Source organism: Comamonas sp. lk (assembly GCF_900564145.1).
In the GTDB taxonomy this organism is placed as follows: domain Bacteria; phylum Pseudomonadota; class Gammaproteobacteria; order Burkholderiales; family Burkholderiaceae_C; genus Comamonas.
This window is the reverse complement of sequence record NZ_UOOB01000002.1, coordinates 56,756-113,843: the sequence shown is the minus strand read 5'-3', so window position 1 is coordinate 113,843 and position 57,088 is coordinate 56,756. Positions and strand designations below refer to the sequence as shown.

Here is a 57,088-nt window from a genome sequence, read left to right as displayed (position 1 = left end):
AGCTTGTCGCCGTAGAAGATGGAGTTGGCGCCGGCCATGAAGCACAGGGTCTGTACGGCTTCGCCCAGTTGCTGGCGACCGGCCGACAGGCGCACGCGGGCCTTGGGCATGGTGATGCGGGCCACGGCAATCACGCGCACAAATTCCAGCGGGTCCACGGGGTCGCTGTCGGCCAGCGGCGTGCCGGGCACGGGCACCAGGCTGTTGATGGGCACAGACTCGGGGTAGGGCTCCATATTGGCCAGCTGGGCGATCAGGCCGGCGCGGTGTACCACCTCTTCGCCCATGCCTATGATGCCGCCGCAGCACACGCTGATGCCTGCGCCGCGCACGGCCTGCAAGGTGTCCAGGCGGTCCTGGTATTGGCGGGTGCTGACCACGTCCTTGTAGTACTCGGGAGCGGTGTCCAGGTTGTGGTTGTAGTAGTCCAGGCCCGCTTCGCGCAGGGATTGAGCCTGGTGCGGCTGCAACATGCCCAGCGTGGCGCAGGTCTGCATACCCAGGCCTTTGACGGCGCCGATTAGCTCGTTCATCTTCTCGATGTCGCGGTCCTTGGGGGCGCGCCAGGCAGCGCCCATGCAAAAGCGCGTGGCGCCTGCGTCCTTGGCGGCCTGGGCGGCGCTGGTGACTTCTTCAACGCTCATCAGCTTTTCAGCCTTCACACCGGTATCGAACTCGGCCGACTGCGGGCAGTAGCCGCAATTCTCAGGGCAGCCGCCGGTTTTGACGGATAGCAGCGTGGCCAGCTCGATCTCGCCTGCAGGCCAGTGTTCGCGGTGAGCAGTCTGGGCGCGGTGCAGCAGGTCCATGAACGGCATGTCCAGCAGCTCCTGGATGGCATCAACCGACCAGCGGGCGGTTGGTGTGCTGTCGACGCGGACCACGGGCTGGTGCCAATGCACGGCCTGTGCTGCTGGCTGGGTGTTGCTGGATGTGGGTGCGCACTCTGTTGCGGCGTTGTTCATGGCAATGATTTCCCTGAGCGGTGTATGCATTGCATTGTCGGCACAAAAAAATTCTGCGAAAGCCCTCAGCCTGCAAATAACGGTATGCCTAGGCGTTGCCTGGAGATGCTTTAACTTTGAGCGAAGTTGCGCGTAATTTGGCTGTGATTTGCTGCAAGTTTGAGCAGATGGTCGTCTTCTTCGGCGACTCCGGGCTTTATGTCGCGCTACTGGTTGGATTTGGTGGTGCTGAATATGCGCAGTTGGCCGAGGAAGAGCGATATTCGTGGCATGGAAGGCGTTGAATTTGGATTTTGGCCAGCGGAGCTACGGGTTTGTACTGTGCGCGGTGGCCGAAAATATTTTCGGAATCCCGGAAAACCGCAGATTAATTCCGAGCGTGAAGCTGGGATATGCCTTCTGGCCTTTGGCCAGGCATAAAAAAACCCGCATCCGGCCATGGCCGAAGCGGGGTGGGCTGCTGACAGAGGTTTGCCTCAGACCAGAGTGATGGTCTTGGTCGCACTGGTGGTCTGGCCGTCTTCATCTTTCCAGAGCATTTGCAGCTCGCCGCTTTCGCGTGCCTTGAAAGTGAATTCGATATAGGGGTTCTGGGAGATGGAGATGCCGGGCTCCCAGCTGAAGATCAGCCGCTTGCCCAGTCTGGCTTCAAAGTGGTTGACGATGTTGCGCGGGCGTATCTTGCCCGTGGCCGGGTCGGTGCGCAGACCGCTTTCCATCACATGTTCCATCTGGGCGCGAACCCGCAGCACCTCGTCTTTCTTGGGGCTGGCGTTGCTGACCCAGACGCGGGGCGGTTTGGTGGTGCTCATATCGCTGTCTCCGGTTTACATGCCACAGCCGCTGGCGGCGACCGTCACGGCTTGCTTGGCCACCAGCACCTTGCCGCTTTTCATGCGGGCCATGGCGTGAATGGTCTGAGTCTGGCTCAGGCGTATGCGCACGGCGGCCTCTGCCGTGCCCGTGTCGGCTGTGAACCGCAGGCGGCAGGTCAGCGGCGAGGGGTTGAGTTCGGCCAGCACGATGATTTCCTCGCACCACTCCTCATTGGTGATGGGCAGGGTGACTTTGGCCTTGACCGGCACGGCGCTGGGGTTGTCGGCCAGCACAGCCACGTCCAGTTGCAGCCCTTCCGAGAGCGGCTTGGCACTGCCCAGAAATTGCTGCACCGTCTTTTTGAACTCTGCAGGGTTCGGGGCCAGCGGGCCCACGAGAGGGGTTTTGGCAGCGGTCTGTGCCAGGGCGGTGGCAGGCAGGGCCAGTACCGCGCCGGTGGCGGCAGCGCCGGCCATCAGATGGCGGCGGGTCAATGAATGATTCAAAGCTTTGCTCATGGGTTTAGATGGCCAGGAAGTCGCTGAACTTGGATTGAATCCAGCCGAAGTCTTCCTTGACCAGATCCGAGGTGCGCACGTCCATGTCGATCTGGGTCTGTATGACCTTGCCCGTGGCATCGACTTCGTATTCGAACTTGACCGAGATTTCCTCCTGCGGGTCGCCGTTGACCATCATGTAGCAGAGGTTGTCCGGCAGCAGCGGTGTCACTTCCTTGCCGGAGACGCGCTGGGCAATATTCTTGGCGACGATCTGGCCTATGAAATTGGCCACGTGGCCGCTCTTGGGGTAGTGGCCGAACTGATCGGAGATGGTGCCCATCAAGTCGCCCACAAAGTACACGCGGTCGTCGCTGTTGGCGGTGAACAGGCGCGGGTTCATGTCGGCCCAGCCCGTGGGCTTGCCATCAGCGGTCTTGCCGATCAGGCCGGCATGCCAGACCATATCGGCCGCCTGGTGGGGTGGCATGAGGATGGCATCGTCGAATTTGAATTCGCCCGCTGCCGTCTTGATGCGCTTGTTGAAGGGGTCAACCTCCTGCACGCGCGCATTGGGCACGTGGGTGATGATGTCCGGGTACAGCTCTTCAAACGCCTGCTTGTAGCCCACGCCAATCGGCGCAATCTTGGGCTTGGGGTCCAGAATCAGAATCTTGCCGGGAATCTTGTTTTTCTTGATGTGCCAGGCAATCAGGCAGGCGCGCTCATAAGGCGAAGGCGGGCAGCGGTGGGGTGGCGGCGGAAGCGTCATCACCAGCGTGCCGCCCTTGAAGTCCTTGACCTTTTGCTTGAGTGCAAACATCTCCTGATTCGGGATGTAGGCGTTGGGGAAATGCTTGCGCGTGTAGTCAATCGCGCGCTGGTCGTTGCCAAACCAAGCTTCGTAATCGTTGCGTATGCCACCCGAGAGAATCAGGAAGTCGTACTCGATCAGGCCGTGGGCAGTGCGCACCAGCTTTTGCTCGCGCTCGAAACCCATGACTTCGGTTTGCAGCAGCTGGTAGCCGTATTTGTTGGCCGGGCGCAGCATGTCGTGATTGACGAAATCGGTGCTCACGATGTCGATCAACCATTTGTTGCTCATGGGGCCGGACCAGAACGTGGGGTTGCGCTCCAGCAGCACCACGTCGGAGTTGGGAATCAGCTCGCGCAGATAGCGGGCAGCCGTCATGCCGCCCCAGCCGCCACCGCAGATCACGATGCGCGGGCCTTTGCCCTGGCGCGGCAGAATGCGCGATTGCGGCGTGAGTATGGTGGGCGCCGCCTGCGCCGGCAGGCTGGCGGCGGCCGCAGCACCCAGTGCCATGGCCGGAGGGGTGAGCAGAAAGCGGCGGCGCTGTGCGTTGGCGCTGGAAGTCTTGGTGTCTGACATGGAATCTCCTGGCGCGGCGCAGGCCGCGTCCGGTGCGTTCAATGAATAGGGCAAGCTGATCGCAGAACGCGCGGTCTGGGGCAGTTCCGGCAGGTTGCGGAAGATCCCAAGTGGCCGTCACGCGGCACGAGCAGAGCGGTGGTGCCGACGATTCTAGAGGTCGTTACAAACAGTGCGCCTATTGCCCCAGTGCCATGCTGCGATGTAGGTTGTGACTGACAGAAACTGTGCTCAGGCGCGTGGGCTGAATTGGATGGCGGCCCAACTGCCCAGCAAGATGCCCGCCGTGGCGGGCAGGCTGGCATAAGCCAGTGTGCTCAAACCGCTCAGACCCTGGCCTATGGAGCAGCCTGCAGCCAGAGCCCCGCCAAAGCCCATCAGCAGACCACCTAAAGCACAGGCGGCTAGGCGCGACGGCTGCTCAAACCCTTCCCAGCGCGCGCTGCGCGTCAGCTGTGCGGTCGCTGCCGCACCGATGAGAACGCCCAGCGTCACAGCCGGGCCCAGGCTGAAATCCCGGCCCACGGCCAGCTGCAGATACAGCAGGCTTTCCGCCAGCGGACCCACAAAGCTCAGCGAGCTGAGCTTGGCCGGATCGAAAGGATCAGGCTGCACATGGGCCGTGATCCACCAGCCCAGTGCCACCAGTCCACCGATTGCCAGTGCCGACAGCCATTGCACCGGGCTTTGCCGCAGGGCGGGGCGACGCAGCGCATAGACAAGCAAAACCAGGGCCGGCAGCAAGGCGGCCAGAGCAAACGCGGTGGCTGCGGCAACACCTGAGGCTTGCAATGACTGCTGTACCGTGGCTTGAGGCAGGCTCAGCGACAGCCAGCTCTGCAGCCATTGGCGTACCGGCGCCAGAACGCCGGTCATGCTGGCTTGCGCGCCCAGTGCCAGAAAGACGATGGTCACCAGGCTGCGCAAATTTCCGCCTGCCAGCAGCACCAGGGCGCGGGCGCCGCAGCTATTGGCCAGCACCATGCCCATGCCGAACAAGGCGCCGCCTATCAGCACGCCAGGGATGGAGAGCTGGCTGCGCGCGACCTGGGCCTGGCCCAGATCCACCCAGCCCGCCAGTTGCAGCCCTTGCGAGGCCAGCAGAGCTACCGCCAGCGCCAGGGCAAAAGCCTGCAGAGCCGGTGCGCTGCCGCGCGGCTCGCCCCGGTCCAGCCCGGCAGCCTGGCGCAGGCCGCGCAACAGACAGAAACGCCCCAGGCGGGCTGCCACACCAAAGCCGCAACCCAGCAGCAATCCGGCCCAGAGCAGCGTCATGGCAAGTCCTTGGGCATCATCGGTCCCAGATGTCGGCGCTGATGGCCTGGTACCAGGCCGAGCCATAGTCGGCTTCGGCCTTGCGGAAGGCCGCATTGCCGTCGATGGGGCTGACGCCGCCGGAGTTGGCCACTTCGATCAGCTTGCCTTCCTGTGCCTTGTAGACGCCGGCCACGGAGATGCCGTAGTCATTGCCGATCAGGCTGTAGCAGGTGTTGGCATAGGCGGCCGTGGGCAGGGCCTGGCCCGTCAGTTCGGCAGCAATGGCGGCGGCTGCCACCTTGCCCTGGGTATTGGCCGCAAAGCCGGACTTGGGCATGGGGGCTGCAATGGTGGCATCGCCCAGCACATAGATGTTGGGCACCTGTCTGGATTCAAAGCTCTCGGCCTTGACGGGAACCCAGCCGCTGGCATCGGTGACGCCGGCGCGGTCGGCAATGAAACCGGCTTTCTGCGGCGGAATCACGTTCAGCACATCGGCCCGGTGCCGGGTGCCGAACGTGGTTTCCACTTCCCGCTGTTTGGCATCCACGCGGCCCACCTTGCCGTCGTCCGACTGCTTGACCCACTCGATCATGTCGCCATACAGGGCCTTGTAGCCTTGAAGAAACAGGGCTTGCTTGGAGAACGCATCCTTGTCGTCCAGCAGCAGGATCTTGCTCTTGGGTTTGTGCTGCTTGAAGTAATGGGCCACCATGGCGGCGCGCTCGTAGGGGCCGGGCGGGCAGCGGAAGGGATTGGCGGGAATCACCATCACAAACTTGCCGCCATCGGGCATGGCCTCCAGCTGCTTCTTGAGCAACTGGGTCTGCGCGCCGGCCTTCCAGGCATGGGGAGCCAGCTGGGCCGCAGCCTCGTCATAGCCTTCCAGCGCATTCCAGCGCATATCAATACCGGGCGAGAGCACCAGCTTGTCGTAGCTCAGCGTCTGGCCGTTGGAGAGCTTGACCTTGCGCGCTGTGCCGTCCACGGCCTCGGCGCTGGCTTGCACCACGTTCACGCCAGCCTTGCGCAGGCCGTCGTAGCTGTGGCCTATGCTGTCCCAGCTGCGCAAACCGGCCAGATAGAGGTTGGAGAAGGGGCAGGTATAAAAGCGCTCGGCAGGCTCGACCAGGGTCACCTTGATCTGCGGTGCAAACTGGCGCAGATAGCGTGCGGCCGTGGCGCCGCCAAAGCCGCCGCCCACCACCACCACATGGGCCGATGCGGCCTGGGCGCGCACGATGGAGGGCAGGGTCAGAGCCGCTGCACCGGCGGCGGCGCCGCCCAGAATGTGTCGACGATTGATCTGCATCATTGAGCTTCCTTGCTGAACCACTGGGCCAGCGCCTTGATTTGTTCGTCGTCATAGCCCTTGGCCAGACGTGTCATCACGGTCGCATCCTTGGCCGTGCCGGCCTTGAAGGCCTGCAGGCGTTGCAGCAGATGGGCTTCGCCCACGCCGCGCAAGCTGGGAATGCCGCCGGTGGAGCGGCCGTCCGGTCCGTGGCAGTTGGCACAGCTGGAGGCCAGCACGGCAACATCTTGGGCGCGCAGCGCGGCCGGTGCGGCAGCGACGCTGGTCGTCGCAACACAGGCCGTGATGGCAGCGCTCAAGCAGAGCGCGCGGCTTGCCGGGGCAAGAAGGTGGTTCAAGGGGTTCAAGAGCATGGAGCCTCCCGTTAAATCCACGGCTGAACGCGCAACGCGCTGCCGTGCTCATCCATCGCAGGGTGATGAAAAGCTATATCGCTTGCGCTGGCGGTCTTTGTTATGTGTGCTTTGATGGACCGCTACCCGACACAAGCCAAGCTGGTGGTGAAAGGGATTCTAGGAAGCCGTGCGCCGTCTCACCCGCCAATACCCAGGTGATGTAACAGGAAGTTCCTGGTTATTTAGTTATGCGCGCCCGCTGTGCTTGGCTTTGCCAAAAACAGCGGAAAGCTGCCCCTATCAATGTGTCGAATGCTCTTTATTTTATAGCTTTTGACGTTTTTGAAATAAGGGCTTGAAGGCGTTTTGTCTGCAGATAAGGCGTGGGCGTCAGAGAAGCTCGTCGGGCAGGTATTCGATCAGCGGCTTGCCGGTGCGCGGGTTGGTATGCACCAGGGCGCGCACGCCGTAGACCTGGGCGATGGTGTCGGCGGTCAGCACTTCGGCGGGCGTGCCCTGGGCCGCCAGTCGTCCGTTTTTCAGCAGATACAGCCGGTCGCAATAATGGGCGGCCAGCGGCAGCTCGTGCAGGGCGGCCAAGGTGGTCAGGCCCAGACCGCGGATCAGGTTCATCAGCTCGAACTGGTGGCGCACATCCAGGTGGTTGGTGGGCTCGTCCAGCACCAGAAACGGCGCTTGCTGGGCCAGGGCGCGGGCCATGAGCACGCGCTGCTTCTCGCCGCCGGACAGGGTGCTGAACATGCGCTCGGACAGCGTATGGGCCTGCATGCGCTCCAGCGCCTGGGTCACGATGCGGAAGTCTTCGTCGCTATCGCGTGCAAACGGCGACTGGTGCGGCGTGCGCCCCATCAGCACCATGTCGCGCACGCTGAGGTCGAACTCGCTGCTGCTTTCCTGGGCCAGCACGGCCATGACTTTGGCGTTGTCGCGCGCACTGCCGCGCCAGACGTTGTGCTCGTCCAGCAGCACGCAGCCGCTGTGGGGCCGCAGCGTGCGGTAGATCATGCGCAGCAGCGTGGATTTTCCGCTGCCATTGGGGCCTAACAGACCCACCAGCTCGCCCTGCGCCACATGCAGGCTGATGTCCTGCACGATATGGGCGGCAGCAACCTGCCAGTGAAGATTTTTCGCGTGCAGTGTGCTCATGGCAGCAGCCTTTGCATGCTGCTTTTGCGGCACAGCATCCAGATGAAGAAGGGGCCGCCGACCAGGGAGGTGATGACGCCCACGGGCACTTCCGCCGGTGCAAAGCTGATGCGCGACAGCACATCGACCCAGACCAGGAAAATCGCGCCCACCAGGGCCGAGACCGGCAGCACGCGCCGGTGCTCCGCGCCCACCAGCATGCGCGTGATATGGGGCACCATCAGGCCGACAAAACCTATGGGCCCGGTGAGCGCCACCAGCACGCCGGTGATCAGCGAGACCAGCACGAACAGCCAGCGCCGTATGCGCGTGGTGTCCACACCCAACGTGGCCGAGGTTTCCTCGCCGGCGAGCAAGGCATTGAGCGCACGGGCCTGTACCAACAGCAAGCCCATGCCCAGCAGCAGCAGGGCGGCAGGCAGGCCCAGTTCATCCCAGCGGGTGCCGGCCAGGCTGCCCAGCGTCCAGGCCAGCACCGAGTTGGCCAGCTCGCGCTGGTCGGAGGTCAGCACCATGAGGCTGGTCACGCCGCCCAGGCAGTAGGCAATGGCCACACCGCCCAGAATCAGCCGCGAGGCCAGCAAACGCCCTCCGGCATGGGCCAGCACATATACCGCTACGCAGGCGGCCAGGGCGCCGCTGAAGGCGCCCATGGGCAGGGCCAGCTCGCCCGCGAAGGCCAGCGCGCCGGAGGCCAGCACCGTCACCGCGCCTACCGTGGCACCGGAGGACACGCCCAGCAGATAAGGGTCGGCCAAGGGGTTGCGCACCATGGCCTGCATGGCCACGCCCACCAGCGCCAGGCCGGCCCCGGCCAGGGCCGCCAGCAGCACGCGCGGCATGCGGATGCGCCAGACGATCTGGTGCTGGGAATGGCTCCAGGTGCCGGGCGCCATGTCCAGCCCCAGTTGCAGGCCGATTTCGTGGGCCGTGATCTGCCAGGCGTGCAGCGGCGCGATGCGCACCGGGCCCAGCGTGATGGCCAGCGTCAGGCTCAGGGCCAGCAGCAGCAGCAAGGCGGCCAGCCACCAGGCCAAGTGGCGGCGCTGCAGCTGAAATGCCAGATGGTGGGAGGAATAGTGGCTCATTTCAGGCTTGTATCGGGCTCGGGAGCCGCCACCCGTTCGGGGTGCAGACTGTGGGCCAGCGTGCGCACGCCGGCCACATTGCGCGGGCCGGGCGTGGCGGCGGCAAAGTCCAGCAGCACGAAGTTGCGCTCGCGTATGGCGGTGAGGTGGGCCAGCTCGGGCTTGTTCAGCAAAAACTGCTTTTTGCCATCGGGTGTGGGTCTGTCGTTGTCCACGATGACGATCCAGTCCGGATTGCGCTCGATCACGTCCTCCCAGTTGCCCCGCGTCCAGCTGCTGGGCAGGTCCGCAAAGATGTTGCGGCCGCCGGCGGCCTCGATCATGGCGTGGGGCATGGCATAGCGGCCTGCGGTGACCGGGATGTCGGTGCCGCTGTCGTAGAGAAAAACCGAGGGCTGTCTGGCCGCGCCCTGCAAGGCCTGGGCGATGCGCTCCAGCTCGGCGCGCTGGCCGTTCACCAGGGCTTGCGCCTGGGCGTCGATGCGGAAAATGCGGCCCAGATGGAGCAGGTCGTCGAAAGTGTCTTGCAGCGATACGCGCTCACGCGCGACCTTGCGTATGCAGGACTCGGTCAGCACATAGCTGGCAATGCCCAGCTCCTGCAACTGCTGCGGAGTGATCTGGCCATCGCGAAAGCCATAGGACCAGCCGCTGAAGACAAAGTCCGGCTGGGCATTCAGCAGGGTTTCCAGATTCATGTTCTGGTTGGACAGATCGGGCACCTGGGCCAGCTGTGCCTGCATGGCCGGCGGCAGGCGCTGGATGTCGCGCAGGCCGCCATAGCCCACCAGACGGTCGGCCAGCCCGAGAGCCAGAAACATCTCGGTGATGTTGATGCCGTGGGTGACCGCGCGCTGCGGCACGCGGTCATAGCTCACCGGCTGGCCGCAGATCGGCACCGTGACCGGGGCCACGCTGGCGGCCGCCTGGTCCGGCGGCGTCTCTTGCCGCTGCGAGCAGGCCGCAAGCAAAGCGCAGGCCAGGGCCAAGCCCGTGGCCAGGGTCAGGCGAGAGGGAAATACCTTCTTCAAAAATGGAAGCTGACAGCGCATGTGTTCTCTCGTTTTCAATGGGTTTGATGCATGAAGTCGAGGAATTTCATGCGCTGCTCGCTATGGCTTTTGATGTTGCGTTCAGAACGTGAATTCGGCCGTCAGATCAAGACGGCGTCCCTCGCCCGGATAGGCCTGGGAGGCCCTGGCGTTCGACACTGCCGAGTAGGTATAGAGCTTGTCGCCCAGATTGCGCACCGTCAGGCGGTAGGTGCTGCCGGGCTGGGGGCGCCAGCTCAAAGCCGCATCCCAGACGGTGTAACCGCCGCTGACGGCCGTATTGGCGTTGTCGGCAAAACGGCTGCCCACGGCGCGCGCGCCCAGCGAGGCCTGCCAGCGGCCGATGCTGCTGTGGGTGGTGTAGTGGGCCCACAGATTGGCGGTGTTGCGCGCTACATTGCTGGGGCGATTGCCGGAGCGGTCGGCACCGCCGGCTTCGATCAGCTGGTCGTATTTGGCATCGACAAAGGCGTAATTGCCTTCCAGGCGCCAGTTGGGCGACAGGCGCAGCACGCTGCTCAGCTCCAGGCCTTGCGAATGCTGCTTGCCGCCTTGCACCGACAGCAGGCTGTTGTTCGGGTCGCGGGTGATGATGTCTTTCTTCTCGATGCGGTAGGCCGCTGCCGTCCACTCGCCCAGACCCTGGCCGAACTGCTGCTTCAGCCCCACTTCGATCTGGCGTGCCGTGGTCAGCTTGTAATCGCGATTGGCGAGATTCAGCGTCAGCACATTGGTGACCGGGTCATGGCCCTGGGAGACCTGGCCGTACAGGCTGGTCTGCGCATTGAGCTTGTGCGTCAGGCCCAGGCGCCAGGCGGTGCCGCCCAGGTTCTTGCCAAACGAGCCGGTTCCTATCAGGTCGCTCCTGTTGAAGTCCGTCAGATCGCGGCGTATGCCGGCCAGCAGCAGCCAGCGCTCGCTGAGCGTCCAGGCGTCTTCGGCATAAAAGTCGTGCGTGGTGGCTGCCGTGGTAAAGCGCGGGATCATGGCGCTGCTGTTGTCCCAGCCGTGATAAACGGCATCTACGGGCATGGTGGTGGAGTAATCAAAGCCGGACGAGGCATAGCCAAATTTGGCTCGGCTCACTTCCCAGCCCACGACCAGCTGGTGGGCGCCGGCCTTGAGCTTGGACTCCAGGCGGTTGCCGGTCTGCTCCAGATCGTGTGTCAGCTCGATATAGTCGCTGCGGGTAATGGTCTGGGCCACCGGGTTGTAGCGGTAGGCCTCGATGTTGCGCCAGTAGCGGTCGGCCTTGAAGTGATAGAGCTCGTTGCTCACACTCCACTGCTCGTTGATCTGGTACTGCGCCCGGGCGCGCACGCGCTTGTCCTTGATGCGGATGTCGCTGTCGTCGGCGTTGAAGTTGCGGCCCAGCAGCTCGGGCACGATGGAGCCGTTGATAGTGGGCGTGCCGAAGTAGCGGGCAGGCTTTTCGTCACTGACATCGGCCAGCAGCTCCACGCGTAGCGCTGCCGTGGGTTGCCAGCGCAGGGTGCTCATCAGCTTGCCGCCGCTGGCGCGGCTCATATCGTGCTCGCCGTTGGTGTAGTGACCGTAGGCATCCACCCGGTAGCTCAGGGTCTCGCTGATTGCGCCACCCATGCCCAGTCCCAGCTTGGCCGAACCGTGCGAGCCGGCGCCGACCAGCACCTCACGCACGGTCTCGCGCGTGGGCTGCTTGCGCACCACATTGGCCGTGGCCCCCACGGTACCTGAGCCATAGACGATGGAGGCCGGGCCACGCAGCACTTCCACGCGCTCATAGCCCCAGCTGTTGGCGGGGTAGGGCGTGGTGGTGGAGGCAACGCCCAGGCGCACGCCGTCTTCCGCGATACCCACGGAGTTGGTGCCGGTGAAGCCGCGCGTGCTGAAGGACAGGCTGTTGTAGCTGGTGGCCGACAGCGGCGTCATGCCCACGGTGCGGCCGATGATGTCAGCCATGCGCGAGTCGCCGCGCTCCTGCCAGGTTTCGCTGTTCACCTGGTCCAGGCTGGCGGGAAGGTCGAGCGTGGTGATGCCGGTGCGGCTGCCGGAGGTGGACGGCAGGGACAGGCCCAGTCCGCCTTCGGGCGATGCCGTGACATGGACGGCGGGTAGGGTGATGGCGGCTTCGGACGCGGGCGTGCTGGCATCGCTGGCCAGGGCCGGTGTGGCGGACAGCGCGCTCAGGCAGGTCAGGAATGCCGCAGCAGCGATGGGATGGAGAAAAGGGGCTCTGGCTGCAAAGTCAGGGTGGTTCATGGAGGTCAACAAAGTGCTGACCATCTGCCTGCAGGTGACATGCCCAGGCCTTGCTGCAGCGCTTTTTGACCGCCGGGCAGGCAAGCAGCCACTTCTGCTCCCCGCAGACGGTCGTTGCAAATACCGCACGCCGGGGGCTTCCCCAGGGGTACGGTGCTCAACAGGCCGGTATCCGGGCTCGCAGATGGCGTGATGCCTGCCATTTCACCTTCCCAATGTCGCCGCGCACCTCGCTGGGAGGCCACGTAGGACATCAGTGGTTTGCCCCTGGGGGCGTGGAAATGGTTTATCTGCTGACCGTTGCGGGGGCAGCCAGGGATTTGCACCCTGTTCCCGTTGAACCCTTGGCCTAAGAACGTGTTTACGATCTCCTCGGCGCCGCGCCAGTACCTTTGCGGGATGGGATGCTAGGCGCGATACCACAGCAATAGCCGTGCTATTGCGAGGATTCGCAACACCGCAGAGCGCCCGCAAAGGCACTGGCCCAAAGGGTTGGGGCGAAATCGGGCGATTTCTTCGCGCTGCGGCTGGCTTGCACCCCGGTGCAAGCGGCACCACATCGCTTCGAACTCATCCCGATTGCGCCTCAACGCGGCTGCGTAGAGATCGTAAACACGTTCTAAGCCTGGGCACCTGTTGTCGCGATGAAGGGGCTGGCAGCGGCCATGCATGGCCAGCCGGTCAACCCGCTTCAAAACGGGCGCAGTATAACGTGTTGGCCTGTGGCGAGACGCGGCTGCGCTCGCCGCCATTCAATCGGCAGGTTCGTCGCCCAGCGCGGCGTCTGCAGCCTTGCCCACGCCTTTGCCCACGATCTTGACCGTGCCAATCGCTGCATCGGCGGCCAGACCCACGGCACCTGCGGTGATGCTGACGGCCGTGCCCGCCACGGCCACCACGGCGCAGCCGGACAGGGACAGCAGGCATAAAAAAGCCCCTGCAAGCCATGGCCTGCAGGAGCTCGACAAAGCATGCCCCAGCGAGGAGACACCGAGCCAGAGCCTAAGGCGGCCCCGCCGCCTCGCGGCGAAGGTGTCGTCCCCCTTGGGGGAAGGCGCAAAGCGCCTCAGGGGGGATGGCATCAGTGAATCCGCATGCCGGGGGCGGCGCCGGGGAAGGGTTCCAGCACATAGATGCCGGGGTTTGCCTTTTCGTCGGCATGGCTGGCGGCCAGCACCATGCCTTCGGAGAGGCCGAACTTCATCTTGCGCGGGGCCAGATTGGCCACCATTACCGTCAGCTTGCCTTGCAGCTGCTCGGGGCTGTACATGCTGCTGATGCCGCTGAACACATTGCGGGTCTTGGGCTGGCCGTTCTCGTCCTTTTCGCCCACATCCAGCGTCAGCTGCAGCAGCTTGGTCGAGCCTTCCACGCTCTTGCATTCGAGAATCTTGGCAATGCGCAGATCGACCTTGGCAAAGTCGTCGATGCTGATGGTTTCGGCCAGCGGCTCGCCGCCCGGGGCGTTGGGGTCGATCACGGGCTCGGCCTTCTTGGCCGCTTTTTTCTCGGCCTTGGCAGGAGCGGCAGCAGCAGGAGCGGCCTGACCGGTGGGAGCTTCAAACAGTGCTTCCAGCTGCTTGGGATCGACGCGCTGCATCAAATGCTTGTACTCGCCGATCTGGTGGCCTTCGCCCAGGGGCTTGGCCACATCGCCAAAGCTTTCGGGCGGCACGATCAGGAAGTTGGACACTTCGGCGGCCACGCTGGGCAAAATGGGCTGCAGGTAAATGGTCAGAATGCGGAAGGCTTCGATGCAGGTCGTGCACACATCGTGCAGGCGCGCTTCCATGCCTTCCTTCTTGGCCAGCTCCCAGGGCTTGTTGGCATCCACATAGCTGTTGACGCGATCGCACAGCAACATGATCTCGCGCGCGGCGCGGGCCGTGTCGCGGGCCTCGTAGGCGGCAACGATGGCAGCTTGTTGTTCGCGCAGCGCCGCCAGCAGGGTCTGGCCGTCTTCGCTGACCTGGGCCAGCTTGCCGCCAAAACGCTTGGTGAGGAAACCGGCGGCGCGCGAAGCGATGTTGACGTACTTGCCGATCAGATCGGAGTTGACGCGCAGCATGAAGTCTTCGGGGTTGAAGTCGATATCTTCGTTCTTGCCGTTGAGCTTGGCGCCCAGGTAGTAGCGCAGCCACTCGGGGTTCATTTGCAGCGACAGATACTTGAGCGGATCCAGGCCCGTGCCGCGGCTCTTGCTCATCTTCTCGCCGTTGTTGACGGTCATGAAACCGTGCACGCAGATCTTGGTTGGCGTCTTGCGGCCGCTGAACTTGAGCATGGCCGGCCAGAACAGCGTGTGGAAAGTGATGATGTCTTTGCCGATGAAGTGGTACTGCTCCAGATCGGGGTCGGCCATATAGGCGTCAAAGTTCTCGCCACGGCGGGTCAGCAATTCCTTGAGCGATGCCAGATAGCCCACGGGCGCATCCAGCCAGACATAGAAGTACTTGCCCGGAGCGTCGGGAATCTCGATACCGAAGTAAGGCGCATCGCGCGAGATGTCCCAGTCGCCCAGGCCTTCGCTGGTCGTGCCATCGGGGTTGGTGCGCACGCCAAACCATTCCTTGATCTTGGCGGCCACTTCGGGCTGCACATGCTTGCCGTCCTGCGTCCACTCGGTCAGGAACTCCACGCAGCGCGGGTCCGAGAGCTTGAAGAAGAAATGCTCCGAGCTCTTGAGCACGGGCTTGGCTCCCGACAGGGCCGAGAAAGGGTTGATCAGATCGGTGGGCGCATAGACCGAGCTGCAGACTTCGCAGTTGTCGCCGTACTGGTCCTTGGCGTGGCAGCGCGGGCACTCGCCCTTGATGAAACGGTCGGGCAGGAACATGTTCTTCTCGGGGTCGAAGAACTGTTCGATGGTGCGGGTTTCGATGAAACCGGCGGCCTTGAGGTCGCGGTAAATCTGCTTAGACAGCTCGTGGTTTTCCGGGCTGTCGGTGTTGCTCCAGTTGTCGAAGGCGATATGAAAGCCGTCGAGGTACTGCTTGCGGCCAGCGGCAATGTCGGCCACGAACTGCTGGGGCGTCTTGCCGGCTTTTTCGGCGGCAATCATGATGGGCGCGCCGTGGGCATCGTCGGCACCGACGAAGTTGACCGCATTGCCCTGCATTCGCTGCGCACGCACCCAGGTGTCGGCCTGGATGTATTCCATGATGTGGCCGATGTGGAAGTTGCCGTTGGCGTACGGCAGGGCGGTGGTAACGAAGAGTTTGCGTGCGGTCATGAGGGAACAGCTTTCACAGAGAGCCTGCCATTTTAGGAGGCCTTGGCACCGGGGCGCGGCAGCGGGTCTTGGTGTGACTCGCTGGTTGGATTGGTTGCTATTTAATTAATAGCTTCAAGCGCATGATACATATGCGCTTGAAGCTTTATTTATCTGAAATCATTCAGATCCGGTTGGCGTAGAGTCTTATCGCTCTGACGGGCCTTTGTGGCGATACATGTCCTGATCGGCCAGTTTGAGCAGGCTTTGCGCATCCTGCGCATCACGCGGGTACAGGGCCTGGCCCACGGAGATACCAACGGTCACGCTTTCGCCCTCGGGAATGCCCTGCAGCGTGGTCAGGGGTTGTTCCAGCGAGGCTTGCATCTTGGCTCGCACGGCTTGCACCCGCTCCTCGTCGCTGACGCCGCGCAAAATGATGACGAACTCGTCGCCGCCCAGGCGGGCAATCACATCATCCTCGCGCAGCAATTGGCGCAGGCGCAACGTGACTTCGGTCAGGGCCAGATCGCCGTTGTCGTGGCCCCAGCGGTCGTTCAGGGGCTTGAAACGGTTCAGGTCCACAAACAGCAGGGCAAACGGGGCGGCGCTGGTCTGTCCTGCGCCGGGGCGGGTGAGGGTGGCCAGAATGTGCTGCAGCGCGCTGCGGTTGCTGGCGCCGGTCAGCGGGTCGGTAAACAGGCTGTTGCGCATGCGCTGGAAGTTGTCGGCCAGTTCGCCAATTTCATCGCGGCGTTGCAGCGCAATCGGGGTGTCGATTTCGCCCTGGCCCACGCGGCGCACGGCTCGGGTCAGCGAGCGCATGTCATTGGCCACGGTGCCAAAGATGCGTGTGCCTATCAGCGTGGCCACGATCAGCGCGACCAGGCCCAGGCCGAACACCATGGCCATATGGCGGTAAACGCCGGCCAGAATGTCCTGATGCGGCACGGCCACCACGGCCGTCCATTCAAGGCCGGCGCCGTCCGTCACGCGGCGATAGGCGATGCGGATCTGGTGGTGCTGGCCATCGTCGAGCAAGGCGGTGCGCGGCTGCGTTCCGGCTTCGGCGCTATGGGGCAGCGTTTTGATTTCTTCATAGACGGCCAGCGTGAGGGCGTCGCCGCTGTTGGCGGCGGTCATGCGCTCGAGCTTGCCGTCGGCTGTGGCCCGGGTATTGCTCAGGCCCGATGCGGCAATCAGCTCCCCGCCGGGCTCCATGATGAAGGCGCGGCCGTTGGGTGTGAGCTGCAACTGGCTGACAAAGCCATTGAGTGCGGCCAGCGATATATCGGTGGCCACCACGCCTTCGAACTGGCCCGAGGCAGACAGCACGCGCCGCGCGCGGGTGATGACCAGATCCTTGATGCCAAAGTCGATATAGACCGGAGTCCAGATAGGGGCCTGCGTCTTCTGGGCCAGCTGATACCAGGGGCGCTGGCGTGGGTCGAACAGCTTGGTTTCAGTGGATTCAAAGACCGGATGGGCGTTGATGCCATCGAGGCGGTAGTAGCTGCGCATTTCCTCGGCATAGGTTTTCAGGCGCAGCTGTGCCTGTGTGCTGTCCAGGCGCTTGAGGCCCATGCCTTGTCCGGCCTGGTTACCGTAGTACACATAGTTGTTGGGCGGGTTGTGCAGCGAAGTGGCAATCCACAGCCGGGTTTGCAAGGCCTGCAGCTCGTCGCGAATATCGAGGGGGGCGTGCATGCTCTGGGGAAAGGTCGCCTCCAGCACGGCGGCAGAGCCATGCATATGTCGGTCAATGGCCTGGGCAATGCGCTCGGCTTTTTCCTCCATCACCTGCTCGGACAATGTGGCCACGGTCTGGCTGCCGGTCCAGTACCAGAGCATGCCCAGCGCCGCGGTGAGCAGGGCGATCAGGACCACAAAGGGCAGGATCAGGGAGAGCTTGAGCGAGGTCGAACCGCGCGCTTTAGAGGGAGCAGGTGTGGGCGATGGGGTCACTGAGCGGGCGCTTGGCTGGCCCTTGGAGGGGCGCGTGGAAGAGAGAAATCAGGGAATATCTTACTTGCTGGAAGGGTTTTTTTACAACCCGGCATGCGCGGCCTGCTTCTCCCAGCCCATGAAGACGGCAATTTCGTCGCGCCGCGCCAGCGCATCTTTGCGGCCCAGGGCCAGCAGCTCGCGGGTATAGCCTTGCTCGAACAGCAGATAGCTGGCCAGGGCGCCATCGCGCTGCGTGCTGCCGTTGCCGCGCACGCCCAGCGTGTTCAGCAGCACGCGCACGGAGCGGGGCAGCTTGTCGATATGGCGCACGGCAATATCGTCAATGGGCTGTGTCGGCGTGATGGCCAGCAGTTCCACGGGTTTCAGGCGGCTGTGTATGCGCTCGGCAGGCGAGATCAGGGCCAGCGTCTGGTTGATGCGCTCGGCACGTTCTATGTCCACGGCCAGCGTGTCCAGAAAAATACTGGACAGGGCGTGGCCCGCCACCTGGGCCAGCGAGGGATAGCTGGCGTCCGGCAAAGGCCCTTGGGGCGCGGGTTCGCGCCTGCGCCCCGCACCCACGACCAGGATTTTCTCGGCCCCCAGGTGAATGGCCGGAGCCAGCGGTGCCGTCTGGCGCATGGAGCCGTCGCCAAAGTATTCCAGGCGTCCGTCCAGGGGCAGGGCTACGGCTGGAAAGATGAAGGGCAGGGCCGAGGACGCCAGCAGGTGCGCGCGGGTCAGCTGGGTCTGAACGGCCTTGCGCTGGTCGCGCACCCAGGGGTCCAGCCCATTGCCGGTTTGAAAGAAAGTGATGTGCTGCCCGCTGCTGTAGCTGGAGGTGGTGATGGCCAGGGCATGCAGATGTCCGCCGGTGATCATGGCGGGCAGGCGCTCGAACGGCATCAGCTCGCTGGCCATCAGGGCTTGCAGCGGAGCGTTATCGAGCAGGGAGCGCGGGTGCATGCGGCCCCAGCGCGCCATGGCCCAGCCCAGGGAGAGCAGCGTCATCCAGCGGGCGCCGCTGCGCAGCATGCTCAGCGAGTCGGCCTTGTAAATCTGCTCGGTATGCAGATTGCGCCAGACCTGCACCATCTGGCGCACCGCATGGTCAAAATGATCGCAATGGCAGGCCAGGGCTGCGGCATTGACGGCACCGGCCGAGGTGCCCGCCAGGATGGGAAAGGGATTGGGCGCGTGTTGCTGGCCGCAGGCCCGGCGTATCTCGGCTATGGCTTCCAGCACGCCTACCTGATAGGCCGCTCTCGCCCCGCCGCCGCTGAGCAGCAAGCCCGTACGCGCTGCGGGCAGGGGGGAGGGAGCGAGCGAAGCGGGGGGAGTAAAGGACGCCGTGGCACTCATGGCCTTGAGTGTGCCCGGCTGGCTGCGGTTTGTGTGTGGCAATCTTCCCCTAGATTGCCGGCCGGTCTCGGCGGGCCGGCGCCCGGCGGACGGCTGCCGCCGCCGGGAGGGAGAAACGGCCGGGCTTTACTTGGCTTTGGATAGCAGCAAGGCTATTTCCGCAGGGCCCAGCACGGCGATCTGTTGCTGCTTGGCCCAGGCGGCGGCGTTTTCGGTCAGCGGCTGCAACGTGACGTACACGGCGTGGCTGGCTTCCAGCTTTTGCTGCTGTGCCTGCAGTTCGCGCAGAGGCTCCAGCCCTTGATTGGCAGCTTTCCAGCGCTTGGCCTGCACCACCGTGGTCTGGCCCTTGCGCGTCAGGCGCAGGTCGGCACCGTTCTGGTTCAAAAATTCCACACCATAGCCTTCGGCTTGCCAGCCAGCGGCCAGACGCTGGGAGAACTGTTTCCAGGGCAGGGCGGCGCATTCATCGAGCAATTGCTGGGCCTGGGCGGCACTGGGTGCGCGCAGTTGCTTGTAGACGGCGATGCAGCCGACGATGAAAAACGGAAAAGCGCCCAGGGCTGCAAACGGAGCGATGTCCTTGGGGAATGCGGCAAACGAGATCAGGGCCACGGCGGCGCAGATCGCAAAGCTGATCCACCAGCGCGAGCGCATCAGGATTGCGAACAAGGAGTTTTCGGCCATCTTCAATTTCACGGGCTGTCTCTCTAAATATCTGTGGGGGGAACGCAAAAGGCCGCATTGTCACCTGTGCACAGGGGGCAGGGCAGCTTGGATAGACTATCTGCCATCCGATGAACCTCTAAAAGCAATGGCCGTTACAGAACAAGCTCTACTGACCGCGCTGTCCAGCGTGCTCGATCCGCATACAGCTAAGGACTTTGTGAGCACGCGAGCCGTGCGCAATGTGCAGATTGTGGGTGATGACGTCTCGTTTGACGTGGAAATGGGCTATCCAGCCCAAAGCCTGCAGCCCGCTTTGCGCAGCCAGCTCATCGCGGCCGCCAAGACGGCGGCTGGCGTGGGCAATGTCAGCGTCAATATCTACACCAGGGTGGCTGCTCACTCCGTTCAACGCGGCGTGCAACTGTTGCCCGGCGTGAAGAACATCATTGCCATCTCCTCGGGCAAGGGCGGCGTGGGCAAGAGTACGACCACGGCCAATCTGGCGCTGGCGCTGGCCGCCGAAGGTGCGCGCGTGGGCATTCTGGATGCCGATATCTACGGCCCCAGCCAGCCCATGATGATGGGCGTTTCCGGCAAGCCCCCGAGCACCGACGGCAAGACCATGGAGCCGCTGGAGAACTATGGCGTGCAAGTCATGTCCATCGGTCTGCTGGTCAGCAACGACCAGGCCATGATCTGGCGCGGCCCCATGGCCACCCAGGCGCTGGAGCAGATGCTGCGCCAGACCAACTGGAAGGATCTGGACTATCTGTTCGTCGACATGCCACCGGGCACGGGCGACATCCAGCTGACCCTGGCCCAGCGCGTGCCAATGACCGGCGCCGTGGTGGTGACCACGCCGCAGGACATCGCGCTGATCGATGCCAAAAAAGGCGTGCAGATGTTCGAGAAGGTGGGCGTGCCCATCCTGGGCCTGGTGGAAAACATGGCGGCCCATGTCTGCACCAACTGCGGCCATGTGGAACATATCTTCGGCGCCGATGGCGGCAAGAAGATGGCGACCGAGCAAGGCATTGACTATCTGGGCGCTTTGCCTTTGTCGCTGCAGATCCGTCTGCAGGCCGATAGCGGCAAGCCCACCGTGGTGGCCGAGCCCGAGAGCGAAGCGGCCCAGATCTACAAAAAGGTGGCTCGCGATCTGGCGGTGAAGGTGGCGCTCAAGGCCAAGGACTTCTCCAGCAAGTTCCCCACGATCACGGTGAGCAGCAACACCTGATGAACCTGCTGACCTCCATGCGTTATCTGGTGGCGCTCAATGAGCACCGCCATTTCGCAAGGGCGGCGCAGGCCTGTCATATCACGCAGCCTGCACTGTCCAACGCGCTCAGAGCGCTGGAGGCAGAGTTCGACGCGGTCATCGTGCGGCGTGGCCGCGTGTTTGGCGGTCTGACGCCCGAAGGCGAGCAGGTGCTGGCCACGGCGCTGTCCATGCTCAAGGCAGAAGAGGCTTTGCGCCAGGACCTGAGTCTGGGGGGCGGTCAGCTCAAAGGCCGCTTGCGCATGGCCGCCGTGCCTACGGCCATGCCCATGCTGACCCGCTTTGCCGCGCTGCTGCGCGCGCAGCATCCGGGTATCACGCCCATGGTGCTGTCCATGAGTTCGCTGGAGATTGAAACCGGGCTGGAAGACCTGTCGCTGGATCTGGCGCTGGGCTACAGCGATCGCTTGCTCGCACGGGACAGCGCCCGTATCACCGTCTGGCCGCAGTACCTGGAGCATTACTTTCTGCTCAGTCCTGCGACTGAAAAATCAAGTCAAAAATCCGTCAAGTGGTCGCAGGCGGCCAAGCTGCCGCTATGCCTTTTGACACCTGACATGCACAACCGCCTGATCGTGGACGATAGCTTCAAGGCTGCGGGCTGCGAGGTTAGCGCCGCCATGGAAACCAATTCCGTGCTCAGCCTGATGATGGCTGTCAGCGACGGCGGTCTGCACAGCGTGCTGCCAGGCGCCTTGGTTGCCACCTTGCCCGAGGCCGCTGCACTGAGCGTACGCCCGCTGATAGCGCCCCAGGTGCAGACGGCGATTGCCTTTCTGACGCAGCCCCGGGACACCGCCACCCGCGCTTTGCTGGCGGCCATGGCCCTGATGGAAACCGCACAGTGGCGTGAGCAATGCACGCGCTTTGCCGGGGCGGTGCGAGACCGCACTTGATTCACCAATTGAATCAGCCCATAGCGCTAAAGAATTTGACGGGGTAAGCGTACAGGGCTGAAATGGGGTCAGAGACACAGGCGCTGCAGCGCCTGCATAAAAAGGTCGCCCCATGCCCCATGAAAAAACCGTGTCGCTGGCTCAGCTTGCGTCGCACAAGCTGACTGCCCAGCAGTCAGACATTCTGAACCGCGCTCTGGAACGCCATGCCGGCGAAGCCGGCAGTCTGCTACCCCTGCTGCATGCCGTGCAGCATGAGCTAGGTCATATTCCCTACGCCGCCGTGCCTGTCATCGCCCAGGCGCTGAATCTCTCGCGGGCCGAAGTCCATGGCGTGGTCAGTTACTACCCACATTTTCGCGAGCAGCCCACGGGCAAGACTCTGGTGCAGGTTTGCCGTGCCGAAGCCTGCCAGTCGCGCGGAGCCGATGCCTTGCTGGCCCATGCCGAGCAAGCGCTGGGCTGCAAGTCCCATGAAACCCGCGCCGATGGCGCTGTGACCCTGGAGCCCGTGTACTGCCTGGGCCTGTGCGCGCAGTCGCCGGCCATCATGGTCAATGAGCAGCAGGTGCACGGCCATATGACGGCGGCCAGCTTCGATCAACTGGCGGCGCAGTGGTTGCAGCCGGGTGTTGAAGAAAAAAGGGCTGCAGCACAGGCAAATCATGCGCAAGAAGCTATCAATTCAGGATCAATTCGTGTCTATGTGCCGCGCGACGCAGCAGCGCTGGCCGTGGGCGCGGATGCCGTGGCCCAGGCCTTGCAGCGCGAATGCGCGGCACGCGGCCTGACCATCGATCTGGTGCGCAATGGCTCGCGCGGCCTGCTGTGGCTAGAGACGCTGGTCGAGGTAGAAACCGCCAGCGGCCGCGTGGCCTACGGGCCGGTTACGGCCGCCGATGTGCCGGCTTTGCTGGATGCCGGCCTGCTGCAAGGCCAGCCGCATGCGCTTTGCCATGGCCTGACCGAGCAGATTCCGTATCTGGCCCAACAGGAGCGGCTGACTTTTGCGCGCGTGGGCGTGATCGATCCGCTGAGCCTGGCTGACTATGCCGCCCATGGCGGCTGGCAAGGTTTGAAGGCCGCAGCAGCCATGGCACCTGAAGCCGTGGTGCAGCAGGTACTGGATTCCGGTCTGCGCGGCCGCGGCGGTGCGGCGTTTCCGGCGGGTATCAAATGGAAGACGGTGGCCGCAGCTGCAGGCTCACAAAAATACATTGCCTGCAATGCCGACGAAGGCGATTCGGGCACGTTTGCCGATCGCCTGCTGATGGAAGGCGACCCCTATTGCCTGATTGAAGGCATGGCGATTGCGGCACTGGCCGTGGGCGCTACCCAGGGCTATATCTATGTGCGCAGCGAGTATCCTCATGCGATTGCCACGCTGAACGAAGCCATTGCCCGCGCCAGTGCTGCGGGCTGGCTGGGCGGCAATGTGGCGGGCAGCGGCAAGGCGTTCGAGCTGCAGGTGCGCAAGGGTGCTGGCAGCTATGTGTGTGGCGAGGAAACCGCCATGCTGGAGAGCATAGAAGGCCGGCGCGGCATTGTGCGCGCCAAGCCGCCGCTGCCGGCCATTGAAGGCCTGTTCGGCAAGCCCACGGTGATCAACAATGTGATCACGCTGGCCACTGTGCCCCTCATCCTGGCCAAGGGGGCAGCGTTCTACCAAGGCTATGGCATGGGCCGCTCGCGCGGCACCTTGCCGTTCCAGATCGCGGGCAATATTGCGCGCGGCGGGCTGGTGGAAAAAGCCTTCGGCCTGAGCCTGCGCGCGCTGGTCGAGGACTTTGGCGGTGGCACGGTCACGGGTCGGCCGATCAAGGCGATTCAGGTGGGGGGGCCGCTGGGCAGCTATGTCGCATCTGCCGACTGGGACGATCCGCTGGACTACGAAACCTATGCGGCCAAGGGCAATGTGGTCGGCCATGGCGGCCTGGTGGTGCATGACGATGCGGCCAATATGGCTCAACTGGCGCGCTATGCCATGGAGTTCTGTGCCATCGAGTCGTGCGGCAAGTGCACGCCTTGCCGCATAGGCTCCACGCGCGGGGTGGAGGTGATCGATCGCATCATCACGAATACAGGCGCTGTGCATGCCGCCAATGTGGCGCTGTTGGAGAGCCTGTGCGACACCATGGTCAATGGCAGCATGTGCGCCATGGGCGGGATGACGCCTTATCCGGTGCGCTCGGCGCTCACCCACTATCCGCAGGACTTCGGTATCGAGTCCGCATCGGCCGCCATGCCCGTCTGAGGAGAGAACACCATGTTGGAACATTTGAAGCACACCGATTTTGGGACTCCCGCCAGTCTGGCTGAAGAACTTGTCACGCTGCAGATTGACGGGCGTGAAGTCACCGTACCCAAGGGCACATCGCTGATGCGCGCTGCCGTGGATGGCGGCATCAAGGTGCCCAAGCTCTGCGCCACCGATTCGCTGGAGCCCTTTGGCTCCTGCCGCCTGTGTCTGGTGCAGATCGAGGGGCGCAAAGGCTATCCTGCGTCCTGCACCACGCCGGCTGAGGCCGGCATGAAGGTGAAAACGCAAAGCCCGCAGCTGCAGGAGCTGCGCAAGGGCGTGATGGAGCTGTATATCTCCGACCATCCGCTGGATTGCCTGACCTGCTCATCGAACGGCGACTGCGAGCTGCAGGACATGGCGGGCGTGGTGGGCCTGCGCGAAGTGCGCTATGGCATGGACGGCGCCAACCACTTCAAGGGCGAGGCCAAGGCCGAGGTCGATACCTCCAACCCCTATTTCAATTACGACCCCAGCAAATGCATTGTCTGCAACCGCTGCGTGCGTGCCTGTGAAGAGACGCAAGGCACGTTTGCGCTGACGCTTTCGGGGCGCGGCTTTGAATCGCGCATCACGGCAGGCCAGGGCGATGACTTCATGGCCAGCGACTGCGTGAGCTGCGGTGCCTGCGTGCAGGCTTGCCCCACGGCCACCTTGCAGGAAAAGACCGTGGTGGAGCTGGGCCAGTCCGAGCACAGCGAGATCACCACCTGTGCCTATTGCGGCGTGGGCTGCGGCTTCAAGGCCGAGATGAAGGGCGAGCAGGTGGTGCGCATGGTGCCGTGGAAGGACGGCAAGGCCAACGAAGGCCATGCCTGTGTCAAGGGCCGCTTTTCCTGGGGCTATGCCACGCACAAGGACCGCATCACCCAACCCATGATTCGCGCCAAGATCACCGACCCCTGGCGTGAAGTGAGCTGGGAGGAGGCGATAGGCCACGCGGCCAGCGAGTTCCGCCGCATACAGGCCAAGCATGGCAAGGATGCGATTGGCGGCATCACCTCCTCGCGCTGCACCAACGAGGAAACCTATCTGGTGCAAAAGCTGATCCGTGCGGCTTTCGGCAACAACAATGTGGACACCTGCGCCCGCGTCTGCCACTCGCCCACGGGCTATGGCCTGGGCCAGACCTATGGCACTTCGGCGGGCACGCAGACCTTCAAGTCGGTAGAGCATTCCGACGTGATCATGGTGATTGGCGCCAACCCCACGGCGGCGCACCCGGTGTTTGGCTCGCGCATGAAAAAGCGCCTGCGCGAAGGTGCAAAACTCATCGTCATTGACCCGCGCGAGATCGAGCTGGTCAACTCGCCCCACATCAAGGCCGATTACCACCTGCAGCTCAAGCCCGGCACCAATGTGGCCATGATCACCGCGCTGGCCCATGTGATCGTCACCGAAGGCTTGCTGGCCGAGCCCTACATTGACGAGCGCTGCGATGCCAAATCGTTCGCGCAATGGAAAGCCTTTGTGGCCAAGCCCGAGAACTCGCCCGAAGCCATGGCCGAAGTCACCGGCGTAGCGCCCGAGCTGGTGCGCGGTGCAGCGCGCCTGTATGCACTGGGCAGTGCGGACCATCCTCAGGGCAAGCCTGTCAATGCCGCCATCTACTACGGCCTGGGCGTGACCGAGCATGCCCAGGGCTCGACCATGGTCATGGGCATTGCCAATCTGGCCATGGCCACCGGCAACGTGGGCCGTGAAGGCGTGGGCGTGAACCCGCTGCGCGGCCAGAACAATGTGCAGGGCTCCTGCGATATGGGCTCCTTCCCGCACGAGCTGCCCGGCTACCGCCATATCTCGGACAGCATCACGCGCGCTCAGTTCGAAGGCGCCTGGGGCGTGTCCTTGAGCCCGGAACCCGGCCTTCGCATTCCCAATATGTTCGAGGCGGCGCTGGCCGGCAGCTTCATGGGCCTGTACTGCGAGGGCGAGGACATTGTGCAGTCCGACCCCAACACCCAGCACGTGACGGCGGCACTGGCCAATATGGAATGCGTGGTGGTGCAGGACATCTTCCTTAACGAAACCGCCAAGTACGCCCATGTGCTGTTGCCGGGAGCATCCTTCCTGGAAAAGGACGGCACTTTCACCAATGCAGAGCGCCGCATCTCGCGCGTGACCAAGGTCATGCAGCCGCTGGCCGGTTACGCCGATTGGGAGGTGACGCAGCTGCTGTCCAATGCCTTGGGCTACCCGATGAACTATCAGCATCCGCGCGAGATCATGGCCGAGATTGCCGCGCTCACGCCATCGTTTGCCGGTGTGAGCTATGAAAAAATCGAGCGCCTGGGCAGCGTGCAATGGCCGTGCAACGAAGCCACTGAAGAGGCAGGCACCGACATCATGCACAAGGAACAATTTGTGCGCGGCAAGGGCCGCTTCATCATCACCCAGTATGTGGCGACCGACGAGAAAGTCACCCAGCGCTTTCCGCTGCTGTTGACCACGGGCCGGATTCTGTCGCAGTACAACGTGGGCGCCCAGACCCGGCGCACGCCCAACAGCCAGTGGCATAGCGAAGACCGCCTGGAGATTCACCCCGCGGATGCCGAAGACCGCGGCGTGCGCGACGGCGACTGGGTGGGTATCGAAAGCCGCGCCGGCCATACCGTGCTGCGTGCCACGGTGACCGAGCGCATCCAGCCCGGCGTGGTCTACACCACCTTCCACTTCCCCGAATCGGGCGCCAATGTGATCACCACCGACAGCTCGGACTGGGCCACCAACTGCCCCGAGTACAAGGTGACGGCCGTTCAGGTACTTCCGGTGGTTCAGCCCTCGAGCTGGCAAAAAGACTATGCGCGTTTTAACGACGAGCAGCTGGGCCATCTGGCGGTGGCACAGCAAGCGCCGGAATGGGCAGGAGCCAAGTGATGCAGGCCAATAATCTGATCCACATGGCCAATCGCATTGGCGAATTTTTTGAGGCCATGCCCGAGAGGGAGGAGGCACTGCACGGTGTGGCTGAGCACATCCAGAAGTTCTGGGAGCCACGCATGCGACGGCAACTGGCCCAGGCCCTGCAAGACCCGCAGGCAGTCCAAGCCTTCAAGCCACTGGTCTATGAAGCCCTGCTGCCTCTGGCTGCAGCGTTTGCCGCTGCCGGTACTGCTTGCACGGCCAGCCAGGATGCAGAAAAGACCGCGAACCCACAGAGCTGACCAGCTGCGAACATAGACGAAATCAAGGGCAAGGACAGGGAATGTTGCGCATATTGGGCAAGGCATCGTCGATCAATGTGCGCAAGGTGCTCTGGGCCTGTGCCGAAATGGAAATTGCCTTTGAACGGGAAGACTGGGGCTCCGGCTTCAGGTCCCCCCACACGGCTGAATTTCTGGCGCTCAATCCCAATGCCATGGTGCCGGTCATCCAGGACGGTGATTTCGTGCTGTGGGAGTCAAACTCTATTCTTCGCTATCTGGCGAATCGCTACCACGGTGCCGGCCTGTATCCGGCTGAAGCGAAAGCCAGAGCGCGGGTCGATCAATGGATGGATTGGCAGGCGTCAGACCTCAACAGGTCGTGGAGCTATGCCTTCATGTCCCTGGTCAGGCACTCGCCTGAGCATCAGGACGGGCGTGCTTTGGCAAACGCGTGCCGAGACTGGACGCGGCATATGGAAGTGCTCAGTCGACAGCTTGATTCAACCGGCGCTTACATCGGCGGCGATGTGTTTTCTCTTGCCGACATACCGATAGGTCTGTCGGTCAATCGGTGGTTTGAGACGCCGCTGGCGCATCCATACTTTCCTGCGCTGAGCGATTACTACGAGCGTTTGAGTCTCAGACCTGGCTACCGCCTGTACGGAAGAAATGGAACGCCCTGAAGCCGTGACGTAGGCGCTCTTGGCAGGCTAGGTAATGGCGGTTTGGGCTCATTGCATATGGCTGGGGCAGGTTGGGAATGCCGGCAGTGGCCGTTAAGTTCTTCTATGTCAATGCCTGCTGACCTCAACGTCAGAATTCGGTAGCAGCGCAGCAAAGTCGAATTCCAAGCCTGTGGGGTTTCAGCTCTCACTCTCGGATGTTCAATGCCTCGCCCGCGCAAGGTGTTCAACGACCCAAGAATGATGTCTTCATCCCGCTTTGCGGGATTGACGTTAGAAGTAACGATCCATCGATCGCCATGATCATGGGTGGATGGTCTTCTGAATGCTTTCTTGTGCAATGGAGAGAACAGGCTGGCGCGCCAACTCGATGAAGGCTCGTACGTAGTCGATGGCTGTGTCTGCCTCGCGTGCTCCCAGGAAAATCTGCTTGGCGATGCCGCGCATGCCCAACCGTACGGGCACTATGTCCATCTTGGCCGCGTACTCCTCGACCAGCCAGCGCGGTAGCGCGGCCACGCCCCGACCGCTGGCCACCATCTGCAGCATGATGTCGGTGGTTTCGATGGCCTTGTGGCGCTTGGGCGTGATACCGGCCGGCAGCAAGAACTGGTTGTAGATGTCCAGGCGCTCGATGTCCACGGGGTAGCTGATGAGCACTTCCCGGGCCAGCTGCTGGGGCTTCACATAGGTCACCGAAGCCAGTGCATGACTTTTTGCGACGACCAGCACTTGCTCGTAGTCGAACACGGGCTCAAATTTCAGCCCGGGCTTGAACAGCGGGTCGGGCGTAACCAGCAGGTCGATCTCGTACCCGAAGAGCGCGCCGATTCCGCCAAACTGAAATTTCTGCTTGACGTCCACATCCACGTCGGGCCACGCCGTCAGATAGGGAGAAACCACCTTGAGTAGCCACTGGTAGCAAGGGTGGCATTCCATGCCGATACGCAACGCGCCGCGCTCGCCCTGCGCGAACTGGCCCAGGCGTTCCTCGGCCAGGTCCAGCTGCGGCAGCACGCGGTTTGCCACCGCCAGCAGGTACTGCCCGGCTTGTGTGAGGTGCAGGCTTCGACCTTCACGCAGCCAGATGTCGGTGCCCAGTTGCAGCTCAAGCTTCTTCATGCTGTGGCTCAGGGCCGACTGGGTCAGGTTCAGTACGCCCGCAGCGGCGGTCAACGATCCTTGTTTATCAACCTGCTGAACGATGTTGAGGTGGATGCGCTCAAGCATTCATATGAACCATATTCATGGATTGTTGAAATAAAACCATTTTACGTCATTGATTCTCTGCCCTAGCATTCGTTCCCATTGAGCCAATAAAGACAGAAATGACACGTCCACTTCGTTTAGTCGCAGTTTCCGGCGGACTGCAGCGCCCCTCCAAGTCCGCAGCCCTGGCAGAGCACCTGCTGGACCTGATCGCCGACGAACTCCCGTGCGAACAGCATCTGATTGAATTGGGTCAACTCGCACCGCAACTTGCCGGCGTGGTTTGGCGCTCCCAACTGCCGTGCACCGTGGAGCGAGAACTTGCAGCGGTTGAGCAAGCTGACGTCCTGGTGGTGGTGACTCCGGTCTTTCGCGGCTCCTACACAGGGTTGTTCAAGCACTTCTTCGACTTCATTCATCAGGATGCCTTGATCGACATGCCTGTGTTGCTGGCTGCCACCGGCGGTAGCGAGCGCCATGCCCTGGTGATCGATCACCAGTTGCGGCCGTTGTTCAGCTTCTTCCAGGCACGCACATTGCCGTTGGGCGTCTACGGGACTGACAAGGATTTCGGTGGCTACCGTCCGCAAAACGAAGCCCTGATTGAGCGGGCCAGGCTGGCGGTTCAGCGGGCACTGCCATTGCTTGAATTGGCATACAGGGTCAAGCGCTCTCTGGCCGAAGAAGTGGTTTTGGCCTGAATCAAGAATCGTTCTTTCTCAGAAATTAAGTCACTAGATCGCAATGAACAACGAACTTACCTTCAACCTCAAGAGCATTTGTTTCGATGAGAACTATCAGCCATCGGACGGCACACGCATCACCACCAACTTTGCCAACTTGGCCCGGGGGAAAAGTCGGCAACTGAACCTGCGCAGCACGCTGAGGATGATTGACAACCGCTTCAATGACCTGGCGTATTGGGATAACCCGACGGGAGATCGCTACTCCGTCGAGCTGGAGATCATCTCCGTCGAGATGAATATGGATGCCAAGATCAGCAATGCTGCATTTCCGTTAATCGAGATACTGAAAACCTGCATTCTCGACAAGAAAACGAATAAGCGCATCGACGGCATCGCGGGAAATAATTTCTCCTCTTACGTGCGCGACTACGACTTCAGCGTCTTGCTTGCGGAGCACAACGTCAATCGAGCGGAATTCAGCACGCCGGCCGATTTTGGTGACTTGCACGGGAAACTGTTCCAGCAATTTGTCAACTCGAGCACTTACAAGGGGCACTTCCACAAGTCTCCCGTCATCTGCATCAGCGCCTCGACAAGCAAGACCTATCAGCGAACGGGAAACCAGCATCCTGTGCTGGGTGTCGAGTACCAACAGAATGAGCTGTCCTCCACCGACCAATACTTCGCAAAAATGGGGATGCAGGTTCGCTTTTTTATGCCTCCGAATGGCGTTGCGCCATTGGCTTTCTACTTTCGCGGCGACCTGCTGGGCGACTACAGCAACCTGGAGTTGATCGGCACCATCAGCACGATGGAAACCTTTCAGCGCATTTATCGCCCCGAGATCTACAACGCAAATTCAGCGGCGGGAAACCTCTATCGACCGAGCCTGAAGAATCAGGACTACTCGCTGACGCAAATTGTTTACGACCGGGAAGAGCGCGGCCAGCTGGCTGTGAAGCAGGGGAAGTTTGCGCAGGAACATTTCATCAAGCCGTACAAGAACGTGCTTGAAAAATGGGCTGCCAATTACACGCTCTGACGCCACGGTATCGCTCCGCAAATCGGGGCAAACGCTCCCGAGGCATGCACGCCACGCCCTCTCATTGTTTAAAAGGAATCCTAAGATGTTTGAAACTTCCATCGCCGGCAGCCTGCCGAAGCCAGCCTGGCTGGCTGAAACCAACAAGCTCTGGCCTCAGTGGCGGGCTGAAGGCGATGCCCTTCTCCAGGCCAAGGCCGACGCAACCCTGCTATGGATCAAAGCCCAGGAAGACGCAGGCCTGGACATCGTGTGCGACGGCGAGCAATCGCGACAGCACTTCGTGCACGGCTTCCTTGAGCAGGTTGAGGGCATTGACTTCGAGCACAAGGTGAAGATGGGCATCCGCGACAACCGCTACGACGCGATGGTGCCGCAGGTGGTGTCAGCCCTGCGCCTGAAGGGCCGCGTGCATGCCTTCGAAGCACAGCTGGCGCGTGCGCACACGAAGAAGAAGCTGAAGTTCACCCTGCCCGGTCCTATGACCATCGTCGACACCGTGGCGGACCGCTTCTACGGTGACAAGGTGAAAATGGCATACGCCTTTGCCGAGTTACTCAACCAAGAGGCCTTGGCGCTTCAGGCCGACGGTGTAGACATCATCCAGTTCGACGAGCCCGCCTTCAATGTCTACATGAAGGATGCCGCCGACTGGGGCGTGCAAGCGCTCGAGCGTGCGGCCCAGGGCCTGACCTGTACGACGGCCGTGCACATCTGCTACGGCTATGGCATCAAGGCCAATACCGACTGGAAGAGCTCCCTGGGCGACGAATGGCGCCAGTATGAGACGGTGTTCCCCGCACTCGCCCGTAGCCGCATCGACCAGGTGAGCCTGGAATGCATCCACTCCCACGTGCCGCCCGACCTGATGAAACTGCTGGCTGGCAAGGACGTGATGGTTGGCGTGATCGACGTTGCCAGCGATGTGGTCGAGACTCCCGAGGAGGTGGCTGACACTATCGGCAGGGCGCTGGAGTTTGTGCCGAAGGAACGGCTGTTCCCATGCACGAACTGCGGCCTGGCGCCGATGGCGCGGGATGTGGCGTGGCGCAAGCTGCAAGCGCTGGCAGAAGGCGCAAGGCTGGCAAAGGAGCGGTTGACCACGGCGTGACGTATCCCGCGCCTTCTGGATCGAACAGACAACCGAAGATTGCTGGAGGTCTCAAGGACTGTTGTGCGCTATGTATGGCTAATCGATGGCAGTAGCTGGACCAACGTGATGATGGGATGACAGACCACAAGCGCTGGAAAGCGGTACTAGAGTGATAGCACGCGAACGCCTGCAATGAATCTATGACTTCCAATCACATCAAACCGAGAAGAAGCGTTCAGAGCAGCTGAATCGGGTCAGTAGACCGCACCTCCGCATCAATCAGCAGGCGTTATTTTCGAATGGCGTCGCTCCTCACCGCCTGCAGCACGCCGGTGCAGGCATCTTCGACCAGGTCCAGAACATGCTCGAAGCCTTTGTTGCCGCCGTAATAAGGATCAGGCACCTGGGTGTCGGAAAAGTTCTGGCAGAAGTCGGTCAGGCGGTGCAGCCGTGGCAGATGCTGCGGCGGGCAGAGCTTGCGGGCGGCAGTCTCGTTGCTGCTGTCCATGACCAGCACCAGATCGAAGTCTTCAAAATCCTGGCTGCTGAGCTGGCGTGCGCGCTGCTGGCTCAGGTCGTAGCCACGGCGCATGGCGTGCAGCTGGCTGCGGGCGTCGGGTTCTTCGCTGGCGTGATAGCCATGGGTGCCGGCGGAATCGACCTGCACGCGCCCGGCAAGGCCGGCATCGGCCACCATTTTTTCCAGCACGCCGTGGGCGGTGGGGCTTCTGCAGATGTTGCCCATGCAGACCATGAGCACGCGCAGCGGAGCGTTGCCGCTCTTGCGGGCCAGATGGCTGAGGTCAGGTGCTTGGCGGTGATTTTTGCTCATGATTGAATAGCTGGTTGCGTAGGCTATTCAAGCACAAACCAGCACAAAACCCTGAGATTTCCATCTCAGGGTTGTCACTTGGCGCTTATCGAATTGGATAGTGGCTTGCGCATGAAAAGCCTGCGTTGCAGGGCTTATTCAATTCAAAACACAGGTCGGTACTGCGCAAGCTGCTCATCAATCAGGAGCCGCCTGCGCAGAGCGCAGGACGCCGCAACCGCGTTGCCGCGATCACTCCCGCAATCACTCCCGGAATCACTCGGCCGTGATGTGTGCGCTTTTGACGATCTCTGCGTAGCGCGCCTGCTCCTTGCGCACAAACTGGCCGAAGTCGGCTGCGCTTTCCTTGCCGCTGGCGGCGATGGCGCCTTGCTCGGCCAGCTTGGCCTTGACTTCAGGCGAAGCCAGCACGGCATTGAGCTCCTGATTGAGCTTGCCGATGATGGGTGCCGGCGTGCGGGCCGGGGCAAATATGCCGGCCCAGGAAACCATCTGGTAGCCCTTGAGTGAAGCAGTCTCTGCTACGGTGGGAACGTTGGGCAGCTCTGGCAGGCGGGCGGCCGAGGTGACGGCCAGAGCCTTGAGCTTGCCGCTTTGAATTTGCGGAATGGCGGTCACGCTGATCAGCATGGCCAGATCCACCTGGCCGCCGACCACATCGGTCACGATCTGGCCGCCGCCGCGGTAGGGCACGTGTACTAGCTTCATCTGGGCGCGATCGCTGATGCGGGCCATGGCCAGATGCAAGATGGTGCCAATGCCCGAGGTGGCATAGCTGATCTTGTCGGGCTGCTTTTGCGCCAGCGCGGTTAGCTCTTGCAGATTGTTGGCCGGCAGATTGGCGCGCGCCACCAGAATCATGGGCGCGGTGTTGACCATGGCTACGGGTGCCAGGTCCTTGAGCGCGTCGTAGCGCACGGCGGCGGGGTTGACCAGCTTGGCAATGGCGATGGGGCTGTCGGCGCCCATGATGAGGTTGTAGCCGTCGGCTGCGGCATGCACGCCCTTGTTCACGCCCAGGGCGCCGCCGGCGCCGGCCACGTTGTCTATCACCACCGACTGGTGCAGGCGCTCGCCCAGCTTTTGCGCGATCAGGCGTGCCGTCACATCCACGCTGCCGCCCGCGCTAAAGGGCACGGTGAGGATGATGGGGCGGGCGGCGGGCCAGGCAGGCTCGGCTGCCTGGACGAGATTCGTGCCCAGGCCTGCAGCCATGAGCAGCGCGCTGAGGCGAAGAGTGAATTTCATGGAGCGTGTTGGAAGCATGATCAGGCCTGTGCGGTAGAGGGATGGGAAAGGTGGGTGCTGCGCAAGGTATCGAACTCTGCGCTCCACTGGCTGCGCAAAGCGTGTTTTTCACTGTCGCTGATCCAGGCCGCATCAATGCCGTTGAGCATGAAGTCCTTGAGATCGTCAATGGAGAAGCCGAAGTCGCAGACCATCTTGCTCCAGGCCCCCGTGGGGTCGATGTGGTGCAGCGTAGGGTCGTCGGTATTGGGGTGCACGCGAATGCCCATTGCCGGCATGCGGCGTATCGGATGATCCAGCGCCCAGCGCTCTGGAGAGAGCGTGCGCAGGTAATAGGAGTTGCTGGGCACGACGGTAAACACCATGCCCATGTCGGCGCAGCGCTGGGCCAGTTCCGGGTTGTCCACCACGGTATAGCCGTGGTCTATGCGATCGACCTTGAGCACATCGAGTGCGGTCTGCAGATTGTTCCAGGGCAGGCCGAATTCGCTGGCGTGGGCCGTGGTCTTGAGGCCGCCGTTTCTGGCCAGCGCATAGGCATCCACAAACATCTCGGGCGGGCGCTCGTTTTCGCGGTAGTCGATGCCAATGCCCGGCACTTCGTCGTGGCGGTGGGCCAGCATCCATTCCACCATTTGCACGGCGGCAGCGGCCGGTGCTTCGCGGTCGATGGAGGGCACGAGGCGGCCGCGAATGCCGCAGTCTTTTTGCGCATCGGCCACGCCGGCCAGAATGGCGGCTTGCGCGGCGGCATAGCTCATGCCCGAGCATTGCACGGTGCCCGTGGGGTTCCAGAAAAACTCGGCATAGCGCACATTGTGGGCAGCGGCATCCTGCAGGTATTCGTAGGTGATGCGCTGCAGATCGGTGGGCGATTGCAGCAGCCATTCATCCAGCGCCCGCAGCACGCGCAGCACGCCCACGGGCTTTTCGCCACGGGTATAAAAGGCCTCGATTTCCTCCAGTGCCAGCGGTGCCTTGGCGCGTTGCACCAGTTCGATAAAAGTGTTCTTGCGCACCGTGCCCAGCAGATGGCAGTGCAGCTCCATCTTGGGGATGGCGTGGACAAAAGCCGTCAGCTCGGGTGTGGCGCAGGTGGGGGCAGCATTCATGCTCGCCATGGTAGGCGGCGATGCGCTATAAATAAAATGACTTCATTTGATAGGTCTATCGATTGGATTTATGGCAAACCTGCATGCACCCAGTTTGCGCCAGCTGCGCGCCTTTCTGGCCGTGGCGGAAACCGGTAGCTTCAGCCAGGCCGCGCAAGCCCTGTCGCTGACGCAGCCGGCGGTGTCGGCCAGCATTCGCGAGCTGGAGTCTCTGCTGGGCGCCAGACTCATGGATAGAGGCCCTCACCATATGGCGCTGACCGAGGCCGGGCGCACGCTGTTGCACGAGGCGCAGTGGCTGGTGGCCAGCTTTGATCGCGGCGTGGGGCAGATGCACGCGATGCTGGCCAGCGGTCAGCAGACGGTGCGCATTGCCTGCCTGCCCTCGGCCATGCATTTGCTGGCGCCGGTGCTGGCGCGCTGGCAGGCGCAAAACCCGCAGGTGAAGGTGGAAGTGTCCGATCCGCTGCACGAGGAGCTGATTGCCCAGCTGCGCAGCGGAGCCGTGGATATGGGCATCACCACCGAGCTGGATACGCCTGCGCGCCTGCACACCACGGCGCTGGCCGAAGACGAGCTGGTGGTGTTGCTGCCCCCGGGCCACCGCCTGGCGCAGACCGAAGGCCCGCTGCGCTGGAAGGCTTTGCGTGGCGAGCGCCTGGTGCTGTTTGCGCGCGGCAGCACCTATGAGCTGGCCGTGGCCACCTTGCGCCAGCAGCGCATTGCCATGGACGACGCCATGCGCATGCGTTACAGCGAATCGCTTTACAGCCTGGTGCAGGCCGGCCATGCGGTAGGCGTGATCTCGCGCCTGTACACCCAGGGCGTGGCCACGCCGGCGCTGCAGGTGCGCTCGCTGACGGCTCCCGTCATAGGCCGGCGCCTTGCGCTGATGCTCAATGGCGAGCCGGCCCAGCAGCGGGCGGTGGTGGCCCAGTGCCGCTCGTTTTTATGTGAGCAGCTATTGGCCGGGGCGTAGCAGGGGCAGGGGGCAGCAAGCCCGCGCCACACCGTGAACGCTTGGGCTGCTGTTTATCCGGTTTTGGGTGTTGCGCTATGGTCTGACCCATGCATGGATCATCTGTCTGGACTCTGGGGCTGCGCAATCTCTGGCGCGATATGCGTGCGGGCGAGCTGCGCCTGCTCATCGTGGCCGTGTTGCTGGCCGTGGCGGCGCTGACCTCGGTCGGGTTTTTTGCCGACCGCCTGCAAGCCGGTTTGCAGCGCGATGCGCGCCAGCTGCTGGGCGGCGATGTGGTGGTGGTCAGCGACAACCCGGCGCCAGCCGCCTTTGTGGAGCAGGCCAAGGCCCAGGGTTTGCAGACCGTGGCCACCAGCAGCTTTCCCACCATGGCGCGGGCCGCGCAGGAGCGTGGCGGCAATATCAAGCTGGTGGCGCTCAAAAGCGTGGATCAGGGTTACCCGCTGCGCGGGCAGGTGAGCTTGAGCCAAGGTCCGGGTCAGGCTGAGCAGCCGGCCCAAGGCATTCCTGCCGCCGGCACGGTCTGGGTGGATGCGCCCTTGCTGGAGGCCCTGGGCCTGAAAGTGGGCGACGCCCTGCTGCTGGGCGACGGCAGCTTCACCATCAGCCACACCATAGCCATCGAGCCCGACAAGGGCGCGGGCTTTATGAGCTTTGCGCCGCGCGTGATGATCAACAGCGCCGACCTGCCGGCGACCCGGCTGGTGCAACCGGCCAGCCGCATCACCTACCGCCTGGCGGTGGCGGGCGACGGCAGTCGCAGCGGCGATGCTGCAGCGCAGCGCTATCTGGCCTGGGCGCAGGAGCAGGCCAAGACCGGCAGCCTTCACGGCCTGCGCATAGAGTCGCTGGAGAGCGGTCGCCCCGAGATGCGACAGACGCTGGACCGGGCCGAGAAATTTCTGAGTCTGGTGGCCCTGCTTGCCGCACTGCTGTCGGCCGTGGCCGTGGCGCTGGCGGCGCGCTCTTTTGCCAACAGCCATCTCGATGCTTCAGCCATGCTGCGCGTGCTGGGCCAAAGCCAGCGGCGCATTGCCGGGGCCTATACCGTGGAATTTGTGCTCGTTGCCCTGGCCGCCAGCGCCGCCGGCGTGCTGCTGGGCTGGGCGGTGCACCATGTGTTTGTCTGGTTGCTGGCCGGGCTTGTGGAGGCGGCCTTGCCTGCTGCCAGCATCTGGCCCGTGCTGTTCGGCATGGGCATGGGCCTGACCCTGCTGCTGGCCTTTGGCCTGCCGCCCGTGCTGCAGCTGGCGCAAGTGCCGCCGCTGCGCGTGATGCGCCGCGATCTGGGGGCGCTCAAGCCTGCATCGCTGCTGGTATTGACCGTGGGCGTGGCAGGCTTTGCGGCTTTGCTGATGGTGGTCAGCCGCGATCTCACCTTGGGGCTGATCGCCGTGGGCGGCTTTGCCGCCGCAGCCCTGGTGTTTGCAGGTCTGGCCTGGCTGGGCGTGAAGCTGCTGCGTCGTGTGGTCAACGAAAGCACGGCCCCGCGTTGGCTGGTGCTGGCCACGCGCCAGATCTCGGCGCGCCCGGTCTATGCCGTGGTGCAGGTCAGCTCCCTGGCCGTGGGCCTGCTGGCCCTGGTGCTGCTGGTGCTGCTGCGCACCGATCTGATTGCCAGCTGGCGCCAGGCCACGCCGGCCAATGCACCCAACCGCTTTGTGATCAATGTGCAACCCGAGCAGGCAAAGGATTTCAAGGCCGCCCTGGCCGCTGCCGGAGTGAAGAGCTATGACTGGTTTCCCATGATTCGCGGGCGGCTGATCGCCGTCAACGGCAAGGAAGTCAGCCCCGAGGACTTCAGCGAAGACCGTGCCAAGCGCCTGGTGGACCGGGAGTTCAATCTCTCCACCACGCCTGCCCAGCCCGAGCACAACCAGATCGTGGCGGGCCGCTGGACGCCTGGTGAGCAGGGCACGGTCAGCGTGGAAGACGGCATTGCCAAGACCTTGGGCCTGAAGCTGGGCGATATGCTGCGCTTCGATATCGGCGGCGAGCAGAACGAGGCCCGCATCACCAGCTTGCGCAAGGTGGACTGGAGTTCCATGCGCGCCAATTTCTTTGTGATCTACCCGGTGGAGCAGCTGGAGAACGTGGCCGTCACCTATCTGGCTGCCTACCGCGCCCCCGATGCGCCTGGCTTTGACAATGCGCTGGTTAACCGTTTCCCTAACGTCACCAATGTGGACCTGACCAGTACGCTGGCCCAGGTGCAGCGCGGGATGGATCAAGTCATTCGCGCGGTGGAATTTCTGTTTGGCTTCACGCTGGCGGCGGGCCTGGTCGTGCTGTTTGCTTCCGTCACCGGTACGCGCGAGGAGAGGGCGCGCGAGTACGCCATCATGCGTGCCGTGGGTGCAAGGGCTTCGCTGCTGCAGCAGGTGCAAAGCGCCGAGCTGGCGGGCGTGGGCCTGATGGCCGGCTTTCTGGCCAGCTGTGTGGCGCTGGCCGTGGGCTGGGCGCTGGCCCGTTGGGTGTTTGATTTTGAATGGAGCGTGCTGTGGTGGGTGCCGCTGGTCGGGGCGCTGGCCGGGGCATTGCTGGCCTGGCTGGCCGGCTGGTGGGCGCTGCGCGAGGTGCTGCAGCGGCCGGTGATGAGCACCTTGCGCCAGGCTGCGGAATAGGGTTTGCTATTGAATAAATAGCTTGATGCGCTTTATTAATAAGCAGTTGAGGCTGTTTTTATTCAAAATTGTCTTGCGTCAGCGCAGGAGTTGTGCTGCAACGCACAATCCTTGGCAACCGTATTTTTTGCCTCGATTACCCATGCAGATTGAAGAAAAGCCCCCGTTTGACACCCCCTATGAATGGATAGGCGGCGAAGAAAAAGTCCAGGCCCTGGTGGCGCGCTTTTACGACCTGATGGATCTGGAGCCAGCCTACAAGGAGCTGCGCGCCGCCCATGGCAGCACGCTAGACGATGCGCGGCAAAAGCTGTGCTGGTTTCTGAGCGGCTGGCTGGGTGGCCCCGACCATTACCAGGAACGCTTTGGCCACCCGCGCCTGCGCATGCGCCATATGCCGTTTTCCATCGGCATCCAGGAGCGCGACCAATGGGTGGCCTGCATGGATCAGGCCATGGGTGAAACCGGCGTGCCAGAAGCCTTGCGCACCAGACTCAAAGCCAGCTTCATGAATACCGCCGACTGGATGCGCAACCGCGGCGCCTGAAGTCGCTGACGCGCTCATCCGGCGCTGGCTATCATGCGCATACATTGATCAACGGGAGGGGCGGGGATGACTTCAACAACCATGGTGGTGTTGGCGATTGCGGTGCTGGTTCTGATCTGGGCGGTTGCTGTCTACAACCGCTTGCTCACCAGCAAGAACGAGGTTGAGAACGCTTTCGCCCAGATCGATGTGCAGCTCAAGCGCCGCCATGACCTGATTCCCAATCTGGTGGAAGTGGCGCGCGGCTATATGCAGCACGAGGCCCAGACGCTGGAGGCCGTGACCCGCGCCCGTGGCGAGGCCGTGGGTGCGGCAGACAAGGCACGCCAGCAGCCCGGTCAGGCCCAGGCCATGGGTGCGTTGATGGCCGCCGAGCAGGCGCTGGGCGGGCAGATGGGCCGGCTGATGGCGCTGGCCGAGGCCTACCCCAGCCTCAAGGCCGATGCGCGCATGCAGCAGCTGAGCGAGGAGATTGCCAGCACCGAAAACCGCATCGGCTTTGCGCGCCAGGCTTTCAACGATCAGGTGCTGGAGTTCAACAACCACTGCGGTCAGTTTCCCGATCTGATCGTGGCCCGTCTGGCGGGCTTTGTGCATATGGAGATGCTGGCCTCCACCCAGAGCGCGCAGGAGCGTCTGGCGCCCCAGGTCAAGTTCTAAACCTCGTGAAGTTCTGGGAACGACAACGCCAGGCCAGGCGCAGCACGCGCTGGCTGCTGATGGCGTTTGCCCTGTGCGTGCTGGCCGTGGTGGCATCGGTGCATTTCGGTCTGATGCTGGCCTGGTGGCTGGGCACCCGGCTGCTGGGCGGCTGGGACTATCCGGCCGGTTTTGCGGCCGTCAATGTGGGGGTGACCTTGCTGCTGGTTCTGGGCGGCTGGTGGGTGGAGACCGATCAGCTGCGCAGCGGCGGGCGCAAGCTGGCGGTACGGGTGGGTGCGCGCCAGGCCCAGCCCGGCGGCTCGCTGGCCGAGCAGCAACTGTGCAACATCGTGGCCGAGATGTGTATTGCCGCCCGGCTTTCGCCGCCCCAGGTCACGGTGCTGGCGCGCACCCAGGCCATCAACGCTTTTGCTGCGGGCTGGGATGCCGAAGATGCCATCATCGCCGTGACCCAGGGCGCACTCGAACAACTGAGCCGCGAGGAAATGCAGGGACTGGTGGCACATGAGCTGTCCCATCTGCGCGAGGGCGATACCCGGCTCAACATGCAGCTGGCCGGCATGGTCTACGGGCTGGAGCTGATTCATAACTTCGGCCAGAGCATGCGTGAGCGCGACAGCGTTTTCACCCAGTGGTTTGGTGCCTTCATTCAGGCGGCCGGCTTTGTGGGTTGGTTTAGCGGCCAGTTACTGAAGGCTGCGGTCTCGCGCCAGCGCGAACATCTGGCCGATGCGCGTGCCGTGCAATGGACGCGCAGCAAGGACGGCCTGGGCGGCGTGCTGCGCAAGCTCATGACCCAGCGCCAGCTGGCCAGGCAGCAGTTCGGCAGTTGGCAGGCCGATGCCAGAAGCCATGTGGGCCTGGATCACCGCACGCTGCAGCACATGCTGCTGACGGAAACCCCGCACGCCAGCCGCCTGGAGGACTGGTTGGAGTCGCATCCTCCGCTGCAGGAGCGCGTGCGCCGCATCTATGGGCGCGATATGCAGGCCCTGCCTTTGCCGGTCAATACCGTGCCTCAGGGGCGATAGTTAAGAGGTTTTTGGACTCAAGCCCAATGGCTGTAAGCGATAGTAGCTATTAATATCGGAGTAATGCCTAGAAAAGCTGGCGTTTGCCGGGTTGCAGCAGCACGACCAGGGCGCCGGCTCCGCCTTCGGCCGGGCGGGCTTGTACAAAAGCCAGCACTTCTTTTTTCTGCACCAGCCAGCGCTGGACCTTGGATTTGAGCACCGGCATGCGGCCCGGCGAGCCCAGGCCTTTGCCGTGGACGATGCGCACGCAGCGTATGCCGGTGCGGTGCGACAGGCGTATGAACTGGCCCAGCGCCTCGCGGGCTTCGTCGGAGCGCAGGCCGTGCAGATCGAGCTGGCGCTGAATGCTCCACTGCCCGCCGCGCAGCTTGCGCGTGACTTCCAGCCCTATACCGGGGCGGCGAAAGCTCAGCTGGTCATCCACGTCCAGCAAGGTGCTGACGTCGAATTCGTCGCTCATGGCCTCGCGCAGCACGTTCTGCTCGTCCAGCACCAGTTGCAGCGGCAGCGGTGCCGGGGGCGGCACCTGAAAGCTCACGGCGTTGCGGGCGCGCAGCTGTTCGACCTTGCCAACGCTGAGCACAAACAGATTGCGCTCGCGCTCTTTGGCGGCGCGGGCCTGGGCCTGTGCCAGCGCCCGGGCCTCGGCATGTTCGCGGGCGAGCTTGAGCTGGCGCGAGATTCCGGCCAGATCCTGCAGGGAGCGGTGGGCGTGGATCACAGCAAGCCCTCCTCGGCCATGGACAGGGCCGCACCCGGCGCCACGATGACATGGTCAAGCACGCGCACGTCCACCAGGGCCAGAGCCGATTGCAGAGTTTGGGTCAGGGATTTGTCGGCAGCGCTGGCCTGCACGCTGCCGCTGGGATGGTTATGGGCCAGGATGACGGCGCCCGACTGGTGGTGCAGGGCGCGCAGCACCACTTCCCGGGGGTAGACCGAGGTCTGGGTCAGCGTTCCTCTAAACATCTCTTCCAGGGCTAGCAAACGGTTTTGACTATCAAGAAACAACACGGCAAATACTTCATGGGGCTTGGCGGCCAGATGCAGCTGCAGGAACTGCTTGACGGCCTCGGGCGAGGCAAACACGTCGCGCTCGCGCAGCGGCTGGGCCGTGGCGCGGCGGGCCAGCTCCAGCACGGCCATCAGCTCGGCGCGCTTGGCAGGGCCCAGGCCTTTGACGGCACCCAAATCCTGGTAGCTGGCGGCCAGCAGTCCGGCCAGCCCCCCGGCGCCCGGTAGCCTGAGCAGCTCATCGGCCAGCTGCAGCACCGTCTTGCCGGCCATGCCGGTGCGCAAAACAATGGCCAGCAGCTCGGCATCCGACAGCGCAGCCGCGCCCCGCTGCGCGAGTTTTTCGCGCGGCTGGCAATCTGCGGGCAGGTCTTTGATCGGCATGGGGCAATGGTGGGCGGCAATCCTTGGCACAGCTCACGGGGGCACAGAGGTTATAGGCTCGCTCTTACAATATGGGCCAGTTTATCGGGACTTTCATGACCACAAGCGCAACCCCTTCGGATCTGCCCGTCGTTCAGGCTGGCTCTTTTCTCACGCTGCACTACCGCCTGGCAGGCCCGGCCGGTGATGTGATCAATACCTTCAACGACAAGCCTGCCACGCTGTCGCTGGGTGCTGGCGAGCTCTCGCCCGCCATGGAAGATCAGCTGATCGGCCTGGTTGAAGGCGCGCACACCACCTTCGAGCTGCCCGCTGGCGCGGCTTTTGGCGAGCGCAATGCCGACATGATGCAGTGGGTGGCACGCAAGCTGATGAATGAGCTGGGCGATCCGCACGAGCAGTACACCGCCGGCGATGTGGTGCAGTTCCCCACGCCCGACGGCCTGGGCAGCTACGCAGGTGCCGTGGTGCAGGTGCGCGAAGACGGCGCCGTGCTGTTTGACTTCAACCACCCGCTGGCAGGCCAGCCGGTCACGTTTGAAGTGAAGCTGATCGGAGTGCTCTGAAGTGGTGGGCGCCAAGGAAATCCTGCTGGCCGAGCCGCGCGGCTTTTGCGCCGGCGTGGACCGGGCCATCGAGATCGTGGAGCGGGCGCTGGCCAAGTTCGGCGCCCCCATCTATGTGCGCCATGAGATCGTGCACAACACCTTTGTGGTCAACGATCTCAAGACCAAGGGCGCCATCTTTATTGAAGAGCTGGACGATGTGCCAGCGGGCGCTACCCTGGTGTTCAGCGCCCATGGTGTGAGCAAGGCCGTGCAGGAAGAGGCCAAGGCGCGTGGCTTTTCCATCTTTGACGCCACCTGTCCCCTGGTCACCAAGGTGCATGTGGAGGTGGCCAAGCTGGCCAAAGAGGGCTATGAGTTCCTCATGATCGGCCACAAAGGTCACCCCGAGGTGGAAGGCACCATGGGTCAGCTGTCCGAAGGCATTCACCTGGTGGAAGACGAGGCCGATGTGGCCACCGTGGCACCGCGCCAGACCGAAAAGCTGGCCGTGGTGACGCAGACCACCTTGAGCGTGGACGACGCCGCCGGCATCATGGCCGCCATCCGTGCCCGCTTTCCGCAGGTGCGCGAGCCCAAGCAGCAAGATATTTGCTACGCCACGCAAAACCGGCAGGACGCCGTCAAGGTGCTGGCGCCGCAGACCGATGTGCTGATCGTGGTGGGCAGCCCCACCAGCTCCAACAGCAACCGCTTGCGCGAGCTGGCCGACCGCCTGGGCACGCCCGCCTATATGGTGGACAACGCCGGCGAGCTCAAGGAAGAATGGTTTGTCGACGCCGCCCGCGTGGGCCTGACGGCCGGCGCTTCGGCTCCCGAGGTGCTGGTCAACGAGGTGATCGCCCGCATCAAGCAGCTGGGCGCGGTGGCTGTGCGCAAGATGGACGGCATTGAGGAAACCATCAAGTTCCCGCTGCCCAAGGGCTTGAAGATCGATGCGGCCACAGGGCTGGAGATCGAGGTGCGCAAGGCACCCGAGACCGGTCACTGAAACGCCAGAAAAAATTCATAGCGCCTTGCGCTGGTCTTGCATGGACTTTGAGTTGAAAACAATTCAGATCCGAGCAAAGGCTGGCGCAAGGCGCTTTGTTATTCATAGCAAGAATCCATTTTTAATCTCTCGATTGCGGCAGCTGCGCCACAGACCAAGCCCTTGAACGAGTGCCGGGTCCGGCCAGTCGCTCTAAAATCGCCCCCTATGCTCGACATTCAACTTCTCCGCAAAGATCTGGACTCGGTCGTCGCTCGACTGCTGACCCGCAAGAACCCTCAAGTCTTCCTGAATGTGGAAGTCTTCAAGGCGCTGGAATCGGAACGCAAGTCCATCCAGACGCGCACCGAGGAGCTGCAGTCCAAGCGCAATCAGCTGTCCAAGCAGATCGGCATGCTGATGGGCAAGGGCGAGAAAGACGCCGCCGAAGCCGCCAAGGCCGAAGTGGCCGCCCTGAAGACCGAGCTGGAACAATCGGCCACACGTCTGGAGCAGATCCAGACCGAGCTGCAAGCCATGCTGGTGGCCGTGCCCAATCTGCCGCATGAATCCGTGCCCGTGGGTGCCGATGAAACCGGCAACGTGCAGGTGCGCGCCTGGGGTACGCCCAAGACTTTCGACTTCGAAGTCAAGGATCACGTCGATCTGGGCACGCCCCTGGGTCTGGACTTCGAAGCCGGCGTCAAGCTGACCGGTTCGCGCTTTACCGTGATGCAGGGCCAGATTGCCCGTCTGCACCGCGCTCTGGCCCAGTTCATGGTCGATCTGCAGACCGAAGAGCACGGCTACACCGAATGTTATGTGCCCTATATCGTCAACAGCGATTCGCTCAAGGGCACGGGCCAGTTGCCCAAGTTTGAAGGCGATCTGTTTGCGGCCAACAAGGGCGGTCAGGATGCCGAGCCCGTGCCCGACACGGCGGCGCTCTACTTGATCCCCACCTCCGAAGTGCCGCTGACCAATCTGGTGCGCGACGAAGTGCTGGCCGAAGACCGTCTGCCCATCAAGCTGACGGCGCACAGCCCTTGCTTCCGTTCCGAAGCCGGCTCCGCAGGCCGCGACACACGCGGTCTGATCCGCCAGCACCAGTTCGACAAGGTCGAGATGGTGCAGGTCGTGCATCCCGAAAAGAGCTACGAAGCGCTGGAAGAAATGACGGGTCACGCCGAAGCCGTGCTGCAAAAGCTGGGCTTGCCTTACCGCGTGATGAGCCTGTGCACGGGCGATATGGGCTTTGGCGCGGCCAAGACCTATGACCTGGAAGTGTGGCTGCCTGCGCAAGACACTTTCCGTGAAATCAGCTCGGTCAGCAATTGCGAAGCCTTCCAGGCTCGCCGCATGCAGGCCCGCTTCAAGAATGCCCTGGGCAAGAACGAACTGGTGCACACCTTGAACGGTTCCGGTCTGGCCGTAGGCCGCACGCTGGTGGCTGTTTTGGAAAATTACCAGAACGCCGACGGCTCGATTACTGTGCCCGAAGCTCTGGTTTCGTACATGGGTGGCAAAACTTTGCTGAAGGCCTGATTTTTTAGGCTATAATCTCAGCTTCGACACAGGAGAGGTGGCAGAGTGGTCGAATGTACCTGACTCGAAATCAGGCGTAGTAGCAATACTACCGTGGGTTCGAATCCCACCCTCTCCGCCATATACGCCGTTTGCCATAGGCTCTCGGTTATAGCAAGGAAACCCGCTCACGCGGGTTTTTTTGTTTCTGCTCTCAAGTCATGAAAAAAGGCCCAAACCATCAGCTTGGGCCTTTTGCTTTTGCGCTCTCCTGCGCTGCAGCCTAGGGTTTGAGTGCGATAGCTAGCAGCACAAAGGCGGCCATCCAGGCGGTTTCCACGAGCAGCAGCAGAAACGGGCGCCAGCCCGCTTGTGCCAGCTGTTTGAACGAGGTCTTCATGCCCAGGGCCGCAATGGCCAGCACCAGACAGTTTTTGGACATATCGGTCAGCTGCAGCTGCAGCATGGCCGGCACCCAGCCCAGCGAGTTGACGCAGACCAGCGCCACGAACACCCACAAAAACCAGGGCACGAGTGGCGGCTTTTTTCCCGAGTGCTGCTCTTGCGCGGCTTCGCGCTGCTTTTTGAACAGAGCGGAGACCACGACCACAACCACAGCCAGCATGGATACGCGAAACAGCTTGACGATGGTGGCGTAGTCGCCCGTGGTCTGGTCGATGGTGTAGCCGGCACCCACCACCTGGGCCACGTCATGAATGCTGCCGCCGATGAAGAGACCAGCCATTTCGGGCGGCAGCCCCAGGGCGCGGGCAATCAGCGGGTACAGGACCATGGCGACCGTAGAGAGCACCGTCACCGTGACTACGACCATGAGGGTGAAGCGGTCGCTGTTCTTGTCGCGGGGCAGAACGGCCGAGATGGCCAGCGCTGCCGAGGCGCCGCAGATGGCCACTGCGCCGCCGGACAGAATGCCTTGCGGCCGTGTCATGCCCAGGCGCCTGCCGAGAAAGTAGCCGCAAAAAATGGTCGTCAGCACGGCGGCGATGACGATCAGGGCCGTGCTCCAGCCAAGGCCGGCAATCTGGGTGGCCGTGATGCGAGCGCCCAGCAGACCCACGCCCAGGCGCAGCACGGCGCGCGCGCAAAACTCGATGCCGGGCTTGGTTTTGGCGTCCTGGCTCAGAAAGTGAAAAGCCACGCCGAAGAACAGCGCATACAGCAGCTGCGGCCCGCCATGCAAGGTGGAGACAAAGGTCGCCGCCAGGGCAATCACGCCGGAGAGCGCGATGCCTGGCAACAGACCCAGATGCTGCAGCGCGCGCGGCGCTGGCTCCATCCGGGGCAGTGGGGCGCTGGCAGGGGCGTTGGCTTGTCCCATCACGACTCCTTGCCGGCCCGGGGTGCAGGGCTGGCAAGCACGGCCAGCGCACAGGAGGCAATGCGGCTGGCCACGGAGTCGGAGCGGCTGGTCAGCACAATCGGTACGCGCATGCCCAGCACCAGGCCTGCACATTCGGCATTGGCCATGTAGACCAGCTGCTTGTAAATCATGTTGCCAGCTTCGAGGCTGGGAACCAGCAGCACGTCGGGCCGTCCTGCGACGTCCGAGACTATGCCCTTGTTGTGAGCCGAATGCAGGGAGATGGCGTTGTCGTAGGCCAGCGGGCCGTCAAAAATGCCTCCGGTGATCTGGCCGCGGTCTGCCATCTTGCACAGGGCTGCGGCATCGATGGTGCCGGGAATGGCGGGGTTGACGGTTTCCACTGCCGAGAGCACGGCCACGCGGGGGCGCTCGATGCCTATGGCATGGGCCAGGTTCACCGCGTTCTGTGCGATGTCCCGCTTGTCCATCAGACTGGGGAAGATGTTGACCACGCAGTCCGTCATCAGCAAAGGGCGGTCGTAGCCGGGGATATCCATGACGAAGACATGACTGGCGCGGCAGTTGCCGCGCAGGCCTGCTTCGCGTGCCACGGCAGCGCCCAGCAGATCGTCGCTGTGCAGACTGCCTTTCATCAGGGCACTGGCCAGACCGTCGCGGCACAGGGCGGCTGCCTGGGCGGCGGCTGCCCGCGCATCGTCGGCGGTGGCATGAATTTCTGCGCCGGACAAATCCAGTCTGGCGGCTTTGGCTGCGGCTTCAATGCGATCTTGCGGGCCGACCAGCAGGGGCTTGATCAGACCGGTGTCGGCGGCCTGCATGGCGGCTTGCAGAGAGCCAGCATCGCAGGGGTAGGCCACGGCCACGGTGATGGGGCCTTTGGCTAGTGCGCGCTCTTGCAGTTGCTGAAGGTGGGGACGGGGCGTGGCAGTGGTCTCGGCGGCTGCCACGGCGAGGGAGGTGATGGATGCCATGGAGGTTCCTGTCGAAAGTCAGAAAAAAACCCCACGAAGTCGGACTCCGTGGGGTTGCCTGGTTTAGACGTAGTCTTTGTACTTTTCCAGCAAGCGCACGGGCTTGGCCAAAGCGTCGCGGCGGAACGGATCGCCCAGTTCGCGGGTGCACATGATTTCGATCACGCAGGTCTTGCCTTCATTCATCTGCATGTCGATGGCTTTTTGCAGAGCCGAGCCCACGTCCTCGATGTTGTCCACCACGATGCCTTCGGCACCCATGGCCTTGGCGATGTCGGAGAAGCTTTCGCTTTCCAGCTCGCCGGCCACAAAGCGGCGGTTGTAGAAGTCCACCTGGTTCTTCTTTTCCGCACCCCACTGGCGGTTGTGGAACACCACGGCGGTGACGGGAATGTCGTGGCGCACGGCGGTCATGATTTCCATCATGCTCATGCCCCAGGCGCCGTCACCGGCGTAGGCGATGGCTGGACGCTCGGGGGCTGCGCACTTGGCACCGATGATGGTGGGCAGGGCGTAGCCGCAGTTGCCAAAGCTCATGGGAGCGAAGAAGCTGCGTGGCTCGTCAAAGCGCAGATAGCTGTTGGCCACCGAGTTGATGTTGCCGATGTCGGTAGACACCATGGCGCGTGCCGGCATGGCTTTTTCCAGCTCACGCAGCACTTGGCGGGGGTGCAGATAGGTACCGCCGGTAGGTGTGCGCTCGTTCTTGGCCTCTTCAATCATGTCCAGGCTGTAGGGGTCGCGCTCGTGGGTCCACTCGTCGAGTTCCTTTTCCCAGGCATGCTTTTCGGATGCAATGGTGTCGGCACGTGCGGCCTTGGTCGCGTCGCAGTTCAGCGTCACATTCGCCAGGCGCTTGGTCAGCTCGGCCGCCACGGCCTTGGCATCGCCATTGATGCCCACGGAGATCTTCTTGACCAGACCCAGATTGGTGTGGTCGGCTTCGACCTGGATGATCTTGGCCGTCTTGGGCCAGTAGTCCATGCCGTGCTGGGGCAGGGTGCCGAAGGGACCCATGCGCGAGCCCAGTGCAATCACCACGTCGGCCTGGGCGATCAGCTTCATGGCTGCCTTGGAGCCCTGGTAGCCCAGAGGGCCGGCCCACAGCGGATGCTTGGCGGGGAAGGCGTCGTTACGCAGATAGCCGGTTGCCACGGGAGCGCCCAGACGTTCGGCCAGTTGCTGTGCTTCCTGCACGGCATCGCCCATCACCACGCCGCCACCGGCCAGGATCACGGGGAACTTGGCGGTCTTGAGCAGCTCCACGGCAGCCTGCAGGCTTTGCTCGCCGCCATGGCCGCGGTCCACACGCATGGGCTTGGGAATCTCGCACTCGATTTCGCCGTAGAAATAGTCACGGGGAATGTTCAGCTGGGTGGGGCCCATTTCGGACATGGCGCGGTCAAACACGCGGCCCGTGAACTCGGCCATGCGCTTGGGGTTGCAGACATGACCCTGGTACTTGGTGAACTCCTGGAACATGGGCAATTGATTGGCTTCCTGGAAGCCGCCCAGACCCATGCCCATGGTGCCGGTTTCGGGAGTCACGATCACGACCGGGCTGTGCGCCCAGAACGCTGCGGCAATGCCGGTAACACAGTTGCTGATGCCGGGGCCGTTCTGGCCGATCACCACGCCATGGCGACCGGAGACGCGGGCATAGCCGTCAGCCATGTGGGCTGCACCTTGCTCGTGCACCACGGGGATGAGGCGAATGCCTGCAGGAGCAAAGATGTCCATGGCGTCCATGAAGGCCGAGCCCATGATGCCGAACATCTCGCTGACGCCATTGGCGACACAGGTCTCCACGAATGCTTCAGAAGGGGTCATCTTTTGAACGCCTTCAACCACCTTACGATTGTCAGTAGCAGCCATCTTTGTCTCCTTTGAAAATTTGGAACTTATCGTTTCGAAAAAAGAAATCGCAATGCCAGTTTAGGGCATTTCTTTGCTTGGTTGCAAATAAATTTCTTTTTTCGGAATAAATTGACTCGAAAAATGGAAATTACTATGATCGATGAAGATATGAAGAACAGCGAAGAAACCAACTCGGCTCGCCTTGACGGAGACACGCCCAACCTGCGTTTGTTTGCGTTGCTGGAAGCCGTTGCCCAGAAAAACGTGCCTTTCACCCTGCAAACCATGGTGGAAGAGACGGGTCTGCCCAAGCCGACAATGCACCGCATGCTTTCCCAGTTGGAAAGCGCCGGCATCCTGCAGAGAGACGGCAATGGACGTCACTACGGCACGGGTCAGCGCCTGATGCGTCTGGCGGAAAGCGTGTTGCTCAACAACACCACGCACGGCGCGCGGCATGCGGTGCTGACCCAGCTGGTGCACGAGCTGGGCGAGAGCTGCAACATCACCGCTTTCTCGGGCAGCGAGGTCTTGTATCTGGACCGTGTGGAGACGCCGGCCCCGCTGCGTTTTTATCTGCACCCGGGCTCGCGCGTGCCGGCGCACTGCTCGGCCACGGGCAAGCTGTTCCTGAGCCAGATGGCGCTGGCGCAGCGCCGCAGGCTGCTGTCCAACGTGCCGCTGGAAGCCTTCACCGGCAACACCTTGACGACTTTCGAGGCCTTGGAGCAGGAGCTCGAGCAGGTGCGCGAACAGGGCTATGCATTTGATAACGAAGAGTTTCTGCCGGGATTGCTGTGCCTGGGCGTGCTGGTACCGGCACCCAATGGCAGTTCCAACATGGGCCTTGCCGTGCAGGCTCCCATCATGCGTTTTTCCAAGGAGAAAGCCCTGTCCTTTCTCCCCAAGCTGCAGGCGGCCGTCGCGGCGATCGCCCGCATCAATGATGAAATTTCACCGGAAGCCGACGATGACTGACCTGAGCTTGCTGCAGCCCACCCGTACCGTGAGCGTGCGTGATGTTTTTGGCATTGATACGGACATGACCGTGCCTGCTTTCGCAGAGCGTACCGAGCATGTTCCGGCCATTGACACAGCCTACCGCCTGAACCCGCAAGTGACGCAAGCCATTTTGGCGGGCTTCGCGCATAACCGGCGCGTAGTGATACAGGGGCTGCACGGCACAGGAAAATCCACGCATATAGAGCAGGTGGCTGCCCGGCTGAACTGGCCTTGCGTACGGGTGAATCTGGACGGCCATATCAGCCGTCTGGATCTGGTGGGCAAGGACACCATCGTGCTGCAGGAGGGCAAGCAGGTGACGCAGTTCCAGGAGGGCATTCTTCCCTGGTCCTTGCAGCGGCCCGTGGCCATTGTGTTTGATGAATACGATGCGGGCCGACCGGACGTGATGTTCGTCATCCAGCGCGTGCTGGAGCGCGAAGGCAGCTTCACCATGCTCGATCAAAAGCGGGTGATCCAGCCTCATCCGTATTTCCGCCTGTTTGCCACAATGAACACCCTGGGCCAGGGCAATCTCAACGGGCTCTATCACGGCACGCAACTGCTCAACCATGCACAGCTCGATCGCTGGAATCTGGTGACCAGCTTGAACTATCTGGCGCCTGCCGAAGAGGCCGCCATTGTGCTGGCCCGTGTGCCGGAGATGGATACGCCACAGGGGTGCAAGCGGGTGGACGCCATGGTGGCGCTGGCCGGCCTGACGCGCAGGGGTTTCTCGGTGGGAGATCTGTCCTTGCTGATGTCGCCACGTTCGGTGATTACCTGGGCCGAGAACATTTCCATCTTCAATGATCTGAAACTGGCGTTCGAGCTGTCTTTCCTCAACAAATGCGAGCCTGCCGAGCGCGCCATCGTGACCGAGTATTTTCAGCGTTGCTTTGGCCAGGAACTGGCACGGACCGAGGAGCCTGCTCTGGCGTTCCTGCATGAGCACTGAAACGCCAATCTCTGCTTCGCAGTCCCAGATGGAAGCCTGGGGTGGAGCCATGCTGCGCGCCATGACCGGTGACGACTCGCTGCAATGGAGCGGGCAAACGCTTTATCGCGGCACCAATCCCTTGCCTCAGCTTGCGGCACACCACAGCGATGTGCCGCTGCTTCAGACGGATCAGCGTGGTTTGCTGGACAGCATGGGCTTGCGCCTGCATTTGAGCGACGAGGCCTTGCACCAACAGCAGTTGCCCAAGGACCCGGTAGAGCGCATGGTGTTCGAGCTGCTGGAGCAGTTGCGGGTCGAGAGTCTGGTGCCCGAGGCCTGGCCCGGCGCGCGCGAGAATATGCGCCAGCGCTTTTTGCACTGGTGCCAGGCCTTTATGGATTCCGGCCTGACGGAAAGCAGTCTGGGCATCTTGCTGTTCACGGTGGCCATCACGGCCTGGAGCCGGCTGACAGGCCATGAAATACCGGAGAGCATGGGCGATCTGGTGGAGTCCACCCGCCTGTCCATGTCCACGCAACTGGGGTCGCAATGGGTTCAGTTGCGGCGCCTGCGGGAGCAGCAGCGGCAGTTTGTTGTGCCTGCCTTGGCGGTCAGCCGCTGGGTGGGACAGGCCGTGCGCGCAGCGCAGGAAGAGGCTCCTCGTGGTGCGGGCGGCCCCAAGCGACGCGGTAACTTCGCTTTGCCGCTGCATTTTGAATCTCAGAGCCTGGATGAGCTGCCTATGGCTCAAAGCGGCGACAGCCGGGCCTGGGCCAGCACAGCGCAAAGCTACCGGGTTTTTACGCGCGAATTTGATCGGGAGGTCGCGGCCAGTGAATTGATACGCGCGGTGCAGCTGGCGCAATTTCGAGAACAGATGGATGAGGAGCTGGCCCGCTCCGGCTTGCAGCATGCAGGACGGCTGGCGCGCTATCTGCAGCAGCGTCTGGCAACTTCGCAGCGCGACGGCTGGAAGTTTGCGCAGGAAGAAGTTTATCTGGAAGGCAACCGCCTGTCCCAGCTGGTCACGGATCCCCAGCAGCGGGCCATTTTCAAGGACGAAATGCAGCGCCCGCTCAACGAGACGGCCGTCACCATTCTCATGGACTGCTCAGGCTCGATGAAAGCGTACGCCAAGCCCCTGTCCTTGCTGCTGGATGTGCTGGGCCGGGCCCTGGAGATGGCAGGTGTGGCGGTGGAGATACTGGGATTTTCCTCTCAGGCCTGGAATGGAGGCCGAGCGCGCAAGCAGTGGCAGCGCGCCGGGCGGCCGGAATTTCCGGGTCGCCTCAATGAGCGCCTTCACATTGTCTTCAAAGATGGTGCCAAGCCCTGGCGTCATGGCCGCCATGGTGTGGCCGCCCTGCGCAAACCCGATATCTTTCGCGAAGGGATTGACGGTGAAGCGGTGGAATGGGCCTGCCAGCGGCTGATGACGCGCTCCACCAGGCGGCGCATTTTGCTGGTGATCTCGGATGGTTGCCCCATGGACACGGCAACGCATCAGTGCAACGACGAGCACTATCTGGATCAGCACCTGAGGCAAGTGCTGGCCGCGCAAGAGCGCATAGGGGATGTGAAGGTTTGCGCCTTGGGTGTCGGCCTGGACCTGGGCGTGTTCTACCGTCAACGGTTGGCCATCGATTTGCACCAGGACATCGACGAGGCTTTGCTGTTCTCGGTGGCCGAGTTGCTGTGCAAACGATGAAAGAGATGGATAGAGCTATCCAGCTCTTTAGCTGAGCCGGCAGGCGGCTGGCGCCCTTGAATCCAAGCCATCAAAGCGAGAAATCGCACTGCCTGGGGCAAATCTGCTTGTGAAACCGCCCCCGGCAGAGGCACTGGCGGGGGCGGTTTCACATGGTGCAAGCACCAAGCTTACATGCGTCCCTTCCATGGAACCAGACGCTTTTCTACCCAGCGCATGAACAGGTCGAAAACATAGGCAATCACTCCGATAACGATGATGCCCATGATCACGATGTCGGTGCGCAGGAAGTTCGAGGCGTTCAGCACCATCTGACCCAGGCCCACGTTCGCCGCCACCATTTCAGCGGCCACCAGAGTCGTCCAGCCAAAGCCGATGGCGATGCGCATGCCCACCAGAATGTCCGGCAGTGCGGCCGGCAGGATCACGTGGCGGATCACTTGCAAGTAGCTTGCGCCCATCGAATACGCGGCATTGATTTGCTCCTGTGCCGCGCTGCGCATGCCCGAGCGCGCCGCCAGAGCCAGCGGGGCGAAGCAGCTCAGGAAGATCAACAGAATTTTCGGTGTTTCATCGATGCCGAACCAGATGATGATCAGTGGCAGATAGGCCAGCGGCGGCAGCGGACGGTAGAACTCGATGGGTGGATCGAAGATGCCGCGTGCGACGCGTGACATGCCCATCGCAATGCCCAGCGGCACGGCAATGATGAAGGCCAGCCAGAAGGCCACGGTCACGCGCAACAGACTGGCGGAGAAGTGCTGCCACAGCGGTTTGTCGTTGGCCTGCCCGGTCAGATATTCATAGAACTGCTGGAAAACCGCCTGTGGACTGGGCAGGAACAAAGGCTTGACCCAGCCGAGATTGGTGGCCGCGAACCACAGTGCCAGCAGCACGATCACGGTGACTATGCTGATGCCCACGCTGGAGCCTTCGCCAGGGACCTTGAAGCGGCTGGTTTTCACCGGTCCCGATGCCTGTGCCGTCGGTGCTTTGGGTTGCGCGCGCGCTGTCGTGGGGGGCAGATGGTTCATTTGGACTGCTTCAGACATTTGCAGGCTCCCTGTGGTGGATCAGACTCAGAACTTCTTCGCGCATCCGGATGAAGTCAGGGCGCGATTTGACAGCACGGGCATCGCCGGTGCGCAGAAATTCATGACAGAACGGCATGTCGTCGTAGACATGCGAGATGCGCCCTGGGCTGGGGCTCATGACGATCAGGCGGCTGGCCAGAAACAGGGCCTCTTCCACCGAGTGGGTGATGAAGAACACCATCTTGTTGGTGGCCTTCCATACCCGCAGCAGAATTTCCTGGACCTGCTCGCGCGTGAAAGCGTCGAGTGCGCCCATGGGTTCATCCATCAGCAAAAGTGCGGGGTCGTTGGCCAGCGCTCGGGCAATGCCCACGCGTTGTTGCATGCCGCCAGACAGTTCATACACGGCGCGCTGGGCGTATTTCTCCAAACCGACCAGGCCCAATTTTTCCTGTGCGATCTGCGTGCGTTTTTTCAGGTCCATGCCGCGCATGCGCAAGCCCAGTGCGACGTTGTCGATCACATTGAGCCATGGCATCAGCGCATGTTTTTGAAATACGACGCCTTGATTGGCACCCGGGCCTTGAATGGGTTTTCCGTCCAGCAGGATCTGGCCGCTGGAAGGCGCCAGAAATCCGGCCATGCAGTTGAGCAAAGTTGTCTTGCCGCAGCCTGAGGCGCCGAGTGCCACCACAAAGTCGCCTTCATGCATGGTCAGGTTCACGGGAGCCAGGGCTTGCAAATGCCCACCCTTGACCTCGTAATTGACGGTCAGGTCGCGTATATCCAGAGTCGGCATGAGAGTGCCTTCCAAAGAGAAATAAAGCAGGAATTCACGACGGTGTGATTACCGCTGCCGGCCGTCGTGAGTGGGTTCGGGCAATTAGCGGCCTAGCGCCTTTTTGACATAGCTGTTGGTCACGAACACGGCATAGTCGGGCTTGATTTCCTGAATGCGGCCCTGCTGCTTCAGAAAGGTTGCGGTGTTGGTCATGGCCTTGGCTGCACCGCCTTCCAGCCATTGCGCGCTGAGCTGCTCTTCTGCACTGGGGAAGCGGTAAAGCGCCATGGCCGCAGGCACGTCCTTGGGATCGGCTTTGCTCCATTTGGCAATGGCCTTGATTTCGGGCGACTCGGGTGTCCACTTGGCCAGGTTGTCACGTACCTGGGCGCTGGCGCGATTCAGAGCCTTGGCGAAGGCCACCATGAATTGGGGATTTTCCTGAGCGAACTTGGTGCTGACGGCAATGCCTTCGAAGGTGGGGTAGCCCATCTGCGCAATGCTGCCGGAGGTAGCAATCACCTTGCCCTTTTGCTTGACCTTGGCCAGTACCGGATCCCAGACAAAAGTGCCATCGATATCGCCACGCTCCCAGGCGGCAGCAATCTCTGGCGGGCGCATGTTCATGATGTTGACCTTGCGCGCATCCACGCCTTCTTTTCCAAGCGCTGCGATCAGCTGGTAGTGCGCGGTGGAGACGAATGGCACGCCGATGCGTTTGCCTTCCATGCTTTTGAAGTTGCTAATGCCGCCGCCATCGCGCGCCACCAGCGCTTCCGCGCTGGCAATGTCTGCTGAGATCCATAGAAGCTTGATGTCCTGTCCCTGGCTGGCCGCTGCCGTGAGTGGGCTGGAGCCTACCTCTCCCATCTGCACATCGCCCGAGGCCATGGCCCGGATCACGTCGCCGCCGCCCGAGAACATGCGCCAGTTGATCTTGTAGCCCGTTTCCTTTTCCACTTCGCCGGATTCCATGACCAGACGCAGCGGCACCAACATGTCCTGGTTGGCGAAGGTCACTGTCTTTTGTTGTGCAAGCACGGGACCGGCCAAAGCCAGTGCTGTCATTGCAATACCTGCTTTCAGCACCAATCGTTTCTGCATTCTCATTGTCAATTTCTCCATTTTTAGAACGAAATCCGTTGAATATCTCGACCGGAAAATCCCGTGTTGCCGCCGCTCTTGCTGTCTTGTTTTCGTATTTCCTTTTTTGCTGAACCGTTTGAAAGCTTCTCATGAAGTGCAAAGAGGCTTTCTCAGCGGATCGTAGTGAGCAACGCTGTTCAGCCAGTAGGGCCAGTTGATGTCAATCGTTAGGTCCAGTGCCTGCAGGCATGGTGTTTGGTTGAAGAAATGTGAGCTCAATGCTCCTGCATTCCGCACGTCTGTACGCCGCAAAGCCTTATGTGGTGCGGTTTCTGCAGAAACATGAGCTGTGCCTGTATTTGCTTTTTTGGATGTTTTTATGGACTTAGGTGTATTCACTGATCTGAATGGACGCGTTGAAGAACTGCGTGTTTCTGGGGCATTGAGGTTTGAAAAAACGCTGCACTGAACGCGCCGCAATATGCGTGCCAGAGATACGCGTTTGACTGCGTTTGAAACGTCAAATCCATAGCCAGAAGAGCCAACTGCATTTGCGGGGCGAAAAAAAGAGCACCTTCCTTGCGGAAAGTGCTCTTGATTTGCGCAGAGCCGAGTTGTGTTGGTCGGGATCAGTTCTTTTCGTCGTGCATGTGATACCAGTGGTAGAGGAAGCGCTGTCCCATGCGGCGAAATGGTGCAAACGCCTCAGAGCGCACTGTGTTGAACACGTTGGGATATTCGAGTGGCGAGTTGTAGATCGGCAGCTCAAAAGCCTTGAGGTTTTGGCCTGCAATACGCTGGGCCATGCGGCGGCCTGCGTGTGCGGAGAATGAGACACCGTTGCCGCCGTAGCCGACCGCATAGAAGATGCTTTCCTTAGGGTCGGGCTGGGTGATGCGCGGCATCATGTCGTGGCTTACGTCAACCCAGCCCCACCAGGAGTAATCCACCTGAATGCCCTTGAGTGCCGGGAACTTGTGGTGCAGGCCTTCGACCAGCTTGGCCATGTGGATAGGATTGGGCGCGTCCGCTCCCGTGATGGCGCTGCGGCTGCCGATCTGTACGCGGTTGTCCGGCAATTTGCGGTAGTAAAAGCGCAGGGTGCGGGTGTCGGTGATGACTTGCGTGGTCTTGAAGCTGGTGGCCGCCAGCTCTTCTTCCGTTAGCGGCCGGGTGACCAGCGAGTTCGAAAGAATCGGCATGATCTTCGAGTTCA

The 57,088-nt window shown here is 62.4% G+C and carries 50 protein-coding genes, 1 tRNA gene and 1 riboswitch (2 of these 52 cut by a window edge); of the genes, 22 read left to right on the top strand and 29 right to left on the bottom strand.

Translation table 11 applies throughout. From position 1 onward, the window contains the following. Positions 1 to 965: the 5' portion of a biotin synthase BioB gene (gene bioB / locus EAO39_RS19275; RefSeq protein WP_120971865.1), read on the bottom strand. Its footprint begins 85 nt before the window's first position; only the first 965 of its 1,050 coding nucleotides appear in the window; the start codon lies at positions 963 to 965; its stop codon lies off the left edge, out of view. Between the two features lie 116 nt (positions 966 to 1,081). Between bioB and EAO39_RS22765 the strand changes: the two genes are divergently transcribed. Beyond that, positions 1,082 to 1,249, top strand: coding sequence for a hypothetical protein (locus EAO39_RS22765; RefSeq protein WP_162989656.1), 168 nt, complete (start codon positions 1,082 to 1,084; stop codon positions 1,247 to 1,249). A gap of 192 nt (positions 1,250 to 1,441) precedes the next feature. On the opposite strand, the gene soxZ is transcribed toward EAO39_RS22765, so the two are convergent. The 15 genes from soxZ to EAO39_RS19200 form a co-directional block, all read right to left on the bottom strand. After that, positions 1,442 to 1,777 carry a thiosulfate oxidation carrier complex protein SoxZ gene (soxZ, locus tag EAO39_RS19270; RefSeq protein WP_120971334.1) on the bottom strand — a complete coding sequence of 112 codons (336 nt, stop codon included), beginning with the start codon at positions 1,775 to 1,777 and terminating at the stop codon, positions 1,442 to 1,444. Between the two features lie 15 nt (positions 1,778 to 1,792). Continuing rightward, complete coding sequence (locus EAO39_RS19265) at positions 1,793 to 2,287, bottom strand: thiosulfate oxidation carrier protein SoxY (protein WP_240467130.1); 495 nt, start codon at positions 2,285 to 2,287, stop codon at positions 1,793 to 1,795. A gap of 16 nt (positions 2,288 to 2,303) precedes the next feature. Further along, a complete protein-coding gene (locus EAO39_RS19260; protein WP_120971332.1) occupies positions 2,304 to 3,671 on the bottom strand; it encodes an FAD/NAD(P)-binding oxidoreductase in 1,368 nt (455 codons plus the stop codon). A 231-nt stretch (positions 3,672 to 3,902) separates the two neighbouring features. Then, entirely contained in the window at positions 3,903 to 4,946 is a 1,044-nt protein-coding gene (locus tag EAO39_RS19255; protein ID WP_120971331.1) for a YeeE/YedE family protein, read from the bottom strand. Between the two features lie 16 nt (positions 4,947 to 4,962). After that, the gene (locus tag EAO39_RS19250; protein WP_120971864.1) at positions 4,963 to 6,240 is read right to left on the bottom strand and encodes an NAD(P)/FAD-dependent oxidoreductase; all 1,278 of its coding nucleotides are present in this window, start codon (positions 6,238 to 6,240) and stop codon (positions 4,963 to 4,965) included. Beyond that, positions 6,240 to 6,542, bottom strand: coding sequence for a c-type cytochrome (locus EAO39_RS19245; RefSeq protein ID WP_240467129.1), 303 nt, complete (start codon positions 6,540 to 6,542; stop codon positions 6,240 to 6,242). Before EAO39_RS19245 ends, EAO39_RS19250 begins: the two co-directional genes overlap by 1 nt. Positions 6,543 to 6,968: 426 nt before the next feature. Next, positions 6,969 to 7,745: an ABC transporter ATP-binding protein gene (locus EAO39_RS19240; RefSeq protein ID WP_120971329.1), complete on the bottom strand. Its 777-nt coding sequence runs from the start codon at positions 7,743 to 7,745 to the stop codon at positions 6,969 to 6,971. Next, a complete protein-coding gene (locus EAO39_RS19235) occupies positions 7,742 to 8,833 on the bottom strand; it encodes an iron ABC transporter permease (RefSeq protein ID WP_120971328.1) in 1,092 nt (363 codons plus the stop codon). The genes EAO39_RS19240 and EAO39_RS19235 overlap by 4 nt, the downstream gene beginning before the upstream one ends. Then, positions 8,830 to 9,885: an ABC transporter substrate-binding protein gene (locus tag EAO39_RS19230; RefSeq protein WP_120971327.1), complete on the bottom strand. Its 1,056-nt coding sequence runs from the start codon at positions 9,883 to 9,885 to the stop codon at positions 8,830 to 8,832. The genes EAO39_RS19235 and EAO39_RS19230 overlap by 4 nt, the downstream gene beginning before the upstream one ends. Positions 9,886 to 9,966: 81 nt before the next feature. Further along, complete coding sequence (locus tag EAO39_RS19225) at positions 9,967 to 12,126, bottom strand: TonB-dependent receptor (RefSeq protein ID WP_120971863.1); 2,160 nt, start codon at positions 12,124 to 12,126, stop codon at positions 9,967 to 9,969. A 145-nt stretch (positions 12,127 to 12,271) separates the two neighbouring features. After that, positions 12,272 to 12,502, bottom strand: a riboswitch (cobalamin riboswitch). Between the two features lie 376 nt (positions 12,503 to 12,878). After that, on the bottom strand, positions 12,879 to 13,094 hold the full coding sequence (locus EAO39_RS19220) for a hypothetical protein (RefSeq protein WP_120971862.1): 216 nt from the start codon (positions 13,092 to 13,094) through the stop codon (positions 12,879 to 12,881). Between the two features lie 113 nt (positions 13,095 to 13,207). Then, a complete protein-coding gene (gene metG, locus EAO39_RS19215) occupies positions 13,208 to 15,358 on the bottom strand; it encodes a methionine--tRNA ligase (protein WP_120971326.1) in 2,151 nt (716 codons plus the stop codon). A 186-nt stretch (positions 15,359 to 15,544) separates the two neighbouring features. Beyond that, a complete protein-coding gene (locus EAO39_RS19210) occupies positions 15,545 to 17,302 on the bottom strand; it encodes a diguanylate cyclase (protein WP_240467128.1) in 1,758 nt (585 codons plus the stop codon). A gap of 81 nt (positions 17,303 to 17,383) precedes the next feature. Further along, positions 17,384 to 18,688: a patatin-like phospholipase family protein gene (locus EAO39_RS19205; RefSeq protein WP_240467127.1), complete on the bottom strand. Its 1,305-nt coding sequence runs from the start codon at positions 18,686 to 18,688 to the stop codon at positions 17,384 to 17,386. 84 nt (positions 18,689 to 18,772) lie between these two features. Beyond that, positions 18,773 to 19,333, bottom strand: coding sequence for a restriction endonuclease (locus tag EAO39_RS19200; RefSeq protein ID WP_120971324.1), 561 nt, complete (start codon positions 19,331 to 19,333; stop codon positions 18,773 to 18,775). A 127-nt stretch (positions 19,334 to 19,460) separates the two neighbouring features. Here EAO39_RS19200 and apbC point away from each other — a divergent pair, with 127 nt between their 5' ends. The 6 genes from apbC (at position 19,461) to EAO39_RS19170 (ending at position 27,618) form a co-directional block, all read left to right on the top strand. After that, positions 19,461 to 20,552 carry an iron-sulfur cluster carrier protein ApbC gene (gene apbC, locus EAO39_RS19195; RefSeq protein WP_120971323.1) on the top strand — a complete coding sequence of 364 codons (1,092 nt, stop codon included), beginning with the start codon at positions 19,461 to 19,463 and terminating at the stop codon, positions 20,550 to 20,552. Continuing rightward, complete coding sequence (locus EAO39_RS19190) at positions 20,552 to 21,490, top strand: LysR family transcriptional regulator (RefSeq protein ID WP_120971322.1); 939 nt, start codon at positions 20,552 to 20,554, stop codon at positions 21,488 to 21,490. Before apbC ends, EAO39_RS19190 begins: the two co-directional genes overlap by 1 nt. Before the next feature lie 112 nt (positions 21,491 to 21,602). Beyond that, the gene (locus tag EAO39_RS19185) at positions 21,603 to 23,744 is read left to right on the top strand and encodes a formate dehydrogenase subunit gamma (RefSeq protein ID WP_120971321.1); all 2,142 of its coding nucleotides are present in this window, start codon (positions 21,603 to 21,605) and stop codon (positions 23,742 to 23,744) included. Between the two features lie 12 nt (positions 23,745 to 23,756). Beyond that, positions 23,757 to 26,666, top strand: a complete 2,910-nt coding sequence (fdhF, locus tag EAO39_RS19180) for a formate dehydrogenase subunit alpha (RefSeq protein ID WP_120971320.1) — start codon at positions 23,757 to 23,759, stop codon at positions 26,664 to 26,666. Next, positions 26,666 to 26,953 (top strand): formate dehydrogenase subunit delta, encoded by a 288-nt coding sequence (locus EAO39_RS19175; RefSeq protein WP_120971319.1) that lies wholly within the window; start codon positions 26,666 to 26,668, stop codon positions 26,951 to 26,953. Before fdhF ends, EAO39_RS19175 begins: the two co-directional genes overlap by 1 nt. Positions 26,954 to 26,994: 41 nt before the next feature. Further along, positions 26,995 to 27,618, top strand: a complete 624-nt coding sequence (locus EAO39_RS19170; protein ID WP_120971318.1) for a glutathione S-transferase — start codon at positions 26,995 to 26,997, stop codon at positions 27,616 to 27,618. A gap of 303 nt (positions 27,619 to 27,921) precedes the next feature. Here the strand turns inward: EAO39_RS19170 and EAO39_RS19165 are convergent, their stop codons facing one another. Continuing rightward, the gene (locus EAO39_RS19165; protein WP_120971317.1) at positions 27,922 to 28,848 is read right to left on the bottom strand and encodes a LysR family transcriptional regulator; all 927 of its coding nucleotides are present in this window, start codon (positions 28,846 to 28,848) and stop codon (positions 27,922 to 27,924) included. A 98-nt stretch (positions 28,849 to 28,946) separates the two neighbouring features. Between EAO39_RS19165 and msuE the strand changes: the two genes are divergently transcribed. The 3 genes from msuE (at position 28,947) to EAO39_RS19150 (ending at position 31,666) form a co-directional block, all read left to right on the top strand. Beyond that, positions 28,947 to 29,528 (top strand): FMN reductase, encoded by a 582-nt coding sequence (gene msuE, locus EAO39_RS19160; protein ID WP_120971316.1) that lies wholly within the window; start codon positions 28,947 to 28,949, stop codon positions 29,526 to 29,528. A gap of 43 nt (positions 29,529 to 29,571) precedes the next feature. Further along, a complete protein-coding gene (locus EAO39_RS19155) occupies positions 29,572 to 30,555 on the top strand; it encodes a DUF1852 domain-containing protein (protein WP_120971315.1) in 984 nt (327 codons plus the stop codon). Positions 30,556 to 30,640: 85 nt separating this feature from the next. Then, positions 30,641 to 31,666 carry a methionine synthase gene (locus EAO39_RS19150; protein ID WP_120971314.1) on the top strand — a complete coding sequence of 342 codons (1,026 nt, stop codon included), beginning with the start codon at positions 30,641 to 30,643 and terminating at the stop codon, positions 31,664 to 31,666. 271 nt (positions 31,667 to 31,937) lie between these two features. On the opposite strand, the gene EAO39_RS19145 is transcribed toward EAO39_RS19150, so the two are convergent. The 3 genes from EAO39_RS19145 to EAO39_RS19135 all read right to left on the bottom strand — a co-directional run bounded on the left by EAO39_RS19145 (position 31,938) and on the right by EAO39_RS19135 (position 34,840). Further along, positions 31,938 to 32,402 (bottom strand): low molecular weight protein-tyrosine-phosphatase, encoded by a 465-nt coding sequence (locus tag EAO39_RS19145; protein ID WP_120971860.1) that lies wholly within the window; start codon positions 32,400 to 32,402, stop codon positions 31,938 to 31,940. A gap of 333 nt (positions 32,403 to 32,735) precedes the next feature. Then, positions 32,736 to 33,728, bottom strand: coding sequence for a tripartite tricarboxylate transporter substrate binding protein (locus tag EAO39_RS19140; protein ID WP_120971313.1), 993 nt, complete (start codon positions 33,726 to 33,728; stop codon positions 32,736 to 32,738). Between the two features lie 20 nt (positions 33,729 to 33,748). After that, on the bottom strand, positions 33,749 to 34,840 hold the full coding sequence (locus EAO39_RS19135; protein ID WP_120971859.1) for an adenosine deaminase: 1,092 nt from the start codon (positions 34,838 to 34,840) through the stop codon (positions 33,749 to 33,751). A gap of 70 nt (positions 34,841 to 34,910) precedes the next feature. Between EAO39_RS19135 and EAO39_RS19130 the strand changes: the two genes are divergently transcribed. The 5 genes from EAO39_RS19130 (at position 34,911) to EAO39_RS19110 (ending at position 40,687) form a co-directional block, all read left to right on the top strand. Then, complete coding sequence (locus tag EAO39_RS19130) at positions 34,911 to 35,819, top strand: LysR family transcriptional regulator (RefSeq protein ID WP_120971312.1); 909 nt, start codon at positions 34,911 to 34,913, stop codon at positions 35,817 to 35,819. An 89-nt stretch (positions 35,820 to 35,908) separates the two neighbouring features. Further along, positions 35,909 to 38,446, top strand: coding sequence for an FtsX-like permease family protein (locus EAO39_RS19125; RefSeq protein ID WP_120971311.1), 2,538 nt, complete (start codon positions 35,909 to 35,911; stop codon positions 38,444 to 38,446). 142 nt (positions 38,447 to 38,588) lie between these two features. Then, a complete protein-coding gene (locus EAO39_RS19120; protein WP_120971310.1) occupies positions 38,589 to 38,993 on the top strand; it encodes a group II truncated hemoglobin in 405 nt (134 codons plus the stop codon). A 66-nt stretch (positions 38,994 to 39,059) separates the two neighbouring features. Beyond that, positions 39,060 to 39,653 (top strand): LemA family protein, encoded by a 594-nt coding sequence (locus EAO39_RS19115; RefSeq protein ID WP_120971309.1) that lies wholly within the window; start codon positions 39,060 to 39,062, stop codon positions 39,651 to 39,653. A 5-nt stretch (positions 39,654 to 39,658) separates the two neighbouring features. After that, entirely contained in the window at positions 39,659 to 40,687 is a 1,029-nt protein-coding gene (locus tag EAO39_RS19110; RefSeq protein WP_120971308.1) for a M48 family metalloprotease, read from the top strand. Positions 40,688 to 40,754: 67 nt separating this feature from the next. Here EAO39_RS19110 and EAO39_RS19105 read toward each other — a convergent pair whose 3' ends face one another. Next, complete coding sequence (locus EAO39_RS19105) at positions 40,755 to 41,411, bottom strand: Smr/MutS family protein (RefSeq protein WP_120971307.1); 657 nt, start codon at positions 41,409 to 41,411, stop codon at positions 40,755 to 40,757. Beyond that, positions 41,408 to 42,088 (bottom strand): DNA repair protein RadC, encoded by a 681-nt coding sequence (gene radC / locus EAO39_RS19100; protein WP_120971306.1) that lies wholly within the window; start codon positions 42,086 to 42,088, stop codon positions 41,408 to 41,410. The genes EAO39_RS19105 and radC overlap by 4 nt, the downstream gene beginning before the upstream one ends. A gap of 95 nt (positions 42,089 to 42,183) precedes the next feature. On the opposite strand from radC, the gene EAO39_RS19095 reads away from it, so the two are divergent. From EAO39_RS19095 to EAO39_RS19080, 4 genes are all read left to right on the top strand, one after another. Continuing rightward, on the top strand, positions 42,184 to 42,654 hold the full coding sequence (locus EAO39_RS19095) for an FKBP-type peptidyl-prolyl cis-trans isomerase (RefSeq protein WP_120971858.1): 471 nt from the start codon (positions 42,184 to 42,186) through the stop codon (positions 42,652 to 42,654). A gap of 1 nt (position 42,655) precedes the next feature. Further along, positions 42,656 to 43,645 (top strand): 4-hydroxy-3-methylbut-2-enyl diphosphate reductase, encoded by a 990-nt coding sequence (ispH, locus tag EAO39_RS19090; RefSeq protein ID WP_120971305.1) that lies wholly within the window; start codon positions 42,656 to 42,658, stop codon positions 43,643 to 43,645. A gap of 207 nt (positions 43,646 to 43,852) precedes the next feature. Next, the gene (serS, locus tag EAO39_RS19085; protein ID WP_120971304.1) at positions 43,853 to 45,169 is read left to right on the top strand and encodes a serine--tRNA ligase; all 1,317 of its coding nucleotides are present in this window, start codon (positions 43,853 to 43,855) and stop codon (positions 45,167 to 45,169) included. 31 nt (positions 45,170 to 45,200) lie between these two features. Further along, positions 45,201 to 45,290: transfer RNA gene (locus EAO39_RS19080), tRNA-Ser, on the top strand. A 141-nt stretch (positions 45,291 to 45,431) separates the two neighbouring features. Here EAO39_RS19080 and EAO39_RS19075 read toward each other — a convergent pair. From EAO39_RS19075 to xsc, 3 genes are all read right to left on the bottom strand, one after another. Further along, complete coding sequence (locus EAO39_RS19075) at positions 45,432 to 46,487, bottom strand: putative sulfate exporter family transporter (RefSeq protein ID WP_240467126.1); 1,056 nt, start codon at positions 46,485 to 46,487, stop codon at positions 45,432 to 45,434. Further along, positions 46,487 to 47,464, bottom strand: coding sequence for a bifunctional enoyl-CoA hydratase/phosphate acetyltransferase (locus EAO39_RS19070; RefSeq protein WP_120971303.1), 978 nt, complete (start codon positions 47,462 to 47,464; stop codon positions 46,487 to 46,489). Before EAO39_RS19070 ends, EAO39_RS19075 begins: the two co-directional genes overlap by 1 nt. Positions 47,465 to 47,527: 63 nt before the next feature. Next, a complete protein-coding gene (gene xsc / locus EAO39_RS19065; protein WP_120971302.1) occupies positions 47,528 to 49,339 on the bottom strand; it encodes a sulfoacetaldehyde acetyltransferase in 1,812 nt (603 codons plus the stop codon). Positions 49,340 to 49,474: 135 nt separating this feature from the next. Between xsc and EAO39_RS19060 the strand changes: the two genes are divergently transcribed. Genes EAO39_RS19060 through EAO39_RS19050 form a run of 3 tightly spaced genes read left to right on the top strand, consistent with a single transcriptional unit; the run spans position 49,475 to position 52,971 of the window. Further along, entirely contained in the window at positions 49,475 to 50,299 is an 825-nt protein-coding gene (locus EAO39_RS19060) for an IclR family transcriptional regulator (protein ID WP_120971301.1), read from the top strand. Continuing rightward, positions 50,292 to 51,281 carry an AAA family ATPase gene (locus tag EAO39_RS19055; protein WP_120971300.1) on the top strand — a complete coding sequence of 330 codons (990 nt, stop codon included), beginning with the start codon at positions 50,292 to 50,294 and terminating at the stop codon, positions 51,279 to 51,281. Before EAO39_RS19060 ends, EAO39_RS19055 begins: the two co-directional genes overlap by 8 nt. After that, complete coding sequence (locus EAO39_RS19050) at positions 51,271 to 52,971, top strand: cobalt chelatase (RefSeq protein ID WP_120971299.1); 1,701 nt, start codon at positions 51,271 to 51,273, stop codon at positions 52,969 to 52,971. Before EAO39_RS19055 ends, EAO39_RS19050 begins: the two co-directional genes overlap by 11 nt. A 170-nt stretch (positions 52,972 to 53,141) precedes the next feature. Here the strand turns inward: EAO39_RS19050 and EAO39_RS19045 are convergent, their stop codons facing one another. From EAO39_RS19045 to EAO39_RS19030, 4 genes are all read right to left on the bottom strand, one after another. Then, complete coding sequence (locus tag EAO39_RS19045) at positions 53,142 to 54,023, bottom strand: ABC transporter permease subunit (protein WP_120971298.1); 882 nt, start codon at positions 54,021 to 54,023, stop codon at positions 53,142 to 53,144. After that, entirely contained in the window at positions 54,016 to 54,804 is a 789-nt protein-coding gene (locus tag EAO39_RS19040; RefSeq protein WP_120971297.1) for an ATP-binding cassette domain-containing protein, read from the bottom strand. Before EAO39_RS19040 ends, EAO39_RS19045 begins: the two co-directional genes overlap by 8 nt. Positions 54,805 to 54,888: 84 nt before the next feature. Then, positions 54,889 to 55,896 carry a taurine ABC transporter substrate-binding protein gene (gene tauA, locus EAO39_RS19035; RefSeq protein ID WP_120971296.1) on the bottom strand — a complete coding sequence of 336 codons (1,008 nt, stop codon included), beginning with the start codon at positions 55,894 to 55,896 and terminating at the stop codon, positions 54,889 to 54,891. Between the two features lie 605 nt (positions 55,897 to 56,501). Then, positions 56,502 to 57,088: the 3' end of an FAD-binding oxidoreductase gene (locus tag EAO39_RS19030; RefSeq protein ID WP_120971295.1), read on the bottom strand. 835 nt of this gene lie beyond the right edge of the window; 587 of the gene's 1,422 nt are visible here — the last part of the coding sequence; its start codon lies beyond the right edge, outside the window; its stop codon occupies positions 56,502 to 56,504.

Coding starts and splice junctions, on each gene's coding strand:
- soxZ (WP_120971334.1), bottom strand. CDS start 1,777: ATGAGCACCACCAAACCGCCCCGCGTCTGGGTCAGCAACGCCAGCCCC.
- EAO39_RS19260 (WP_120971332.1), bottom strand. CDS start 3,671: ATGTCAGACACCAAGACTTCCAGCGCCAACGCACAGCGCCGCCGCTTT.
- EAO39_RS19255 (WP_120971331.1), bottom strand. CDS start 4,946: ATGACGCTGCTCTGGGCCGGATTGCTGCTGGGTTGCGGCTTTGGTGTG.
- EAO39_RS19250 (WP_120971864.1), bottom strand. CDS start 6,240: ATGCAGATCAATCGTCGACACATTCTGGGCGGCGCCGCCGCCGGTGCA.
- EAO39_RS19240 (WP_120971329.1), bottom strand. CDS start 7,745: ATGAGCACACTGCACGCGAAAAATCTTCACTGGCAGGTTGCTGCCGCC.
- EAO39_RS19235 (WP_120971328.1), bottom strand. CDS start 8,833: ATGAGCCACTATTCCTCCCACCATCTGGCATTTCAGCTGCAGCGCCGC.
- EAO39_RS19230 (WP_120971327.1), bottom strand. CDS start 9,885: ATGCGCTGTCAGCTTCCATTTTTGAAGAAGGTATTTCCCTCTCGCCTG.
- EAO39_RS19225 (WP_120971863.1), bottom strand. CDS start 12,126: ATGAACCACCCTGACTTTGCAGCCAGAGCCCCTTTTCTCCATCCCATC.
- metG (WP_120971326.1), bottom strand. CDS start 15,358: ATGACCGCACGCAAACTCTTCGTTACCACCGCCCTGCCGTACGCCAAC.
- EAO39_RS19200 (WP_120971324.1), bottom strand. CDS start 19,333: ATGGCCGAAAACTCCTTGTTCGCAATCCTGATGCGCTCGCGCTGGTGG.
- apbC (WP_120971323.1), top strand. CDS start 19,461: ATGGCCGTTACAGAACAAGCTCTACTGACCGCGCTGTCCAGCGTGCTC.
- EAO39_RS19190 (WP_120971322.1), top strand. CDS start 20,552: ATGAACCTGCTGACCTCCATGCGTTATCTGGTGGCGCTCAATGAGCAC.
- EAO39_RS19185 (WP_120971321.1), top strand. CDS start 21,603: ATGCCCCATGAAAAAACCGTGTCGCTGGCTCAGCTTGCGTCGCACAAG.
- fdhF (WP_120971320.1), top strand. CDS start 23,757: ATGTTGGAACATTTGAAGCACACCGATTTTGGGACTCCCGCCAGTCTG.
- EAO39_RS19175 (WP_120971319.1), top strand. CDS start 26,666: ATGCAGGCCAATAATCTGATCCACATGGCCAATCGCATTGGCGAATTT.
- EAO39_RS19170 (WP_120971318.1), top strand. CDS start 26,995: ATGTTGCGCATATTGGGCAAGGCATCGTCGATCAATGTGCGCAAGGTG.
- EAO39_RS19165 (WP_120971317.1), bottom strand. CDS start 28,848: ATGCTTGAGCGCATCCACCTCAACATCGTTCAGCAGGTTGATAAACAA.
- msuE (WP_120971316.1), top strand. CDS start 28,947: ATGACACGTCCACTTCGTTTAGTCGCAGTTTCCGGCGGACTGCAGCGC.
- EAO39_RS19155 (WP_120971315.1), top strand. CDS start 29,572: ATGAACAACGAACTTACCTTCAACCTCAAGAGCATTTGTTTCGATGAG.
- EAO39_RS19150 (WP_120971314.1), top strand. CDS start 30,641: ATGTTTGAAACTTCCATCGCCGGCAGCCTGCCGAAGCCAGCCTGGCTG.
- EAO39_RS19145 (WP_120971860.1), bottom strand. CDS start 32,402: ATGGTCTGCATGGGCAACATCTGCAGAAGCCCCACCGCCCACGGCGTG.
- EAO39_RS19140 (WP_120971313.1), bottom strand. CDS start 33,728: ATGAAATTCACTCTTCGCCTCAGCGCGCTGCTCATGGCTGCAGGCCTG.
- EAO39_RS19135 (WP_120971859.1), bottom strand. CDS start 34,840: ATGAATGCTGCCCCCACCTGCGCCACACCCGAGCTGACGGCTTTTGTC.
- EAO39_RS19130 (WP_120971312.1), top strand. CDS start 34,911: ATGGCAAACCTGCATGCACCCAGTTTGCGCCAGCTGCGCGCCTTTCTG.
- EAO39_RS19125 (WP_120971311.1), top strand. CDS start 35,909: ATGCATGGATCATCTGTCTGGACTCTGGGGCTGCGCAATCTCTGGCGC.
- EAO39_RS19120 (WP_120971310.1), top strand. CDS start 38,589: ATGCAGATTGAAGAAAAGCCCCCGTTTGACACCCCCTATGAATGGATA.
- EAO39_RS19115 (WP_120971309.1), top strand. CDS start 39,060: ATGACTTCAACAACCATGGTGGTGTTGGCGATTGCGGTGCTGGTTCTG.
- radC (WP_120971306.1), bottom strand. CDS start 42,088: ATGCCGATCAAAGACCTGCCCGCAGATTGCCAGCCGCGCGAAAAACTC.
- EAO39_RS19095 (WP_120971858.1), top strand. CDS start 42,184: ATGACCACAAGCGCAACCCCTTCGGATCTGCCCGTCGTTCAGGCTGGC.
- serS (WP_120971304.1), top strand. CDS start 43,853: ATGCTCGACATTCAACTTCTCCGCAAAGATCTGGACTCGGTCGTCGCT.
- EAO39_RS19075 (WP_240467126.1), bottom strand. CDS start 46,487: ATGGGACAAGCCAACGCCCCTGCCAGCGCCCCACTGCCCCGGATGGAG.
- EAO39_RS19070 (WP_120971303.1), bottom strand. CDS start 47,464: ATGGCATCCATCACCTCCCTCGCCGTGGCAGCCGCCGAGACCACTGCC.
- xsc (WP_120971302.1), bottom strand. CDS start 49,339: ATGGCTGCTACTGACAATCGTAAGGTGGTTGAAGGCGTTCAAAAGATG.
- EAO39_RS19060 (WP_120971301.1), top strand. CDS start 49,475: ATGATCGATGAAGATATGAAGAACAGCGAAGAAACCAACTCGGCTCGC.
- EAO39_RS19055 (WP_120971300.1), top strand. CDS start 50,292: ATGACTGACCTGAGCTTGCTGCAGCCCACCCGTACCGTGAGCGTGCGT.
- EAO39_RS19050 (WP_120971299.1), top strand. CDS start 51,271: ATGAGCACTGAAACGCCAATCTCTGCTTCGCAGTCCCAGATGGAAGCC.
- EAO39_RS19045 (WP_120971298.1), bottom strand. CDS start 54,023: ATGTCTGAAGCAGTCCAAATGAACCATCTGCCCCCCACGACAGCGCGC.
- EAO39_RS19040 (WP_120971297.1), bottom strand. CDS start 54,804: ATGCCGACTCTGGATATACGCGACCTGACCGTCAATTACGAGGTCAAG.
- tauA (WP_120971296.1), bottom strand. CDS start 55,896: ATGAGAATGCAGAAACGATTGGTGCTGAAAGCAGGTATTGCAATGACA.